Consider the following 55672-nt stretch of genomic DNA (forward strand, 5'->3'; position numbering starts at 1 on the left):
AAATATTTAATTAATGCTTTACTTTTTCAAATACTATTTCCAAAAGGACTGAGAATCATGACTCAATTCGATAAACAATACAATTCAATTATAAAGGATATCATCAATAATGGAATCTCAGACGAAGAGTTTGATGTAAGAACCAAGTGGGAATCAGATGGAACACCTGCTCATACACTAAGCGTGATTAGTAAGCAAATGAGATTCGACAACTCAGAGGTTCCGATTTTAACGACAAAAAAAGTTGCCTGGAAAACAGCGATTAAAGAGTTGCTCTGGATTTGGCAGCTGAAATCGAACGATGTTAATGATTTAAACAAGATGGGCGTACATATTTGGGATCAATGGAAACAAGAAGATGGCACCATTGGACATGCATACGGATTCCAGCTGGCCAAGAAAAACAGAAACCTAAATGGAGAAAAAGTGGATCAGGTTGATTATCTTCTACATCAATTGAAGAACAATCCATCTTCACGCAGACACATTACAATGCTGTGGAATCCTGATGAATTAGACTCAATGGCCTTAACACCATGTGTATACGAGACACAATGGTACGTTAAACAAGGGAAACTCCATCTGGAGGTAAGAGCACGGAGCAATGATATGGCGTTGGGAAATCCATTCAATGTATTTCAGTATAATGTGTTGCAGCGCATGATTGCTCAAGTCACAGGTTATGAGCTTGGTGAATATATCTTTAACATTGGGGATTGCCATGTGTACACACGTCATATAGACAATTTGAAAATTCAAATGGAAAGAGGACAGTTTGAAGCACCTGAACTATGGATCAATCCTACCGTTAAAGATTTTTATGATTTTACAATTGATGATTTCAAGTTGCTCAACTATAAGCATGGGGAAAAGCTTTCATTTGAGGTAGCGGTTTAATGCTATCTCTTATTGCTTACTGTGATAGAACTCTGGCCATTGGATATCAAAACAAATTACTGTATCATTTGCCTGCTGACATGAAACACTTCAAAGAAAAAACTGAGGGGAAAATATGTATTCAAGGAAGATCGACATACGAATCAATTATAGGTATGACAGGTAAGCCTCTACAGAATAGAAGGAATATTATACTCACCAGAGATAAGAATTTTAAGCCGGATTATTCGTCCTTTGTTTATCATTCAATTGAGGAGATTTTAAAACTCATTCAAGGGCAAGTTAACCCTGATGAGGAAGTAATGGTGATAGGGGGAAGTATGATTTACAAAGCATTCTTGCCCTACGCTGATAAAGTATATTTGACAATTGTTGACTCAGTCTCAAAAGAAGCAGATTCATATTTTCCTATGTTAAATGACCATTGGAAAGTGACTAATAGACAGCATAATAAAGCCGATGAAAAGAACAAATACAATTATTCTTTTCTAACTTTTGAAAATAATTATAGACAAAAGCAAAAAATATGTATAATATGATAACAGAAGGATAATGAAATAAAAGTTTTTTATTTAAAATACAAAAACAAAAAATATGCATTTTAATAAAACTAATATTTTATTGAAACTTTAAGGAGGTGATTCATTGGGGGCAGGAGACAAAATACATAACGCAAATGAAAAGATAGCAGCCTTGAAGAAAAAGAAATACAAATTTGAAACAATGAAACTTGAAACACAGAGGAAATTGTTAAGACTTGAAACACAGCAGAACAAAGAGAAACTAGAAATTCTATTCGAACTCGGTGAAATTCTAAACCAGTTAGTAAATGAAGAATGGGTAAGCTCGACTATTGCTACTAAAATTATTAAAAGGAATAGAGGAGCATATCGGAATCTATTTGTGTTTAGGGAAAATAAAGCATACATAAATAAGGGAAAATTCAAAGAGCTACATGATCAATTTATTCAGCTGACACAAAAATTAAATGATATCTAAGGAGTTGGCGAATTGGAAAATAAATTGCTTATCGATAATGCGAATACGGTATTTGAAAAGAAAGATGATAAATATTTCGGTTATAAATCTCGTTTTGGAGATATCGTTATTGGTGGAGTATATTCTTATAGATTTGTAGTTCACTACGCAAAAACGAATCAAGACGTTGTTATTATACCTGGCGATGCGAATACGGTAACGACTCCGGTCTGTACAACGCTAGAGGAACGTTTATGGCAGCCGGAGAAAAGCGCACAAATACGCCGTGATGAGATCGTTGAGCAGGCAAAGGAGGACGAATAAATGAAACCAGAAAATTTACGGATTATTAAGGGGCATGGATGGTACAAAAATTTTGTAGGCCATGTTTATGAAATAGTAGAAGAGGATTTTATACAAGAAGCATATTTGGTTAAAACTTGGTACACAACTGAAGACGACATAAGAATGAAATTGTGTGTAGTTTTTAAGGAAGACTGTGAAATTGAAATAAGTGAAAAAGTTGTTCAGTAAAGTGATTATTAAATAAAATCTGTATTTTAAAGAGAAAGGTGATTATATGAAAGAAACTAGTTATATTCCAAACTGTCCGGCTTTGAATTTTAATTCACCTCATCAACTGGGACTAATGTATATGGGAGGAGGATTAGATTATTTTTCTAATTTTTATGAATGCAAACACTGTGGAGCAGAAATCGAAAAAAGAACAACTGGAAATCGATCGACTTATGCTGTAAAAGAGAAAAAGGAGTAGCAGAAGCCACTCCCATACACATTAATGAAATTGACCGCCCATGTTCTGTTGAGCTAAGCGAACTAAACGTTTAGTGATTTCTCCACCAACTGAACCGTTTGCACGAGAAGTAGTCTCAGCGCCTAATTGAACACCAAACTCAGAAGCTATTTCAAGTTTCATTTGTTCAATAGCTGAAGCTGCTTGAGGAACTAATAACTCATTATTGTTGTTTGATCTTGATCTGCTTTGTTGAGCCATCTTATTCATCTCCTAAAGTGTAATGAAAACAAGCTTGTTTGAATCATATTATGGAGAGATTATTTTAATTTATACACGCAAACAAATAAATTTTGTAATGAAGATAGGTGGGGATAAAATGAAAATCGATTATGTATCAGATCTCCATATAAATCATTGGATTCCTTGGAATGTAAATCAGATTAAGTGGGAGAAGCGAACAAGAGAAATCGTTAATAGGTTAATCTCAAACGGTAATGGAGAGGTATTAGTCATTGCCGGTGATTTTACCGAATGGAATCAACAAACATTATGGGTTCTAGATGAGGTAGCAAAGCAATACGAGAAGGTTTACTTTACATATGGAAATCATGATCTTTATTTACTTAGCAAGAGCCAAAAAAGAAAATACTCAGACTCAATAGGCAGGTTGAATGATTTAATCAAAAAGGCTGCTGACATAAAAAATGTAACACCATTAATTAAGACAACTGATACATACAAAGGTAAAGTCTTTGCAGGAGATGTAATGTGGTACCTTCCAAAAGGAATCGAAGGATGGGACTTTTTTAAAGGAGTATCTAATGACTCTAATTACATTTGTATTAATGGTTACAACAAAGTAGATGGGGTAAGAGCGATGTGGAAAGAATCAATGGATTGGTATGAAACGCTTGAAAGTGCACATGTTGATGTATTTGTCTCACATGTTCCACCTGTTCACAATCCTTATTCTCCGTTTGAGCCAAACAGCTGCTATATGGTTGATGTGCCATTCATTAACGCAAAACATTGGATTTGTGGCCATGATCATTTACAAGCTGAGTTTGATAAAGAGGGAACAAATTTTCACATGAACTGTATTGGATATCCGTATGACTATGATAAATATCCGAGTGTCAATGTGATACCTGGTGAAGAAGTAGATTCATATAAAACGTTTGAACTTAAAACATTCGAGATTTAGATTCAATTAAAATTCTAATTTTATTCAAAAAAGAGGTGCAATGGATGAGTTGGGGAATATCTCCAGATGCTACAAATAAAGAGAAATTGAAGGCTGAAATGGCTGATTACTTAAACGGTTTAAACTCAACAGGAGAAATAAGTTGTGCAGTATACAGTGAAGTATTTGATGTCTCTATGAATTTACTTGACCAAATGTATGACTTAGGAAAGTTTGAAAAATAACTTGATAAAATGTTGATTTTATTTAGAGTGTTTGCCTTTATATCATTTTTAGTTGGATGAATATGTACGAAAATAAGAAGGGATTACAAGCTGACTGGCTTAAATTCTATTAAACATTCTGCTAGTATTATTATGTGAATATTGAAAAACAAATGGGAGTTTTAAAACCATGTTTTTAAGCAGATCACTTTAGAGTGGAATGATTATAAAATTTTTTGGAGTGAATTCTAATGAGTAAGACTGAAGAATTTAATTTAGCAGCTTATATAAAGCAGATAAGAATCAATCGGAATATAACACAGAGCAAACTTGCTGAGCTAGCGGATTTAACAGTATCATATATTTCTCAATTAGAAAGTGGCAAGAGGAAAAATCCCTCTCAAAAGACTTTAAAAAAAATAGCCGTGGCACTTTCAATACCAACTATAGATGTTGTGAAGGTATCAAATTTTATTTCGGATGCTAATTCTGATAACAACTTGAAAGTATTCGATGTTAGCGGATTAGAAAGTCAGGATATTCAACACATTGAGTCTCAAATTGAGCTGTTGAAAATAAAGAACAAATATAAAGAAATATGTACAGACGAACGGCAAGATATTTGAGTGAAAAAGATAATTGTTATGAGTTTTAAAGATCACTGGGTGTATTGAAATCTCAGGTATTCAAGACGCCCTCTTAAACTTTTAGAATAAAAATAAAATTAGTGGAGGATGAGCGGTATGGCCGAGGCTTATCATTCAATTCAAACATTATATAACAAGATGGATAGACAAATGAAAACAGTAAAGGAGGCAATTGAAGAAAAAGATTTGCAAAGAGCGCATCGTAACTTAATTAACTTAGCTGACAATAATGAAGAATTAATGCAGGAAATTAGGTGGATCAAATAGGGAACCACCATGTAATTTATTTGATTAAATGTCTGCGCTCTTTAAAGTTCCATACATATAGCTCTTCTATAGAGCAGCCTATGGCATCAGCAATTGTCATTGCTGTTCCAATATTCATGTTTGATTTAAAACCACCTACATAATCATTAATACGTTGTTTTGATAATCCAGTACGTTCAACAAGATCTTCAATTGAAACGCTATATTCATGCATGAGCTCATTGAGTCTTGAATCAACTGGTTTCCATTGTTTTTTCACTATGTACACCTCTTTCAGGAACGATTTTAGCACATACATATTTTACCTTCAATATAGATTAGGAGAGTGATTGATTGGGAGCAAACAATCAAGGAAAAGTTTTTGAAGCGAACATTGAAAAATCTGCAGCAGATCAAAAGTTGTTCTTCTACCGGATTAAAGACGTTAACCCAATGTTTTTGAAAAGGGGAGCAGTGGTATCAAAAAACAAATATGATTGCTTTCTGTTTTTTAAGGGGTATTTGTTCCCCTTTGAGCTTAAGTCGACAAAAAGTAAGTCCATTTCCTTCAGCGAGAAAATCATAAAGCCGCAGCAGATTAAATATTTAAAGGAAGCAACACAGTACCCAAACATAATCCCTGGTTTTCTGTTTCAATTTAGAGAGCCTGTGAACAAGGTTTATTTCGTACATATTGATGATTTCCTTACATATAAGAACATAGCTGAAAAACAGTTGGAACATACATATAAGAATAAAGTAAACAAGTCCAGTATCCCGATTGCGATTTGTGAAGAGATTGGGACTGAAGTGCGCTCGATGAAAAAGAAAGTGAATTATACATATTATTTAAACAAGCTTTGCGGGGAACTAATTAAAAAAGAACAGTCAAGAGACAAACCCTTACATACATATAATACTCCTGTGAAAACGGGGGGGTAGATAAATGCCTTATGAAGAATATGAAGAACTGAAGAAGAAAACAATTAAGGTTATTCAAAGAAAAAACTACTCAATAAGAATTATTGACCAAAAATTTGAGGATGATAACTTAGATCAGTTTTATAAAGAAGTTGCAAGATTACTATTTGAAAGGGCTCTGAAAAGTTCAGAATAGCCCTTTCTTTTTTATCAATTTGTAGTCAGTATCTTTAAAAACAGCTTTATCTGTACTGATATTGATGACATGCTGTACTCCATTGATTAGGGCGGCCTCCACCACATTCTGTCCGCCGATGAGATTGGTCTGGATCGCTTCAAACGGATTGTCTTCGCATGTCGGTACCTGTTTCAGCGCTGCTGCGTGAAAGACGATATCGACACCTGTCATCACCTGATTCACTCTCCGGTGGTCGCGCACATCTCCAAGTACAAATGAAAGCCGCTGATCCTCCGCATACTTTTGACTCATAACATACTGTTTACTGTCGTCTTTGCTGAATACAATGACCTTTTTTGGTGTAAGCAGCAAAAGGCGTTTGACAATTTGACTTCCGATTGAACCCGTTCCGCCAGTGACTAAAACTGTTTTGTTATGGAAAAATGGTTTTAGTTCTGCTGTTTGCTGTTTAGGCATGGCTTATCCTCCAACTCTCGTTTCTCTACCATGCATCATATGTTCAACATTTTAATCGAGTTAATGAAAGCAACCAATAAAACGAAATTTAGGGGAATGATGATGTCACAAAGTGTTCTTTTTTAATAGAAAATGAAGAGATTGGCTTAATCTAACTAAATAAACAGTGTACTAAATTTTCATATTATCTTTTTTCGCTCCATATAAACAGGTCCCATATGATCTTATCACGTCCATATAAAAAGCTCTCTTTTGAATTAGAAACACTACGAAAAAAAAGGTTCGATTGTCTCACTGTTCATTAACTTCATATATTTTACAATAAGAAATGAAGGTTAAAATAAGGAGGCTGTAAAATGAAGTATCCAAAAACTATTCTGTTTAGTGCCGCTGCGGGTTTATTGCTTAGCCTATCTGCAAACTCGGTATCGGCTCATCAGGCTGATGAAGCGAATCATTTCAAAGTGACGGCAAAGGGAGAGACTGACCCGGTTGCTTCAGGAGATGACGCAGCGGATGATCCGTCCATTTGGGTTGATGCAAAGCATCCGGAAAAAAGCAAATTGATAACGACAAACAAGAAGTCCGGGTTAGTCGTGTATGATTTGGACGGCAAACAGATCAATTCTTACGAGTTTGGCAAGCTGAATAATGTCGATCTGCGTTATGATTTTCCGTTCAACGGCAAACAGATTGACATTGCCGCTGCTTCAAACCGGACAGAAGGAAAAAATTCGATCGAAGTTTACGCCATTGATGGGGAAAAAGGTGAATTGAAAAGCATCACAGACCCAAAACATCCTATTTCCACTGATATTTCTGAAGTTTACGGTTTCAGCCTGTATCACAGCCAAAAAACAGGGGCATTTTATGCGTTGGTAACAGGAAAGCAAGGAGAGTTCGAGCAATATGAAATTGCCGACAATGGGAAGGGATATGTAACAGGGAAAAAAGTGCGGCAATTCAAATTACATTCACAAACTGAAGGTCTCGTCGCAGATGACGAGTACGGGAATCTCTATATAGCGGAGGAAGACACAGCGATTTGGAAATTTAATGCTGAACCATCTGGAGGATCGCAGGGCAAAGTCATTGATCATGCTTCTGGAAAGCATTTGACAGCTGATATTGAGGGCTTGACCATTTATTATGCGCCGGACGGAAAAGGTTATCTTATCGCCTCAAGCCAAGGCAATAACAGCTATGCGTTGTATGAAAGACAGGGAGGCAATCGGTATATTGCCAATTTTGAAATTACGGATGGCGAGAAAATAGACGGGACGAGTGATACTGACGGTATTGATGTTCTTGGTTTCGGGCTGGGGCCAAAATATCCGTACGGCATTTTTGTAGCGCAGGACGGAGAAAATATAGAAAATGGACAAGCTGTCAATCAAAATTTCAAAATTGTATCATGGGAACAGATTTCTCAGCATCTAGGCGGAAAACCTGACCTGAATAAACAGGTGAATCCAAGGAAGCTGAAGGACAGATCTGATGAATAAAGAAGCAGCCTATTTTCGGCTGCTTTTTTATGTGCACGAAAAAATCGTTCATATGAAATGAACGATTTTTCAAGAAAGCGCCAGATGAATGGCTTTCAGTTTTGCGGGAAGCTCATCAAATGTATGAGCAGGAACGGTCTCTTTATAATTTAACGCCGCAGCTTTGTTTCGTTCCTCAGGATGATTGATATAGAAAGCGGCTTTTTCCTTAAAGTCGTTGATGCTGTGATAAGAAATAAAGGATGAAAAAGGATGTGCCGCGGGGAGATCCACTAGTTGAAATGCTTCGCATGCAGCGATATCAAAGGTGCGGTTATTAAAGCTTGTATTTTTAATGCGGCTTTTATTTTTGTTGAACATAAAATGATACGGCCGATGCGGATTGATCACGATGTCTGCCCCGTTATAATAATGAACGGCCTGTTCAGGCGGAACCCATGTGCTGACTACATCTATATGCGGCTGTTTGAGTACTTTTTTAGGCAGGTATTTTCTCCATTCCTTTCCGATGACCCGAACGGTGTACGGGAGATATGCCGCTTCTTTCACAAGCTGAACCCGATTAGGGTAAGGATAGCCGATGATAAGCAATTGTGAATGAAAGGAATGTGCGGTGTCCATTTTTTTAAACAGCCGATGATTAACAGGAATCGGAACATAATAGATATGCTGATAACCAAGATCCTGATAATAGAGAGCAGCATTTTGGTCAATTGTTAAAACTGCGTCAGCGTGCTTTATCACCTGAAGACTGATATCAATATAAAATGGGTCTTCTGTCAGCCAAACATATACGGGAATACCCTTACCCTTTAACCAGGTCAGCCAGTCGTGAGGAACGTGAACTCCAACCATCATGAGTGCGAAATCCGGCTGAAACGTTTCAATGCGTGACAGCGATTCGGTGTCTGGTGTATCTGCAGCCATGTATTCTGTCTGAGCGTGCCGAAAGCATTCTTCAGCCCAGCGGTCAAAATAACTGTATATTCCTCCATATCCCGACTGGATATACAAAATTTTCATTAGAGGTTATGAAAAGAATGTAACGCTTTCTACTTTATCTACATCAATCAATGTTGTCGCTTGACCTGGCGGAGTTACAGAGCTTTCCTGTGTGACAAATACGATGCCGTGAACTTGATCAAAAGCAACAAAGACAACCGGACCGATCATGTCACCGGAATCTGTCACAATGCTGATGGTAGTGCCAGGTGTAATTCTGGCAAAAATCCATCTTGCAGGAAGGGAAGGATCTAAAACAGATTCAGCAGTAACCGTTTCGCTTTCGTCAACTTTTTTATCAACAGCAGCTTCAAGTAATTCTTTAAGGTTATTATTCACGTTTTCTCCTCCTTCTGTTGCATTTGTAAATAAAGGGCTTAAAAGGCTTTTAATAATATCCTTTTTTAACTGCGCATTTTCACTGCTCAACACATACACCTCCTATTAATTATTGAACTCACGTTTAATCATATTCTCCTGATTGGCAATTGGTATGAGTCGAACGCCGTACCTGAGCTATTTTTCATATATTTAAGGAAAATGCTGATTTTCTTCTATGGATGGACATTGCCTATACCGCAATTGACAGCATGTTCATATTGTGAAACAGAGGGTAAGGGAGAGAGGGAAGTTTGGATTTAGAAAACAAAGTGAACCAAGAAGAAAATGACGACGAATTGCATTTTATTCTGTTTTTATTCATTCTGCTTATACGTCAAACAGCTTCAGACGGAAATCAATCTGGTCTCAAACGCCAGCTCGTAGTTGCCAAGAGCTTGGTGTCCGATTTCAAGAGTCAATCTGATCAATGGAGATACGCTTCAAAATGTTATCGTAAAAATCCCTGGCTGATTTGGTTATTTTTCAGAACCCGCTAAATCAAACGGGATCAAATGTTGCTATTGTAAGTTGAGGTGCTTTTTACATGTTGACAGAGGCTCTGCTTGCTGCGGAGCCGTTTTCATGTGTGACAATAGGAGGCTTGCAGAGATGGGGGACAAAGTTTCCATTATTTTAACGAGTTATAACAAACCTGATTATCTGCAAATGGCGATTGAGAGTGTCATCAATCAAACTCATAGCAATTGGGAGCTTTTTGTTATGGATGACCATTCAAATGAGAAAACGATTGCGGTGATTCACAAGTACCTTCATGACCAGCGCATTCGTTATAAAAACAGCTTCGTCCATCCTCAAAATCGATTAAAAACAACCCGTTATGCCACATTAATTAATAACGCTCTTCCATTTGCCGCAGGCGACTACATTTCTTATCTCACCGATGATACAGTTTATCATCCTGATCGGCTGAGCCATATGGTGCAGACATTTTTGTGTCATCCTGAAGCACAGGCAGTCTATTCAAAACAAAAAGTTGTTCATGTAAACGAAAGAGGAGAGGAAATTTCCCACTTTTACAGAGATGCCAATGCGGTGCTTGATCAAGCCGCTTTTCAAGTCGATCATTGCTCTGTTATGCATCGCCGTTCGTTGCTTGATCGGATCAAAGATAAATATGGAAGCTATTGGGACGATGATATGATGCATTGGAATCACGGCGACTCAATTTTTTGGATTAGAGTAAACACATTTGCCCCGTTCCTGCCGATAAATGAAGTATTAGATACAACGTATAAGACCCCGAATTCCTTTCAAAACGCTTATCAGTTTCTGCCCGCCGATTTGATTGACGGCACGTTTGTAAAAGGATCTGATCAACATGTGTATTTTCTTGATCAAGGTGTGCGGCATCCTGTGGGGGAGAGATGGAGTTCAGTGTATCTGGATCGGACTGTTGTTATCCCCGATCCGTATTTATTTCAATATCATACGGGGAAATGTTTAAACATTCCGAATTATGTTTTGGTAAAAGAAGCTGACCAGCCTGCAGTATTTTACATTGACGCCGGTAAAAAAAGACGGATAGAAAGTCAGCATGCTTTTCAATTTTATCAATTTAAAAGAAAAGATATTTTGACGATTGAAAAAGAAGTGCTCGAGGATCTGCAGGAAGGGCCGCCTATCACGCGGGACAGATCTGGGGTGATCGCAAATCCGCCTGGACGAAGGCTGTTTTTTATAGAACGCGAGCGGTTTCTATTTCTAAACGGTGTTTTTCATCCAATCAGCGAGCAAGTGGCGAGAAAATTCTTTTTGCAGCAGAAACCAATACCCGCTTCTTTCCGGAATATTCAGCAATTTCCAATTGGAAAGCCGTTTTATCCGGTGTACGATGAGATTATAAAGAAATTAAATATTGCAATCGAGTAAATGTATAGGTCATAAAAAGGAGACATTCATGACAGGACATTATTCAAAAACGGAGCATCAATACCTATCGTTAACGTCTGAATCGAAGTTGTTTGGTCATTACAGTGTATATAAAGATTCCAAGCTGCCGCAAATTTTTTCTCATAATTTTGTGCAGCTTCATGATACATTTCCATTGGAGCGTATACCTGATTTTTTGCCGTCCGTACCGAAGCTGCTTGATGCGAATTATATCCATTTAAAAGCGTCTCCTCAGCATGTTTTTCCGCTCGTTTTGAAGCAGTCGCTTGTGAAAAGCGGTTTTGTGGTTGAAGATGAGCTGTTATACTGCATGAAGCTTGAAGACTGGAAGGGACAGACGGGACATCCTTTCACGGCATGGGGGACGGCAAAGAGTCTTAGTGACGGATCTTCTATCATGAAAATTTATGACTCGCTTTATATAGGAGAGGCAACCGCAGAACAAAAATTAGTGAGAAAATATCCTTTTTACAAAGCGGGTACGATTTTGCTTGTCGTTTGTTACAGCGATTCATCACAGAACATTCCGATTGGCTGCGGAGAACTTTTTATTGATTCGCAAGAGAAAACGGCGAAAATTGAAGAAGTGGCGATTTTGGATCAGTTTCAAAGAAGGGGCTACGGCAGTATTCTTGTGGGTGAGATGCTGTCCATTGCCAAATCTTTAGGAATGGACGATGCTTATTTAGTGGCCTCAAATTCTGATGGCGTTACTCATTTTTATGAAAAGCTCAAATTTAAAAAATTTGAGCGGGTGCACACTGTTTTTCATTATTTCCTTACATAGATGGGCATTTGCACAAACCGTTTGGGACTTGGCCCGCATACAATGCCGTATATCGTGATAAGAAAGGATGAAAAACAATATGCATGGATATTATCATGGATACGGTTACGGAGGATTTGGCTGCGGGACAAATACATTTGTATTGATTGTTGTCTTGTTCATTTTATTAATTATCGTCGGAGCCGCTTTTATTTGCTAGATGAAATAACACAAGAGCCTTTCGAAGTTCGGAAGGGCTCTTTTTTTGTGCGAAAAAAGATTTTATAGGGAACGTCATGCCGCTATTTGGACACTCATACAATGTAGAAAAGGTGTTTTTGAGGTGGAAGCATGAGCAGTTATTTAATTAAGCCAGAACTTAATGCGGAATATCCGATTGTCAGTCATGCAAAGGGCACATATGTGTATGATCAGAACGGAAAAAAATATCTTGATGGCTCATCTGGTGCGGTGACATGCAATATCGGCCATGGGGTTGATGAAGTAACCGAGCAGCTGAAAGAACAGCTTGATAAGGTGTCTTTTGCTTACCGCTCGCAGTTTACGAGTGAGCCGGCCGAGCAATTAGCTGCTTTACTGGCTGAGCAGCTGCCGGGAGACTTGAATTGGTCTTTTTTTGTCAATAGCGGATCAGAGGCCATAGAAACGGCAATGAAAATCGCCATTCAATATTGGCAGGAAAAAAAGCAGACAGAAAAATCCATCTTTCTCTCACGATGGAGCAGTTACCACGGAATAACTTTGGGAGCGCTTTCATTGTCGGGATTTTATGAACGCAGGTACCGGTTCACCCATTTGCTAGAGCGTTATCCCGCTCTCTCAGCCCCGCATATATATCGGCTGAATCAAGAGGCAAAAAAAGATTTTGTTCAAAAGGCTGCGGAGGAGCTGGAAACCGCTATAAAAAGAATCGGAAGTCAGTTTATTGCTGGATTTGTGGCAGAACCTATTATTGGAGCCGCGGGAGCAGCAATCACTCCTCCTTCTGGATATTATGAGAGATTGCAAGCGGTGTGCCGCTCACATGGTGTGCTGTTTATTGCGGATGAAGTGATGACCGGGCTTGGGAGAACTGGGAGGATGCTTGCGACAGAGCATTGGCATACCGTTCCTGATATCGCTGTGCTTGGAAAGGGGCTCGGTGCAGGCTACGCGCCTATTGCAGCTGCAGTTGTGTCTGATACGGTTCTCCAAACGATAAAACAAGGATCAGGTATTATTATGAGCGGTCACACATACAGTGCTCATCCCTTTTCAGCCAAAGCCGCTCTCGAGGTTTTGCGTTATGTTATCAGACACGGCTTGATCAAACAGGCTGAAGAAAAGGGCTTCAAGCTGAAAAAGAAACTTGAAGAGATGATGCACCGAAGCGGCATCATTGGGGATGTCCGCGGCAAAGGACTGCTGTTAGGCGTTGAATTTGTGGCTGATAAAAAGACAAAGCGAGTGTTTCCGCAAGATCGGTCGATGACCCAGCGTATCATCAGCGAAGCAAAAAAACGCGGGCTCATTGTCTATCCTGCCAAGGCTGGAATCGACAGCGGGGAAGGAGATGCCGTAATCATCGCTCCTCCATTCACAATCTCAGACGGAGAGATGGAAGAGCTTATATCAACTTTTTCGGAAACAGTTGCAGAAGTTGAAAAAAACTGAAAAGGGACTGAAATCAATATGGCACCATTTCAAAAAACGATCAGCATTGAATTGGCAATTGCAGATGTGCGTGATGGGTCGGTCCTTATGTTTGGCGGCTTCGGAGGAGTCGGCTCTCCTCCTTCTTTGATTGAAGCCATATTGGACAGCGGTGTGAAAGAATTAACTGTCATTTGCAATGATGCCGGATTCCCGGAGATTGGGATTGGACCGCTTATTGTCAATAAAAGAGTCAAGACACTGATTGCATCGCATATCGGTTCAAATCCCGTAGCCGGAAAACAGATGACAGACGGCACATTAGAGGTTCGATTTTCGCCTCAGGGCACGCTCGCAGAACGGATTCGCGCCGGCGGATCCGGCCTTGGCGGCATTTTGACCGATATCGGCATTGATAATCAAATGGTTTGTGAGAAAAAAGAGATTGTGTCTGTAGCGGGGAAACAATACTTGGTTGAAGAAGCGCTGACGGCTGATTTTGCCTTCATCAATGCCTGCATTGCAGATGAATTCGGCAATTTAACGTATGACAAAACAGCGCGCAACATGAATCCACTTATGGCAATGGCCGCCAAAAGAACCTTTGCCGAGGCTGAGACGATTGTGCCGATGGGTGATATTGCAGAAGAAATGATTGTAACGCCTGGGGTTTTTGTTGAGGGGGTTGTGAGAAGCGAAGGGGTGAGGTGGAAATGGGCTTGGGAGTAACAGAAAGAGAGCAGATCGCCAGACGGGCTGCTTCTGAAATCAAACCAGGCATGATGGTGAATCTCGGTATCGGCATCCCTTCCTTGGTGCCGAACTTTTTGCCGCCTGACATGCAGGTTATGCTGCAGGCGGAAAACGGCGTACTCGGGATTGGCGAAAGTCCTGAAAAAGGGAATGAGGATGAAAATTTATGCAACGCCGCGGGATTCCCTGTCCGTGCTGTAAAGGGGGCATCTTATTTTGATACAACGATGTCTTTTGCCATGATCAGAAGAGGCATGATTGATATTACGATTTTAGGCGCTTTGCAGGTAAGCCAGTCGGGAGACCTTGCGAATTGGCTTGTACCCGGAAAAAAGGTGCCAGGCATGGGCGGTGCGATGGAGCTCGCCCAAAAAGCGAAAAAAGTGGTTGTCGTCATGAGCCATACCGATCAAAAAGGGAGGCCTAAATTAACAGAAGCCTGCACCCTTCCGTTAACAGCAGCAGGCTGTGTAGATATGATCATTACTGAAAAAGCAGTTCTTGCAGTTGGCCGGCATCATTTTATTTTAAAAGAACTGATGAATGGCTCAACAATTGACGAGGTGATCGGGCTGACCGACGCTGAAATAATGGTAGATATGCCTTTTTCTTAAAAGGGGGAGTGATGATGCAGGACATTGAAAGAAAAGTAATCGAATGGCTTGATCAGCATTCAGCCAAAGCCATTCGTCTTTTGAAAAGGCTGGTTGGAGAAAAAAGCACACTTGGCAAGGAATTTAACGCCCAGGCAGTAGTTCTTGAAAAGCTTAGGCAATTTCATATGGACATTGATGTGTGGGAGCCGAGCCTAAAACAATTAAAACAGCATCCCTATTTTATATCAGACCGTTCGGATTTTCATGAGAGCCCGAACATTGTCGCTAAAAAAACGGGAGAGGGCGGAGGACGATCTCTGATTTTAAACGGGCATATCGATGTTGTGCCAGAAGGAAATTTGAAAGAATGGAAGTATGAACCGTTTCAAGCTGCCGAAGTAAATGGTAAAATTTACGGCCGCGGCTCCACTGATATGAAGGGAGGCAATACAGCCCTTCTATTTGCATTAGAAGCTCTGCACGCCTGCGATGTCAAACTGAAAGGTGATGTATTGTTTCAAAGTGTTATAGATGAAGAGTGCGGCGGCGCCGGAACACTTTCTGCCATTATGAGAGGCTATCGTGCGGACGGGGCGCTAATTCCGGAGCCGACGAATATGAAGCTTTTTATTAAACAGCAGGGCTCGATGTGGTTTCGGATCACGGTTAAAGGATTAGCGGCACACGGAGGCACACGGTATGAAGGTGTCAGCGCCATTGAAAAAAGCATGCATGTCATTACAGCCATTCAAGAGCTTGAAAAAGTCCGCAATGCAAGAATTTCTGACCCGCTTTATAATCATATCCCAATCCCGGTTCCAATTAATATTGGCACCATCTCAGGCGGAACATGGCCGTCCTCGGTAGCAGACCGCGTCGTCATAGAAGGAAGGTGCGGAATTGCTCCTCATGAAAAGCCTGAAGCAGTGAAAATGGAATTGGAAAATTGGCTGAAAGATTTACAATACCATGATGAATGGTTTAAACGCCATCCAATTCAAGTGGAATGGTTCGGGGCTCAATGGCTGCCGAATGATTTGCCTGATGGCCATCCTTTACTATCAGTTTTGCAATCAGCCTATCAAAAAATAAAACAAACAGAGCCGATCATCGAAGCGTCGCCTTGGGGGACAGACGGCGGCCTTTTGTATCATGCGGGAGATACTCCTGTTATCGTTTTTGGACCGGGAGAGACGAAAACGGCACATCAGGCAAACGAGTATATTGAGGTTGAAGCCATGTTAGAATCAGCTAAAATTATTGCTCTTTTTGTGATGGATTGGTGCGGGCTTCATACAGACGGGGAGGATGCTGATGATCAAAACGGTAAAGAATAGCGGTGTTACGGCTGTCATAGACAATGACCGCTTTAATAAACGAATTAGAGTCATTCGTTATGAAGGCGCTATTCAGGAAGCCTTGTCTGATATTATGACAGCGGCTGAAGAGGAGGGTGCCGAAAAAATTATTGTGTACACTAAACAGCATGACGAGGCAGAGCTGGCTAAACAATTGTTTACGCCGGAGGGCTTTCTCGAAGGCTACTATCTCGGCCATCGCGCTGCCGTTATGGTCCGTTATCTCACAGAAAAACGAAGACAAACAGATACCTATTTATCCGAGCAGGAAATGATAGAGCTATTATATAAATTGAAGCCTCAGCCACAAATCGAAGACAGGTCTCCTTTTACAATGAGAAAAGCAGAAACAAACGACATGTATCAGTTATCTATGCTGTATAAAAAAGTATTCCGCACGTATCCGACTCCTGTGTTTGATCCCGCCTATATTGAAAAGACGATGAATGAGCATACGCTTTATTATGTCATGCTTGAAGATGACCGTCTGATTAGCGCGGCAAGCGCAGATATCAATCCTGAGCTGGGGCATGCCGAAATGACGGACTGTGCCGTGCTTCCCGATTATCGGGGCCGTTCGCTGACAAGTATTTTAATAGATGCATTAGAAAAAGAAATGAGAGAGCAAGATATCTTTCAAGTATTTTCACTCGCCCGCGCTGCATCTTTTGGCATGAATGCTGTCCTGTATCATTCCGGGTATCAGTATGGCGGAAGGCTGATCAATAATTGTTATATAGGAGAAGGGCTCGAAAATATGAATATCTGGTGCAAGCGCCTGTAAGTCAAAAAGAAATGCACGAGGAGGAATTTCATTTGACAAACAAATGGTATAAACCGAAACGGCATTGGAAGGAGATAGAGTTATGGAAGGATGTTCCGGAAGAAAAATGGAATGATTGGCTGTGGCAGCTGACCCATACTGTAAGAACATTAGATGACTTGAAAAAAGTGATTAACCTGACCGAAGAAGAAGAGGAAGGCGTCAGAATTTCTACTAAAACGATCCCCTTAAATATCACACCCTATTATGCTTCCTTAATGGATCCCGACAACCCCAGATGTCCGATACGGATGCAGTCTGTGCCGCTCTCTGAAGAGATGCACAAAACAAAATACGACCTGGAAGACCCGCTTCATGAGGATGAAGACTCTCCGGTACCCGGTCTGACACACCGTTATCCCGACCGAGTCCTGTTCCTTGTCACGAACCAATGCTCCATGTACTGCCGCTACTGCACAAGGAGGCGTTTTTCTGGTCAAATCGGAATGGGTGTCCCTAAAAAGCAGCTTGATGCCGCGATCGCCTACATTCGGGAGACACCCGAGATCCGGGACTGCCTGATTTCAGGCGGGGACGGGTTACTGATCAATGATCAAATTTTAGAATACATTTTAAAAGAGCTGCGCAGTATACCCCATCTGGAAATTATCAGAATCGGCACAAGAGCGCCTGTCGTTTTCCCTCAGAGAATCACCGATCAACTGTGCGATATTTTAAAGAAATATCATCCGGTCTGGCTGAACACCCATTTCAACACAAGCATCGAAATGACGGAGGAATCCGTTGAGGCTTGCGAAAAGCTGGTGAACGCAGGTGTGCCGGTCGGAAATCAGGCCGTCGTGCTAGCAGGCATTAATGATTCGGTAACAATTATGAAAAAGCTTATGCATGACTTGGTGAAAATCAGAGTCCGTCCCTATTATATATACCAATGTGATCTCTCAGAAGGCATCGGACATTTCAGAGCTCCGGTTTCAAAAGGGCTGGAGATTATTGAAGGGCTGCGAGGCCATACTTCAGGCTACGTGGTACCAACTTTTGTCGTTGACGCACCAGGCGGCGGCGGGAAAATCGCACTGCAGCCAAATTATGTTTTATCGCAAAGTCCTGACAAAATCATCTTGAGAAATTTTGAAGGAGTCATTACCTCTTATCCGGAACCTGAACATTATATCCCTAACCAGGCTGACGCCTATTTTGAGTCTGTTTTTCCTGAAGCTGTCGACAAAAAAGAGCCAATTGGACTGAGTGCCATCCTTGCCGACAAAGAGATTTCTTTCACACCGGAAAACGTGGCCAGAATCAAAAGGAGAGAAGCATATACAGCGAAGCCGGGGCATGAAACCTTAAAGGACCGGCGGGAGAAAAGAGACCAGCTAAAGGAAAAGAAATTTTTAGCCCAGCAGAAAAAAGAAAAAGAGGCAGAAAGCGGGGGGAATTCTTCATGAAAACATGCGAATGGTGCGGTGTGCCTGAGGCGCAGCCTGGCACGAACACGGTTTATTGGGAGCTTCCTGACGGCACACGAGCCATAGAGCTGACAAACACCCCCGCGATGATTTGCTCTTCTTGCGGAATGGCCTACCAAGAGGATTCGACGATAAAGGATATTGAGGATCAGCTGTTTTTAATCAACACAAGAAAACTCCCTGAAAGTCTGACGTATCAACAGCTCATGGAAACGGAAAGGATATTAAAACGCAACTATTTTGATTTTTCCTGAATGATGTTTCGTTATTCTTTTGTTGTAATTTTACACTTGCACTGTATAATAGAACAACAAAAGACAGACACCAGGAGGGGAAACCCATGAAATCCTTTTATCACTATTTATTGAAATACAGACATCCTAAGCCGCAGGACAGCATCAGTGAGTTTGCCAATCAGGCGTATGAGGATCACAGCTTTCCAAAAACATCAACCGATTATCACGAAATCAGTTCATATTTGGAGCTGAATGTTGATTATCTGGACACGATGGCTACGTTTGATGAAGCTTGGGAAAAATACGAGGCCGAGGTGCACGGCAAATAACCGCATGTTTAAATCCGCAGATCCGCTGCGGATTTTTTTGTGCGCATACACATACCATAATTGGATACTTCCAATGGTTTTCATGCCCATGCGAATTGGTGTAACCCAGCATACGATAGCGTATGAGAAATGTTGCGGCGAGGGGGAGACACCGTGAAGCAAAATAAACCGAAATTCCAAGTAGGGGATATCGTAGTCGTCATTATGTATGGGACAGTCGGCACAATCACAAAAGTGCACCAAATCGATAAGCACTATCTTTATGAAGTAAACCACAATGAAGTCTTATATTTTGAATCGTCCATTCAATTATATAAAGATTATGAAGGCGTCATTGTCGATATGGAAAAACTTGATATTGAATATGAATTCCTCATTGGAGATGTCGTTTATGTAAAAGATTATGGAAAAGAACTCTTTCGCATTATCGGCCACAGAACAGAAATTTGGAGATATTTAGAAGATGGCTGGGAAGATATTATTTATGAGCTGACTCGTTTAAAGGATGGAGAGTGGCTTGAAACGGAGGAAGAGGATCTCACGCTGGTACTCAGAAAGTATGAAATGGACCAGTTTGTGCATCAGCTTTTGTTTGTCCACTATGTCGGAGAAACTGCCCATGAGATCGGCGAAGATATTGTACCGTCTGCTCTTCTTCAGTTTGAAGGCGAAGATGAAGATCAAGATACCCTGCGCATCCTGGCTGTATCAATTGTTGATGAGCTTTTGGATATTTACAACGATTACAAAATTCTGTACGAAATGTTTAAAGATGAAGAATATAAAGATATGATGATGTTTGTGCTGGAAAGTTTAAAAGAACACTTCAGTTAGTTTGTGAACAAGCGGATGATCACATATAAAAAGTAAGGCAGACAGCCCCAAATCATGACATGCGTCATACCTTTGAGCGTTTTTTCCATCACCATATCGAATCTTTCTCCGTCCAGTGCTTCCATCATTTTAGCGATCATTTGTCAGCCTCCTATGGCTTGTTTTTTTATTCAATGTATATGAATGAAAGAATTGTTTAGAACACCGGGTATAATTCATCCCGTTTTTTCATAAAACATAAAAAAGGAGGCGGTACGGTTATGAAAGAAATAGATCTTGTGATTGACACGGAAGAAATCGCTGAATTTTTTTACAGAGAGCTTGCAAGACGGGGCTACATACCGAGTGAAGATGAGCTGTTTGAAATCGCCGATATTACCTTTGATTATCTGATAGAAAAATGTATGATAGATGAAGAGCTGGATGAAGATTGTTAAGGCTTGAAACCGGAGCGGCCAGCTCCGGTTTTTTATTCGGCTGATATGAATTTTTGAGAAATAAAGGAGGGAAAATCTTGTACAAGCCAGTCAGTCTGTTTCTTCTCTTTCTTTTTTTAGCCGCGGTTATTCATACAGCTGCTGTTCAATCAGCAGATGAAATGATCAGTAAGGCAGCCGCAGCTATCCGTCAGCCTTGGCTGATCGATGTGGTGATTTGGGTGACACATCTTGGTGCTACTTCCTTTTTACTGCCACTTATCGTAGTCATTTGGGCAGGGCTGTTTTTTTACAAGAGAACCTTGGACGGTCTTTTGATGCTCTTCATATTCGGTGCGGATCGTCTGTTAAACAAAATATTAAAAGAGTGGATCGAACGGGCAAGGCCGGATTTTGAACCGCTCGTTCATGAGTCGTCCTTCAGCTTTCCGAGCGGCCACTCCATGAACGCTGCTTGTGTTTATCCAGTAATCGCCTACTTTTTAGTGAAACACATCCCGTTTTTGTCAAAGCATAAAAAAGCGGTATACATAATCGCCGGTACTGTCGTTATTTTGGTTGGTGCCAGCAGAGTCTACCTCGGCGTGCATTTTTTAACTGACGTTTTAGGAGGCTTCAGTCTCGGCCTGCTGCTGTTTTTCCTCGTGAAAGGTTTTGACGAAAAGTTTCATTCGTTTCGACAAAAGTAGAGAGAGGAAAAAGAGGGCGAAACGCCAATATGTTATAGAAATAAAAGGGAGGGATCTTGATGATGTTATCCGTGTTTAAAAAGAAGTCTTGTTTTTACGATGTGACAATATTTCAAACACCCCGGTTTGGTGAAAAAAAAGGCTACAGAGCCGTCTATCGAACTGAACTGAACGGGAGCAATCATCAAGACGTGCTAAAAAGAGCATTCTCTTTGTTTAATGTATTCGATACTGTTCCAAGTGATTATGATGCGAGATTTATGGCCACAGGGGATGTGATTTTGATTGATGAAGGCAGAAAAGGGAAAACATATTATAAACTGCTTCCCGCCGGATGGAGGAAAATCAATCGTCTGATTGTGCAAACAACATAACGAAAGAAAACTGCGGATATCCGCAGTTTTCTGTTTTTTAAGGTTTTCGTTTGGCCGCGGAATGCTCTTTTTCGTGCGCCTCTTCAGCTGCGATAACGTCTTTAGCAGGTATGTGGTTGTTCTTTTTTTGTCCGGTTATTCGGTTACGCTGTTTTTTACCCATGTTTCATCCCTCCTTTTGCCGTTAGGTTCTCATATAAGCAGCTCAATTATCCCGATTTTCTCTAATGGCGCCTAAAAATACCCCGGATCATTTTCTTTTTTCGGAACATTCCTTTATAATCAATGCTGAAGTTTGTCTCATCATGACATCCGTTGTAAAATGAACGGACTGATCGTTAATTTTGGTTGAGGAGGATATGAGATGAGTGTACATATCGGTGCGGAAAAAGGACAAATTGCGGATACGGTACTATTGCCGGGGGACCCTTTAAGAGCAAAATTTATCGCTGAAACGTATCTTGAAAATGTGGAATGCTATAATGAAGTCAGAGGCATGTATGGATTTACAGGTACATATAAAGGCAAAAAAATCTCTGTGCAGGGCACGGGCATGGGCGTTCCGTCCATTTCAATTTACGTCAATGAATTAATTCAAAGCTATGATGTGCAAAACTTAATAAGAGTAGGCTCTTGCGGCGCCATCCGTAAAGATGTCAAAGTGCGCGACGTCATTTTGGCCATGACTTCTTCTACTGACTCACAAATGAACAGAGTCGCTTTTGGAAGTATCGATTTCGCGCCTAACGCAGATTTCGAGCTTTTGAAAAATGCCTATGACGCCGCTAAGGATAAAGGCGTACCGGTGACGGTAGGCAGTGTATTTACTGCTGACCAGTTCTACAATGACGATTCTCAAATTGAGAAGCTTGCCCAATACGGTGTGCTCGGGGTAGAGATGGAAACAACCGCTTTGTATACATTGGCAGCGAAGCACGGTAGAAAAGCGCTGTCCATCCTGACCGTGAGCGATCACGTATTAACAGGAGAAGAAACAACAGCAGAAGAGCGTCAAACCACTTTTCATGATATGATAGAAGTGGCTTTACATTCTGTATCAAAATAAAATAAATGAAGAGGCGTGCTGGGTGCCGGCAGCCTCTTCTTTATGGATACGGAAACGATTGATAAAAGGAAGGTAATGTGATTATGAAAAAGTCCGGTAAATGGTTCTCGCTGGCCGCCGCTCTGAGTGTGACGGCAATTGTCGGAGCCGGCTGCAGCATGTCAAATGGGGATGCTCAAAAGGATACGAAAACCACTGCAGAATCAAAACAGACAGAAGAAAAAACAGCTGACAGCAAAAAAACAAATACGCAGGACAGTGAGTTCTTATTGGAAAGCAAGTTTTTCAATAACATTAAAAAAGTGGATGGCCTGGAAACCATTCAAAATCCGAAAAATATCCTCGCCCTTGTCAATAAGCAATACGCACTGCCAGGAGACTATGAACCTAGCGATCTAGTTATCCCTGATGTCGAGTTTTCTTTTAAAGAGAAAATACAAAAGCGATACATCAGAAAAGAAGCAGCAGACGCATTAAAAACGATGTTTGATGCTGCGAAAAAGGATGGCTATGAGCTGGCAGCCGTGTCAGGATACCGCTCGTATGACAGACAGCAGGTTATCTTTAAAAATGAAGTAAGCTTAAAAGGGGAAAAGAAAGCAAGAGAAGCTGTCGCATATCCGGGTGAAAGCGAACATCAAACAGGTTTAGCAATGGATATTTCCAGCCGAAGCAACGGTTTTGAGCTAAATGAGGCGTTCGGCAGCACCGAAGACGGAAAATGGGTGCAGAACAATGCATATAAATACGGTTTTATCATTCGCTACCCTAAAAACAAAGAAGACATCACGAAGTACGAATACGAACCATGGCATTTGCGTTATGTAGGCAAAAAGGCTGCAAAGGTTATTCATGAGAATGACTTAACATTAGAAGAATACTTTGAAAAAGTGAAGAAGATATAAAATAAAAACCCGCTTACCATTGGTTAAGCGGGTTTTTCCATTAAAAAAAGAATAAACCGGCGAGCGCCACACCTGTAATCAGCCCAAGGCCAATACCGTATGCGGCTCCATATCCATATCCGTAGCCGCCCCAATATCCATAGCCAAATCCGCCTCTTGGGCCCCCTGAAGTAACTGGAGCAATAAAGACCTTGCTGTTGGTTACCCGTGTAATTCTGCCCACATGGACTCTGCCGTTTCTTTCTGTAATTCTAGCAACTTTTCCTTGGTGCTGGCGGCAGATATGATAGTATTTTTCCAATATAAATCCCTCCTAATCCGTCTTTCTATCAGCTTATGATAGATAAACAAAAAAGGTTGGACGAAAAGAGGGGGTGAAGCGCCGTTTTACTTGTATGCGATAAAGATACAATGACCCATATACTCGCTGTATGCCTGCATGAGGTCATAATGGGACTGAAGCGTTTCATAGTAGATAGGAGCGATTGCTTGCGATACATCCATTTCTGTCGTCGGTTCAAATTCCATATCTTCCGGCAAAAGGGTGATCGTTTCTGTTTTCTGAAATCCATGGGAACGAATCGAGTCTATCCACTCCGATTCGTCATAAAGCTTTGTAAAACCGTAAAAGTCCATCATTTGCTTCTTTTCGCGCGGAGGCATCGGCTGTTTAAGCGCCGCTTCAATACCGATCAGCATTCCACCCGGCTTCAATACTCTATTAATTTCTTGAAGGGAGGATGTCAGATGGGAAAAACTGAGGACGGATTCGGACAGGACGCAGGAAAAGGACGCCGAAGAAAACGGAAGATGTTCCAGCTCTCCAAGATATGCAGGGATGGCCAGCCCTTCATTTGCAAATCTTTTTTTCGCCTTCTCAAGCATGACAGGGTCTTTATCAACGACTGTGACAGGATAAAGCAAATGTCCTAAATAAGCCGCAGTTTGCCCCGTCCCGCATCCGGCATCAAGAATCGGCTGATCAGGCGGAGGTGCCGCTTTTTGCAATACGGCTTTTGAAAAAGCAAGCCCGCCTGGATGTGCACCTGAGACACCGAATAAGGACAGCATTTCTAAATATCGGCTCAAAATGGTATCCTCCTTTTTCGTTATTATATGTCGTGAAAAGACATAGGTTTATGAAACGATAAAGAAGGGCGGATCTCTATATTTTCTGCTCCGAGTTGACGAATAGGAAATCGTCCATGATAATAATGTAAGAAGAAAAGGTGGTGTTTAATTGAAACGGCAATTGAAACTGTTTTTTGTTGTGCTGATCACTGCGGTTGTCGCTTCGGCGCTGACTTTATTTATTACGGGCAATTCAAGCATTCTGGGCCAGAAATCAACAAGCACAGGAGACAGTAAGTTCGATAAATTAAATAAAGCGTATGAGCAAATCAAAAGTGATTATTACAAGGAAACAAACGATGACAAATTAGTAGACGGAGCAATTAAAGGAATGATTGAGTCTCTGGACGATCCTTACTCTACCTATATGGATCAAGAGGAAGGAAAATCATTCGAAGAAAGCATTTCTGCATCCTTTGAAGGAATAGGAGCGCAAGTAGAGGAAAAAGACGGTGAAATCCTTATTGTTGCGCCAATCAAAGGTTCACCTGCTGAAAAAGCCGGAATCAAACCGAAGGATCAAATCCTGAAAGTAAACGGGAAAAGCGTAAAAGGCATGAATGTAAATGAAGCCGTCGCTTTAATCCGCGGCAAAAAGGGCACTAAAGTGAAGCTTGAGCTGAACAGAGCGGGAGTGGGAGAGATTGATCTTTCCATTAAGCGCGATACGATTCCTGTTGAGACCGTCTATTCTGAGGTGAAAGACAATAATATCGGTGAGATCCAAATCACTTCTTTCTCTGAAACAACTGCTAAAGAGCTGACAAATGCGATCGACAGTTTAGAGAAAAAAGGTGCCAAAGGCTATATTTTAGACTTGAGGGGCAATCCGGGCGGCTTAATGGACCAGGCGATTACAATGAGCAATCTGTTTATTGATAAAGGTAAAAATATTATGCAGGTTGAGTACAAAAACGGCTCAAAAGAAGTCATGAAAGCGGAAAAAGAACGAAAAGTCACAAAGCCGACTGTCGTTTTAGTAAATGACGGAACAGCGAGCGCTGCAGAAATCATGGCCGCTGCCCTTCATGAATCGTCAGGCATTCCGTTAATTGGAGAAACCACATTCGGAAAAGGCACAGTGCAAACCGCAAAAGAGTATGAGGATGGCTCAACAGTCAAACTGACAATGGCCAAATGGCTGACTGCTGACGGTGAATGGATTCATAAAAAAGGCATCAAGCCGCAAGTGAAAGCAGAACTTCCTGATTACGCGAAGCTCCCATATTTGGACGCTGATAAAACGTACAAATCAGGTAATACAGGCACTGAAGTCAAAGTCGCTCAGCAAATGCTGAAAGCACTTGGCTATCAGGTGAAGGTAAACAGTACGTATGATCAGGATTTTGTATCAGTCGTCAAACAGTTCCAGAAAAAAGAGAATCTGAAACAAACAGGCGTGCTGACTGGCGATACTACAACAAAACTAATGACAGAACTTCAACAAAAGCTGTCAAATAATGATACGCAAATGAAAAAAGCAATTGAAACGCTGAAAAAAGAAATGTAAAAAAGCCATACGCGGCTACCGCGTATGGCTTTTTTTTAAGCACCCTTCTGATTCGGATTCGGTTCAGTTTTTTTACCAAATAAACTTTCTTTGACTGGATTTGAACCTGCTCTTTTTACAAACAGCGGATTGAGAATGATTACAGCGATGATATTGGCGGACAATCCCCAGAAACCTTCATAAATGCCGTGTGCAGATTGAGTGATATACACAATAAACGTAACCGCAAGGCCGGCTAATAATCCGATCACTGTCGCCTCTCTCGTTTGGTTCTTCCAGAATAAGCTGACGGCAATCGCGGGGAAGATCTGCACCATACCGGAAACGCCTAAAAGCTGAAGTGTTACTAAGGCAGTCGGGAACAGCATTCCAAATAGTAGAGCAAGACCGATCACGACAAACACCATGGAACGTGTAATAAGGGTCAGTTTGCTTTGTGACACATTTGGATGGATCAAGTCACGGTATAAGTTATTGGCAAATAAATTCGATGCTCCGATAGCCATGATCGAACAAGGGATCAATGAAGCTAGGGCGATAGTGGCATATGCAAAACCTTGTGCCACGCCGCCGTAAGACGTCTGAATCAGATGCAGCAGCGCCAGTCTTGGATTTGTATCTTCCGGCAGCACAAGAAAAGCGATAAAACCAAGGAAAATAACTAAGATTAAAACGATGTTATAAAGCGGCAAAAACATGCTGTTTTTTCTAACTGCATCGGCACTTTTCGCCGTAAATACACCTGTAGCGGCATGCGCCCACATAAAAAGTGCCAAGGCGGATACAATAGATGCTGTAATAAACCAAGGGATGCCTTTTGGGCCCTCTGTCGGTATCGTCAGCATTTGCGGCGCTTCCTTCACCAATGTATCAATCATCGGCGTCCAGCCGTTGAAATGAATAAGAGGGAGGGAAACGACCATAAACAGCATAATCACCCATACTAAAATATCTTTAATAATGGCTGTAAAAGTAGGCCCTTTAATCCCGCTGAAAAACGTGTAAAGAGCAACTAGAATAAATGAGATGATGACAACAAACTTTACGTTGATATAGCCGGTTCCCGCCACCTGAAGCGTATCTTGAATTCCGCTAAGCTGAAGACAGATATATGGGATAAGCATCAGGACACCGACAATTGCAACGAGACTTGCCAACAGCTTGCTGTCAAAACGTTCCCGCGCATAATCAGCGAGAGTTGTTAATTTGTGAATTTTCGCAACTTTCCAAAGTTTCGGCAGGAAGAAATAGGCGATAAAATAAGCCAATACGGAGTAAGGAATTGCAAAAAACGCAACACTTCCGCCTGTGTAAGCCGTACTGGTCAGGCCTAAGAAAGTATATGCCGTGTAAAGGTCAGCGCCAACTAAAAACCAAACGAGAAGGCCTCCAAAACGTCTGCCGCCGACAGACCATTCTTCCACCGAGGTTCGCGATGATTTGTCTCTCCCGGCGAGAAATCCGATACAGACAACAGTTAATACGATAATAGCCGTAATCATAAGTGCAGTGAGATTTCCTTGCATCATTCAATTCCTCCATCTTTTTTTTGCACCAGGTAAATGCCAAACGAACATACCGGCGTAATGATAATCCACAGCAGCAGCCAAAAATGGAAAAAAGGAAGGCCGAAAATAATCGGTTCGATTCGATTCACAAACGGCAAAAGTGCAAGCTGAATGAATGGTAAAATGATGAGTATAACAATAAGTGCTTTTTTAACCATTTACTTTCCTCCTGAAAGATGATAATGCTCACTATAATAGCAGTTGTAAGATAAGATCACAAGATAATTATTAGAAAAAAATGATTTTTTCAATTATTTAATTAAGTCACATGGTTTGCATCCTGCACATTATAGGTTTAAAATAATAAATATCTCGAAATCAAGATAATTTAGGAGTGAAAAGATGAAAACAGAAGGATTGCATCATGTCACAGCATTTGCCAGAGATCCGCAAGAAAATTTGCGATTTTATACAGAAGTGCTCGGGCTTCGGCTTGTCAAAAAAACAGTGAATTTCGATGACCCGGGAACATATCATTTTTACTTTGGGAATCAAAATGGAGATCCAGGGACCATTATTACCTTTTTCCCGTTCCAAGGAAGCGGGCAGGGAACGGTAGGGAAAGGCCAAGCCGGCCGAATTTACTTTTCAGTCCCTAAAGGCTCTCTGGCTTTCTGGAAGGAACGCCTTCAAAATAATGGACTGAATGCAGAGGAGAAAATGCTATGCGGGGAACACGCTCTGATCTTTGATGATACAGAAGACCTTCCGTTAGCAATCATGGAAGCCGGCGAAAGCGGAAAAAGCGAGTGGACACCTGACGGTATTTCAGAACATGAAGCCATCACCGGAATGAGAGGCGTGCTGCTGTACTCCTATGATCCGCAAGCAACGATTCAATTGTTAGAGGAAAGCTTCGGATACAGCAAAGTAGCGGAAGAAGATCAGATCGTTAGACTGAAATCCGCAGCGGCTGTCGGAAACGTGATTGACGTTCATTTGCAGCCGGAAAAAAGAGGCGTCGGAGGTTATGGAACAGTTCATCATATAGCGTTTCGGACAACGAGTGAGGAGCAGGCTAAATGGCAGCCGCTTATTGCTGAAAAACATCTCCCTTCATCAGAAATTCTGGACAGGGAGTATTTCACATCAATTTATTTCAGGGAAAAAGGCGGCATTTTATTTGAAATTGCCACAGATGAACCAGGCTTTATGACAGATGAAACGTTTGATGAGCTGGGGACATCCTTAAAGCTGCCTGAATGGCTGGAGCAACACCGCAAACAAATTACAGATATTTTGCCTGAATTGTAGGAGGGGACATGATGAAGCATATTTTTGAAAAAGGGACATCTGATAACGTCTTACTGCTGTTACATGGAACCGGAGGAAATGAGCATGATCTCCTTTCATTGGGCCGTTTTATAGATCCGGATGCTCATTTGCTCGGCGTCAGGGGATCAGTGCTCGAAAATGGAATGCCGCGCTTTTTCAAACGCCTCAGCGAAGGTGTATTTGATGAAAAGGATCTCGTTGAGCGGACAAAAGAATTGAAAGATTTTATCGACGAGGCGGCACAAACGCATCAGTTTGACCGGAGCCGAGTGATTGCAGTCGGCTACTCAAACGGCGCAAATATCGCAGCGAGCCTGCTTTTTCATTATGTGGATGTTTTAAAGGGGGCTATTCTGCATCATCCTATGGTGCCGATACGGGGGCTTGAGCTTCCCAATATGACAGGGCTTCCTGTTTTCATTGGGGCGGGAAAATATGATCCGCTTTGCACAAAGGAAGAATCGGAAGAGCTTCACCGCTGTTTGCTTGACAGCGGGGCATCTGCTTCAGTTTTTTGGCAGGATGGGGGCCATCAGCTCACACAGCATGAAGCTGAACAGGCTCGCCAATGGTACAAAGATACGTTTCAATAAAAAAACCTTAGTCCGTGTTTATCCGGACTAAGGTTTTTCTTAGATTTACAGCCAAGTTGATACTTTTGATAGAGGCAAGCGGTTGCTTTGGTGTGCAGGTTTCACTGCTTTCCCGATAGAAATAAGCATAACCGGAACATAGCGCTCGCTGATATCAAATTCCTTTTGGAACTGCTCCTTATTAAATCCTCCGATTGCGCAGGTGTCATAACCTTTCGCTTTTGCGGCAATCATAAGCTGCATAGCAGCCAATGAAGCATTTAAGAAAGCGGAATCGCGTGCGAACTGTTCACTTTGGTAAGCACCGTTAATTTGGCCAAGAAGCGTTTGTTTGATTTCATCCGTGATGAAACCTTGGTTTGCCAGTTCAGCGTAAACGTCTTCACCGTTTTCATTCGCTTTTAGATCGCCTAAAATGGCAACGACAGCAGAAGATTCAACAATTTGTTTTTGATTATATGCTACAGGCAGAAGAGCCGCTTTTGATTCATCGCTGTGGAAAACTGTAAAATGCCAGTGCTGCAGATTCCATGCAGAAGGCGCTTTAGTGGCGAGCTCCAAAAGATCAGTCAGTTCCTCTTTAGAGATCGGGGCATTCGTATCATATTCCTTAACAGATGCCCGTGCTTGCAAAATGTCCAGAGTATCAGTCATAATGTTTCCTCCTTCGGGTAAACGTGGTATGATAATAGAAAAGTTAGAAGCTTACTAAATGTAACTTGAAAGATAATTTTAATGGATCAGTGAATACTTGTCAAACAATAGATGAAGGGATGAAGACTAGTGGGAAATACAATGTGCCCTAAAATGGAGTCAGCTTTCTCATTGCTGGGAAAACGATGGAACGGTCTGATCATCCATGTACTAATGGATGGGCCGAAACGATTTAAAGAGATAACGGAAACCATACCGATGATCAGCCAAAAAATGCTGGCAGAGCGCCTTAAAGAGCTAGAGCAAAACGAAATTGTTGAACGCCGGGTTCTTCCCGAGACACCGGTAAAAGTGATCTATACGCTGACTGAAAAAGGAACCGCGCTGCAAGCCGTATTTCAAGAAATGCAAGCGTGGGCCGATCAATTTTGTGAGCCTGGTGTTACAGTGTGCGAAGAAGAGAAATAATGGAAAGAAACAGAGCATCCGCAGAAAGGGTTTGTTTCAGTGAGAAAGTCATGTAAGTGGGTCATACCGTTTACATGACTTTTTATTTTAGGAGCCATGTTATGAATCAGCTTTTATTTTACATATATAAAAAGAGATGTTAGGATGATGTCAACATACAAAAATAGGAAAGGGTCCTTCCGTGAAAAAGTTACTAACAGCTATCCTGTTGTTAATGGGAATCATCATTTATCTTGTTGTTCAAATCAGCAAACCGGAACTCTATCTGCCTGAATTTTATATATACGATCAAAACCCTGTCAGCTTTCATTGGAATTACATAGGCATCGAAACTGGTTATAAAAAGGGAGACCCTGATTCTATCCACCAAATCTGGATCACACCGTTATATTTCGTTTTGCTGGCTGTTTTCATTCTGGTTATTTCTGCTTTTTTGAAAAAGAAATAAAAAAGAGAGGTCTTGAATAAGGATCTCTCTTTTATTATTTCATTGACTGGCCATTTGCTAAGTGTAAAGCAGATGAAGAAGTTTCACCATCTTATAACTTACCATTCAAAAATTGTGCCTCGCCGAGCCCGAAACTCCAATCAGCATCACCGTTTTCCGTAATGGAAACCATTAGGTCTTCCGGGGAAATACCGCATTCTGCTTCTAGTTTTTCAGCCAGCAAGGCATATAATTTCTCTTTTTGGCTCTTTGTTCTTGTTTTACTTGTAATGCTGATCACGATCAAATCCTTGCTTCTATGAAATCCTAATCCGGTATCGTGAATCACGAGCTCATTCGCGGGATGCTGGTGCACAATTTGATATCGGTCACTCTCCGGCACGCCAAACGCTTCTACCATTGCTTGATGAGCAGTGTCTAATAGCGATTGTAATGCTTTTTGATCACGGCCTTCTATCAGATCGAAACGTAATAATGGCATTTGAATTCCTCCTTTTGTGACACTGATTTTATCAGCATGTTATCACATTGTTTTGTTATCTGAAGCCAATTGATAGATAAAAACATAACATATAACCAATAATTGATCAATATATAACTACATTGTTATCTGACAGCCTATGAAATCATAAATATTACTGGCAGTAATTGATTAGGAGGTTAGTATGAAAATAATAGTTGATCAAAAGATGACAATTATATCACCACGAAGATCCTATTTCGTTTAAATGAAAGCGTTTTCTAATAACATCCGGAGATATTGTCAAAAACAACATGAAAAAATAGAGGTTAGCCATGCCGATTTTTATCACTGTTGCCGGGGTTTTTATTTTGTTATTTCTGACGGCGTGAGCATGAAGGAAACGTTTCAAACATGGACGCTGCTCACAACGGTCCTCTCGGTACAGGACTGGGCTGTGTTTTATTGGCCGGATTATTTTTGTAATAATGCTTTATCAGTAAAAATCCAATTTAACAATAGCCCAATCGTTTTTCTTCCTGGATGAATATCTTATATATAGGCAGACATAAAGGAGGAAATAATCATGTACCCTCAACACTCATATTATCGCGGGAACCCAGGTCCGGCCGGATACCCGGAACGAAACCCTTTTTTGTTTGGCGCTCCTTTAGTCGGCGGTTTATTAGGCGGTTTTCTTGGGAGTGCTCTTTTTAATTATCCGCGTCCCTATGCGTATCCGCCTGTTCCTTACGGTTACGGAGGTGCGCCATACGGCCCCGGGGGACCGTATGGCGGAGGTTATCCCGGTTTCTATTAGCAAAAACGGCCTGCACAGAAGCAGGCCGTTTTTTATCGCATAATTTCTACCTCGGACATATTGTAGTCCTGCTGTTTATGAAACATGACTTCCAGATGGCCGTCTTTATATACGGCTTTCGTTCCTTTCCGTTTGACAAGACAGGGAAGATTTACTTTTTTAGGATGAGTCAAACCCGGGAAATGTTCAATCAGTAATGTATGTGATGTATGTTTAATTTTGAGCTGTTCCAGCTGGCTTTCGCTTACTGAAACCTTTACAAACACATGGTCTGCTGTTTCGAATATATCTATATCAGGTTCGGTGCGCTTTGTTTTTTCTTTAGTCGGGAGAGGATCGCGAAATGGAAATTGAGCCGCGTAATCACTTCCGAACACACTTTCCATTACACTGTTTACATAATGCTCAACCTCTTTTGGATCGGCCTTTTTTAATGCTTCCTTGGAAAATTGATTTTGGAAAGGAAAGTACTTGTTCCACTCAAACATCTTCGTCACACCTTTCTTCACGGACAAAATAGTATATGCCTGCTCGATCTTTCACGTGATATAATATAAGATGCTCTAAAGAAAGGCAGGGACAAAATATGCATCATTCAGAAACAAAAAAAGGTGTTCTTTACACAGCCGTTTCCTTTACGATGTGGGGGCTGTTTCCGCTCTATTGGAAGCTTCTTGAACAGCTCCCGGCACTTGATATTTTAGCTCACCGTATCATTTGGTCTTTTGTTTTTATGTGTATCGTGCTTTTTTTCTTGCGTCAATGGAAAACGGGGTGGCATGAGCTGCGGTCTTTAAAAAAGAACGGAGGCATACTATCTTTATTTCTCGCTTCAATTCTCATTTCGGTTAACTGGTTTGTATACATATGGGCTGTCAATCATGGATTTCTGCTAGAAGCAAGTCTTGGCTACTACATCAATCCGCTTGTGTCAGTTCTTCTCGGCATTTTGTTTTTAAAGGAAAAGCTGAATCGCCTTCAATTGGTTGCAGTTTCTATTGCGGCAGCCGGCGTTATTATTTCTGCGTTTCAATACGGCTCCATTCCGTACATCGCGCTGCTGCTTGCATTCAGCTTTGGCTTATACGGATTTACCAAAAAAAGAACAAGTCTTTCAAGCGCTATCGGTTTAACGCTGGAGACATTCATGATTATGCCGATTGCATTGGGGTATTTGCTGCTTAGCGGCCATATTCAGCCTGCGGGTGCAGAAAGCGGCGGGGCATGGGTGCTTCTCTTTTTTGCCGGTGTGTTTACCGCGCTGCCGCTCTTATTGTTTGCTGAAGGGGCGAAGCGGCTGCCGCTGTATCAAGTCGGTATATTACAATATATTGCACCGACCATCACCTTGCTGATCGGGCTGTTCATTTACCATGAGCCATTTTCAAGCTCGAAGGCATTTACCTTTGCCTGTATATGGGCTGCATTAGTCTTGTTTACGTTTTCACAAGTGAAATGGAAACGGGCATCAAAAAGCCATTGAGCCTTTGGCTTTTCAGTTTGAGTATATATTATGTATAATCATTTCATGTATGTAAGACATAAAGGAGCAGGACGATGGACAATGATATAGAAATAGTAAAAGCATACGTCTCGCTATGGAACAGCCGCTCTTTCTCAAACGAAGATGCAGAAGCGGTTACAGAGGCAATTGATCTTGAGCTCTTGGATAAGAGAACACATCCGAGACTCCGTAAACCTATGCTGGAAAAATATTATGCCGCTATACAGCGCATTGTGAATTCTCAGCTGGAACCGGCTGTCAAATATCAACTGGTCAAATTACATACAGAACGCGTACAGTATTTAAAAGAAGAAAGAGGGGAGCAATTATGAAAGCAATCATAAAAGAAGATGTGCAAGCATCTTTAGAACGATATGCGGACCGCCCTGTATATATCCATTTAGAAACCACAACCGGTTCTTACTCGGCACATTTAAATGAAAAAAACATGACGGTTGTTGCTTATATACGCAATGCGAAGGTAACCTATCATCAAGCTAAAATCAAAGGGAGCGGGCCTTACCGGGTCGGCTTAAAAACAGAAGAGGGCTGGATTTATGCTGAAGGCCTGACTGAGTACACAGTGGATGAAGAAAACCGCTTATTAATGGCAGGACACTTGCCGGGCGGGAAACTGGCTATTTCACTTCAAATCAGTGAAAAACCGTTCACAGTTTAAAGAAAAGGGTGAAAAAATAATGAAAGAACACGTGCTTGTAATCCTGCCTCACCCTGATGACGAATCATACGGTGTGGCGGGTCTGATTGCTTTAAACAGAAAAAAAGATGTGCCCGTTACATATGCTTGCGCTACGTTAGGCGAAATGGGCAGAAATATGGGAGATCCATTTTTTGCCAATCGGGAAACCTTGCCATTATTAAGAAAACAAGAGCTTATCAACGCCTGCAAAGAAATGGATATCAATGATCTGCGAATGCTCGGACTTCGTGATAAAACGCTTGAGTTTGAAGACGATGAATATTTAGCTGATATCATGGAAGAAATCATAGATGATGTAAAACCAAGCTTAATTGTCACATTTTATCCGGGACATGGCGTGCACCCTGACCATGATGCATGCGGGGAAGCGGTCATCCGGGCATTGTACCGCAAAAAGAAAGAAGACCGTCCGCGCACACTATGCATGGCTATTACACGCAATAGGGAAGAGGTGCTTGGCGAAGCAGACGTCGTACTTGATATCAAAGAAGTGGCAGATATTAAAATGAACGCGTTAAGAGCTCATCGCACCCAGACGGAAGGTATGCTCCGAGAGCTTGAGGAAAAACTGAAAAACAATGAACCTGTTATGGCAACATGGTTTGAAGAAGAAGTGTATTGGACATATCAATGGAATGATTAAAAAAAGGTATAAGGCCCTTGAGGGGACCTTATACCTTTTTTAATTTCAAGTCAGATGCAATCGCTGATGCAAGAGTAGATCTCAGTGAGATGTCCTCAAAAGACAAACCGAGCTGAACCGCGGTTTGCGCAATTTCCGGGCGGATCCCCGACAATGTGGATGAAACGCCGATCAAACGCAGCGCCTCAATCAGACTGAACAGCTGGTGGGCAACCATGGTATCAATTACCGCTACTCCGGACAAGTCAATGTAAAGCTGCGTCACCTTTTTTTTCGCACATTGATTCAATGTATTTTCCATGATCAATTTAGCGCGGACGGTATCAATATCACCGATTAACGGAAGCAGTCCCACACTGTGGAACAGCACGATTACCGGGGCGCTCAATTCAGTGATCATATCCTTTTGGGCTTGAAGCTGAAGGCTTGTGTTTTTGTACATTTCTTCTATAAAAATATGAATCACAAGATCAAACGCCTTAATAAGGGTGTGATACAAATCCTCGGCTTCTTCGCTTTTCACGGTATCCTGATTGATATGAACAAAGTCCTTCACATAGGAAATATACAAGTCTCTCACTCTGACAAACTCACGGATAATATAGTGGATAGGCGTTTTTAAATGCTCTTGATCCTGGGTGACTTCAAATGCCCAGGCTTTTAGAATGGGCAAGTAAACCTCTTCTTCATCTATAAAGATACGGCTGATCTTATAATTGAAAGCAAGATTCTGGCTCTTTAAATTTTTAATGACGGCCGGGTCTGTTGATGCATAGATTGAATTCGGATCAGTTTCCTCGATTGTTTCATACCATGTAGAACTTATTTCTTCTGCATGCTGAGACAGATACTCATATAATTTCTGATTTTGTGCCATGTCATATCACCTCTTTTAAAATTCCTGCTTCAATAAATAACGCTTCTGCAGTTTAACCAGCCTGAAAAACAGCCCGACTGCTCCTGCCGCTAGCCCTGCAATTAACCCGATCCAATAACCGAACGCGCCAAGTTCTGTAAACGTGCCGACCGCATAACCGACAGGAAGGCCGATAACCCAATAAGAAATAAAAGCGGCTGCAAGTGTATAATTGACATCTTTATATCCTCTGAGGGCGCCCTGAATAGGTGCTGCCACAGCATCGGAAAGCTGAAAAAACAGCGCGTAAATTAAAAAGTGCTGCGTTAGCCGGAGGACATCCTGATCAGAGGTGTACATACCTGCGATTTGCTCTCTGAATAAAAGGATACAGGCAGCTGTTAACAAAGAAAAGCCTACTGCCATCATGATGCCGATAAAGCTGTAAGAGCGAGCGTCTTTAAAACGAGCTGCTCCGGCCTCAAACCCGACAACTATCGTTAAAGCCATGGACACGCTGAGCGGCAGCATATATAAAAGTGACGCAAAGTTCATGGCGGCCTGATGGGACGCGATGGTTACTGTATTGAAATGGCTCATCAGCAAAGTGACAGCCGCGAAGATGCTCGTTTCAAAAAACACGGCAAACCCGATGGGCAGTCCGATTTTCAGCATATTTTTGCACGCTTCCCAAGAGAACTTATACATGGTAAGGAAAATGCCATATTCAGAAAACGGCGCTGCTTTGTGAATGATGATAAAACTGATGATACAGATGCACCAATATGTAAGCGCTGATGCAATTCCGGCGCCGACTCCGCCAAGGGCAGGCATGCCGAATTTTCCGAAAATAAATACGTAGTTTAACACAAAATTAATCGGCAGTGAACATAGTGTAATCATCATGGTCACTCGTGTTTTTCCTAATGAGTCAATGAACGATCTCAAAACGGTGTAAACAAATAAAGGAAAAATCCCCAAAGATAAAAACCCTAAAAAGTGCTTAGCAATGTCATATACGTGAGCCTCAAGGTTCAATCGGGACAGAACAGGATCAACTATTCCATATCCAACCGCTAAAACGGCGATGCTTAGAAGCGCGGCCACATATACAGCCTGTAAGACAGTAAAGGGAATTTGTTTGGTTTTATCAGCACCTAATAGCTGTGCGACAATCGGGGTGACAGCCATTAATATACCTGCCAGTCCAGTATAGACAGGCGTCCAAAGACTTGATCCAATGGCCACACCGGCTAAATCGGCGGCGCTGACTTTCCCTGACATCACCGTATCTAAAAAGGTCATGAGAGAAAGCCCCGCCTGAGTGATTAAAATCGGAATTAAAATGTGCAAAAGCTGTTTTATCTTTTGTCCGGCGTTTTTGGTTTCTTTCATACATTGATCCCCGTTTCTTTATCATAACGAGAGAAATTATAACATTTTATGTATAAAAAGCAATGAACGCCTGGCCTATTCTTTTTTTGACGGTTTCGTTTTTCTAAACATTTGGGCATAAATAAAAGAAAGCGAAATAACGCCTAAAAAGGTGCAGATATATTGAATGATTCTTTCCATTTCCATTCTTTACATACCTCCTTTACCAATAGAATGTACATCAATAAGATAAGCATGCGTGCAAAGTTGAAAATATGAAAAGGAGATGAAGGCCCATGCATTACGAACAGATGACAGAAAGTGTATTCACGGCAAAGATACAATCGCATTTAGAACAGATATTAGGGGATGCTTCTCTTATTTTGAAAACGTTACACGAAAAAGATCAATGCCTCCTTTGTGAATTGGATGACTTGGGACGTATTTTTGAGAATATGCACGGCATTGCCTCATCCTTTTATTTGCAATCATACATTGAACAATTTACACCGTCATTTGTGGAACTGGCCAAGGCGATTAAAAATTTATCGGAAAATAAGCATGGCGCGTTAATTGTCATTGAAAGGGCAGACCCGGTTGACGAATTTATTCAAAAAGGAACATCGCTGCATGCAGAAATCAGTGCTTCATTAATTGAAAGCATCTTTTTCCCGGGAAACCCTCTTCATGACGGCGCTTTATTAGTGAGGGATCATACACTCGTCTCAGCCGGAAACGTTCTCCCGCTGACGACACAAGAAGTGGATATTCATCTGGGAACCAGGCACCGGGCGGCTTTGGGGATGTCTGGATATACAGATGCGCTTGTGCTGGTTGTTTCTGAGGAAACAGGCAAGATGTCGTTTGCGAAGGACGGTGTGTTATATCCGCTCATCTCACCGAGAACATAAAAATAAACAAAAGGACCCGAACAGCTTTCGTCTCATGAGACAAAATGACTGGAATAGAACTCTTTTTTAAAAGCATTCATGTCATACTGAATGCTTTTTTTCTTGAAAATAGAAAGTCGGGAAATGTAACCTAGTATAAAAGTTATATTGGATTAATATTAATAAAGTTAAATACTTTACCTGATTTTGTATTTATAGTACTGTATAAAATATTACATAAATTTTAATGGAAGGGTGTGCCGCATGACTAATGTATTAATGGTCGGTTTTCCGGGAGAGGGCCATATTAATCCGTCTATCGGTGTAATGAAGGAGCTGAAATCACGAGGAGAAAACATTACTTACTATGCAGTAAAGGAATATGAAGAAAAAATCACTGCGCTTGATATTGAATTTCGTGAATATAACGATTTTAGAGAAGAATATTTCGGAAAAAACGCAACTGGTAATGAGGAAAGAGATTTTGCCGAAATGATATGCGCCTTTTTGAAAGGGTGTAAGGACATCGCCACCCATATTTATAATGAAGTGAAAAACGAATCATATGATTATGTCATATATGATCACCATTTCCTGGCCGGTAAAATCATTGCCAATCTGCTGAAGCTGCCTAGATTTTCATTATGTACGACCTTTGCGATGAATGAGGATTTTTTAAAGGGAATGATGGACACCTTCAATAGCAGACCATTTGAAGACTCACCTTATTACGAATCCTATCAGCAGCTCGCAGAAACCTTAAATGCCGAGTTTCAAGCGGGAATTACCAAGCCGTTTGACGTTTTTTCGTCCGATGGAGATTTGACGATTGTCTTTACGTCAAGAGAATTTCAGCCAATGGCTGAGCAATTCGGAGAAAATTATGTGTTTGTTGGTCCTTCAATTGCAAAAAGAGCCAAAAGCAATGACTTTCCATTCGATCAGATTGACAATGAAAACGTGCTGTTTATTTCTATGGGAACCATTTTTAATAATCAAAAAGAGTTTTTCAATCAATGTCTCGAGGTGTGCAAAGACTTTGACGGAAAAGTTGTGCTGTCCATTGGGAAACATGTTAAACAAAGTGAGTTAAACAATATTCCTCACAATTTTATTGTCCGCCCGTATGTGCCGCAGCTTGAAATCCTGAAAAGAGCCAGTTTGTTTGTCACCCACGGCGGAATGAACAGCACAAGCGAAGGGTTATATTTTGAAACACCGCTCATTGTCATTCCGATGGGAGCCGATCAATTCGCTGTCGGAAAACAGGTGGAGCAAGTAGGTGCGGGGAAAGTGCTGAAAAAAGAACAGCTGTCTGAAAACCTTCTGAAAGAAACCATTCAAGAAGTGATCAGCAATCCTGTTTATGCTGAGAAAGCAAAAGCAATTGGCCAGTCACTGAAAGCAGCAGGCGGTGCTGAAAAAGCTGCCGACAGCATTCTTGAATATGTTAAACACAATACTCAATCAGCTAACGCATAGTAATACAGCCTGTTCATTTGAAATGGACAGGCTTTTAACTGTTTCGGAAAGCTGGGCAGAGTTGCAGTCAGAAGAAGGGATTTGACACTTTGATAGAGAATTGAAAGAAAAACAGACAGGAAAGGAGGAAAATCTGCTTCTTTCATCAGCATAAACCAATCATTTTACCCCCGCTTAAATAGTTCCTTAGACTTTCGATAAACCTATACAAATTATGTAAAGTATTAGGTGTTTATCTAGAGTTTTAAGGTCGAACGAAGCTGAATTTGCTGCCGGATCTATAAAAATTTGTTTATAACGCTAAAAAAGTGACGATAAAACGTATGTGTGCCATTTTTGGAAACAGAATACTAATTATTTCTGTTTGTCTCATAAAAAGTTTAGGAGGTTAAATGAATGAAAAAGAAGATCGTAGCCGGCTTGGCTGTTTCCGCAGTTGTTGGGTCATCGATGGCAGCAGCACCCGCGGACGCAAAAACGATAAAGGTGAAAAGCGGTGACTCTCTTTGGAAACTTTCGCGCCAGTATCATACGAGTATTTCAGCACTGAAATCCGAAAACAAATTGAAATCGTCAATGCTTTATGTCGGCCAAAGCCTTAAAGTTCCTGAAAGCAGCAAAAAAAGCAAAACATCCTCATCAAACTCAAGCAAAACGTCAACATACACCGTAGCATATGGTGATTCCTTATGGATGATTGCCAAAAATCATAAAATGAGTGTTTCAGAGCTTAAAAGCTTAAACAGCCTGAGCAGTGATTTGATTCGTCCCGGCCAAAAACTGAAAATTAAAGGGACAAGCAGTTCAAATGGTTCGAATGATTCGAATGGGCAGAAAAAAAGCAACGGTTCAAATTCTGCAGGCTCATCAAAAAGTACATATACTGTAAAGCTTGGTGATTCTCTGTGGAAAATCGCAAACAGTCTAAATATGACGGTGGCAGAATTGAAAACCTTAAACGGCTTAACATCAGATACGCTTTACCCTAAGCAAGTATTAAAAATAAAAAAAAGCAGCTCATCCAATAGCGGTAGCGGCGGTTCAAAAAAACCGTCAAACTCAAATTCTTCAAAAACAACTACATACAAAGTGAAATCGGGTGATTCGTTATGGAAGATTGCGAATCAGCTGGGCGTCACTGTGCAAAGTATCCGTGATAAGAACAATTTGTCTAGTGATGTTCTGCGAATCGGACAGGTTCTCACCATTTCAGGAACGACTAAATCAAATAATTCCAATAAGACAGTCCCGAAAGACAAACCAGGATCAAACGTTCAAATAGGAACAAAGATTGACAGAATGATAACGGAGGCAAAAAAATATGTCGGTGTTCCGTATCGCTGGGGCGGAAATACGCCTTCCGGTTTCGATTGCAGCGGCTATATTTATTACCTCATTAATAAAGTATCATCTATTTCAAGGCTGAGCACGGCAGGGTACTGGAATGTGATGCAAAAAGTCAGCCAGCCGTCAGTCGGAGACTTTGTTTTCTTTACGACGTATAAATCCGGACCGTCTCACATGGGGGTTTACTTGGGCGGCGGCAATTTTATTCATGCAAGCTCCGACGGTGTGGGCATTTCCAATCTCAGCAATTCGTATTGGAAACAGCGCTACCTGGGCGCACGAAGCTATTTTTAAACTTTGAGCATCGACATTAGACAGACGGGGCGTTTGGGCAGGACGTCCTGCTGCCCTAATGTAAAAGCCTTTTAAAAGGCTTTTTTTAGTTTATATCGGAATATGATTGACCAGACTGTTAGAAAAAACAAGGGGGGAGACAGCATGAATCGTTTCTTGCTCCTTATCGTGCTGGCGGCACTGGGTCTTGCGGGATGCAGTCAGGAAATACCTCCCGATCATCCGCGGCGGGTACCGGAAAAAAAGGTAATAGAAACCTCAACGTTTCGCCATCAGATTCAGCTGGTCAATAGAGAAGGCAAAAAAGTCGGGTTTATTGAAATAAAAGAGTCAGAAGACGAAGGGCTCGATTTTCACATCTCAGCACACAGCCTGACACCTGGGGCTTCACTCGGTTTTCATATTTATGAAAAAGGATCATGTGTCAGGCCGGATTTTGAATCCGCGGGCGGACCCTTTAATCCGCTGAACAAAGAACACGGCTTCAATAATCCGATGGGACATCATGCCGGAGATCTTCCGAATCTTGAGGTCGGCGCAGACGGGAAAGTAGATGTTATTATGAATGCGCCTGAAACCTCTTTACAAAAAGGAAGCAAATTGAATATTCTCGACCAGGATGGCAGCGCGTTTATTATTCATGAACAGGCTGACGACTATTTGACGAATCCGAGCGGAAATTCAGGAGCGCGAATTGTCTGCGGAGCGCTTTCTGGCAATAACGAGAAACAGTAATATAGCGGGAGCCCTTTTGTATTGAGCATACAGGGGCTTTTTTAGTATACTCGTTAATGGAATACGAATAGGAAAGGAAACCTGTCTATGACATCTCAATTGCAGCACTTAACATTGCCGGAAGATATACAAAATAAGCTTTTATCATATAAAAGCCAGCCGATTTCTCCAGAATTTCAATCGCTTATCGGGACATCAGGCTATGAGGCGGAGGATGAAGCCATTTTATTCGATGCCATTATCGCATTAGCGATGGGGAAAAATATCCTGTTAAAAGGACCTACAGGCTCAGGTAAAACTAAGCTGGCAGAAACATTGTCCAGCTATTTTCATAAACCAATGCACAGTGTCAACTGCTCAGTTGATTTGGATGCTGAAGCGCTGGTCGGCTATAAAACCATTGAAAATCAATCTGGCCAGGCGACGATCGAGTTTGTCTCGGGACCTGTGACAACGGCCATGAATGAAGGCCACTTTCTTTATATAGATGAAATTAATATGGCAAAACCGGAAACCCTGCCAATCTTAAACGGTGTATTGGACTACAGAAAAATGATGACAAATCCGTTTACAGGAGAAGTCGTTAGGGCAAAAGAAGGGTTTGGAGTCATTGCTGCCATCAATGAAGGCTACGTCGGAACCGTTCCGCTGAATGAAGCGCTTAAAAACCGTTTTGTCATCATTGATGTGCCTTATATTAAAGGTGAGCTGCTGAAACAAGTACTCATGTCTCAGTCTGCCCTTCATGATGAGAAATTGATAGACCGGTTTATCACGCTGTCTTCTGATCTGATCGTTCAGGCCAATAACGGGCAGGTGTCTGAAGAAGCGGCATCCATCAGAGCTTTAATTGATACGTGTGATTTAGCCGCTTATATTCCGCCGCTACGCGCCATCGAACGCGGAATTGTAGAGAAGCTTGACGATGACCGTGAAAAGGCGGCGGTCCGAAATATCGCAGAAACTCTGTTTGAATGAGGGATGTGCGATGAAATTTATCAAATTTAATGACAGCACAATTGACTCGTTTTTATTTATGATGCTGACCGATTTGGCCAAAACGCTCACCAAAAGTGAGGCAGTGGAAGTGGAGTATGGCGTTCAGTCCTACTACAACCCATTTGAAAAAAAAATCTACATGAGCCACTTTTGGAAGGACAGAGCAGCTGAAGATATGGAAGCAGGTCTCAAAAGCGATGTCTACCTTCGATCAGTCGGAACAAAATACAGCTCGCTGCAAGAGTTTGCGAGCCTTTTGGATTATATCCAGCACAATCTTACGTACAAAAGCTTTGCCAAACAGCTGTTTATGCTGCTTGAGGACATCAGAATTGAAGAATGTATCAAACACGAGCGTCCTGGTACAAAGCATGTATTTGCAAAACGAAAAGACATGTACAGAAAACATTTCTCCACGCAGCTGACTTTAAATTTAGAACGAAGCATTTTTACGGATGCGCTCTTTTGCGCCATGTATGTCAAGCTGACGGCGGAATCGCCACTGGAAGCCATCCCGTCTATGCGTGATGATATTGATCTGATGCGTCCGTTTATCGAACAGCAGCTCTTGCGTGTGTATGAAGCTGATTCTACACTTCACGTTCTGAAAATTGTCGAAGATATCATGGACGGACTTGAAGAGGTGCTTGATAAAGACATGCTAAATACCTACTTCTTCTTGCCTGAGTTAGATTATGCAAAAGCTGCCGAGCAGCCGTTATTTGAAGAAGAGAAAAAAGCGCCGAAGCTGAGTGATGACATAACGCTTCCGAAAAAGTCAGACGGCGATGAAGATATTCACGATGAAGAAATGCCGACTTGGCACCGTGAAACAGAAGCGCCGTCTAAAAGCTTCCTTCAATTTGATATTGAACACGGCGCAAAATCCGATTTAGGAAAAGATGCTTCTCGTGAAGGGGACGATGGAGACCAGGCCCTCGGCTCTGTTCAAGGTTCAGCCAGACAGACAAAACGAAAAGACTATTCCAAACTGGAAGCGCTGGAGTCCAAAAAAGACCAGCCGAACGGTGCGGGTCTTGCCGACGGAAAGGAAAATAAATTCGCGTTTGCGATTTATAAAGAACCGCAGCCTGCAACACAAGATGAAGAGCTTTCTTATAAACAGCAGGCAAAATCGATCGAATCGTATCAGAAGCGTTTGAAACAGATGATTCAAAAAACGCTTGAACACAAAAAAACGCTGCCAAGGACTGACCTTCACGCGGGCCGTCTGAACAACAAGCTTCTCCGTTATTTTACGGAGCGGAATCCGCGTCTTTTTTACAAAAAACAAGAGCCTTCTTCAGAAATTGATGCTGTTTTTACATTGCTGGTCGACTGTTCAGCAAGCATGTTCGACAAAATGGATGAAACGAAGAGGGGAATCGTATTGTTTCACGAAGCCCTGAAGTCGGTAGCAGTCCCGCATCAAATTGTCGGTTTCTGGGAGGATACAAACGATGCGACCGAAACGAGTCAGCCGAACTATTTTAATACGGTAATTCCATTTCAGTCATCCTTAAGACAGGCGGCGGGACCGGCGATAATGCAGCTTGAACCTGAGGAAGACAACCGTGACGGCTATGCGATCAGGCAAATGACGAAAAAAATGCTGCAGCGGAGCGAGGCGCAAAAATTCTTAATCGTGTTCTCTGACGGAGAGCCGGCCGCATTTGGTTATGAGCAAAATGGAATTGTCGATACAAGTGAAGCGGTTATCGAAGCTCGAAAAAGAGGAATAGAAGTCATAAATGTTTTTCTCTCCAACTCGGAAATTGAAGAATCACAAATGAAAACGATACAGGATATGTACGGGAAGTTCAGTATATTTGTCCCGGATGTCGATCAGCTTCCGGATGTACTGTATCCGCTTCTTAAAAAACTGCTCCATAAAAGCATAGGATAACCCTTTATTCTATGCTTTTTGGCGTTTCTTTTTTTAAATGATTAAATTTTTTGTTTTTTATAAAGGTTTTTTACTATTTTGTGAACAATCAAGGTAGAATCAAATTGCAAACAGTGGTAAAATATCGTTGGAAGCGTTTTTATTACATAATTTTGGACACAGCGTTCGAAAGTTATTTTAAGATAGTGAATAAATCACTTGATTATCTAGGTTGGGGGTAATATTCAAATGTTTCAAAATAATATGAAACAACGAATGAATTGGGAAGATTTTTACGGTCCGAACCTCGGCTATGCGCTGGAGCTTTACGATCAGTACACCCAGGATCCGAACAGCATTGATCCGGATCTGAAGGAAATGTTCGACGAACTCGGAGCTCCTCCAAGCGATATAAAAGAGGCATCGGGAACAAAAGAAAAGGGACGTGTTACAGCCGATCTGATACAAAAGATCGCATCAGCAATCAGACTTGCAGAAGATATACGAACCTATGGCCATTTGAACGCTTCCGTCAATCCGCTCAGAAAGGATGGGAAAAAGAGCGAGCTCTTTCCATTATCCGATTACGGGCTAACAGAAGAGGAAATAAAAGAAATACCTGCGTCGGTCATTTGTAAAGACGCTCCTACAAACATTACGAACGGTTTAGAAGCCATTCAATATTTGCGAAATACGTATAAAAGAACCATCTCATTTGAATTTGATCATGTACACGATTTTAAAGAGCGCGAGTGGCTGACTCAAAAGATTGAATCCGGTGAATTGTTCCAAAAGAACTCAGCCGAAAAGCTGTCAGCTGTGCTGGAGAGACTGATGGAAGTAGAGGGATTCGAGCAATTTTTACACCGGACCTTCGTCGGGCAGAAGCGTTTTTCAATTGAGGGTCTGGACGCTCTCGTTCCAGTGCTTGATGACATAATTGCACAATCTGTCAAATCAGGTACAACGAGCGTCAACATCGGCATGGCGCACAGGGGCCGCCTGAATGTGCTGGCACATGTGCTGGGCAAACCGTATGAAATCATATTCTCAGAATTCCAGCATGCGCCTAACAAAGATCTTGTGCCGTCTGAAGGATCAATCGGCATCAGCTACGGATGGACGGGGGATGTCAAATATCATCTGGGAGCGAACCGTGAGCTTCATGACGCTGAAACGAAGTCAGCGCGCATTACGCTGGCGAATAACCCGAGCCACTTGGAATTTATCAATCCGATTGTTGAAGGCAGCACAAGAGCGGCGCAGGAAACAAGAACACATAGCGGATATCCGGTTCAGGATGAAACAAAATCACTTGCGATTTTAATTCATGGAGACGCTGCGTTCCCGGGGGAAGGAATTGTAGCTGAAACATTGAATTTAAGCTCTTTAAAAGGGTATCAAGTCGGCGGTGCGATTCATATTATCGCCAATAACATGATCGGATTCACAACAGAAAGCGCTGAATCAAGATCAACAAACTATGCCAGTGACCTGGCGAAGGGCTATGAAATTCCGATTGTTCACGTAAATGCGGACGATCCTGAAGCCTGTCTTTCAGCTGTTAAGTTTGCGGTAGAATACCGAAAAACATTCAACAAGGACTTTCTGATTGACTTGATCGGGTACAGACGCTACGGACACAACGAAATGGATGAGCCGTCAACTACTCAGCCGATGCTGTATGACGCTGTAAGAAAGCATCCGACTGTCAAACATATTTTCGCGGAAAAGCTCGTTAAAGAAGGGGTGCTTACCGAGGAAGTTGTTCAAAACATTGAAAAGTCGGTAACGAAACGCATAGAAGACGCTTATCAAAAAGTGCCGGCTAAAAAGGAACATATCGCCAGTGAAATAGAACTTCCGGAACCTGTTTCAAATGGCTTTCCGGATGTAGATACATCTATTGATTTTGATGTGCTCCGCAAGCTGAATGGCGAACTGGTCAATTGGCCGGAGTCGTTTAATGTATTCGGTAAGCTAAAACGCATTTTGGAAAGACGGGCCAAGGCGTTTGATGATGACAGAAAAGTGGAATGGTCATTGGCTGAATCTCTCGCGTTTGCTTCCATTCTGAAAGACGGAACACCGATTCGATTAACAGGACAGGATTCTGAGCGCGGAACGTTTGCTCAAAGAAACCTTGTGCTTCACGACAGTGAGACAGGCAAGGAATTTGTGCCGCTGCACCATTTGTCAGATTGTGACACATCATTTGCGGTTCATAACAGCCCGCTGTCTGAAGGATCTGTACTCGGTTTTGAATACGGCTATAACGTGTATTCACCTGAAACACTTGTCCTTTGGGAAGCGCAGTATGGGGATTTTGCCAATGCTGCTCAAGTGTACTTTGACCAATTTATTTCTGCCGGACGAGCAAAATGGGGCCAAAAATCTGGATTAGTGATGCTGCTGCCGCACGGTTATGAGGGACAGGGCCCTGAGCATTCAAGCGGTAGAATCGAGCGGTTCCTGCAGCTAGCTGCTGAGAATAACTGGACGGTTGCCAACCTGACAAGCGCCGCTCAATATTTTCATATATTAAGAAGACAGGCTAAAATGCTGCTGCGTGAGGAAATTCGTCCGCTCGTCATCATGACGCCGAAGAGCCTTCTGCGCAATCCGAATACCGTTTCTGAAGTGCAGGAGCTCAGTGAAAGCCGCTTCCAGCCTGTTTACGAACAGTCAGGACTTTCTCATGAGTATGAAAAAGTAACGCGGCTCGTATTATCCAGCGGTAAAGTATCTATAGACATCAGCGATCATTTCAACAAGTTAGAAGACGGGAAAGAGTGGCTTCACATTGCGAGAATTGAACAGCTGTATCCATTCCCTGCAAAAGGAGTCAAAGAATTATTTGCAAAGCTTCCGAACCTAAAAGAAATCGTTTGGGTTCAGGAAGAGCCGCAGAACATGGGGGCTTGGAGCTACATCAGCCCTTATTTGACAGAACTTGCACCAGAAGGAGTAAGCGTTCAATATATTGGACGAAGAAGACGATCCAGTCCTGCAGAGGGAGATCCGACAGTTCATAAAAAAGAACAGGAACGTATTGTATCTGATAGCTTGACTCGCAAAAACTAAGGGGGAAATGAAAAAATGGCGGAAATTAAGGTACCTGAATTAGCAGAATCAATCTCAGAAGGAACAATAGCCCAATGGTTAAAGCAGCCCGGTGATTATGTAGAACAGGGTGAATATCTGCTTGAACTTGAAACGGATAAAGTAAATGTTGAATTGACAGCAGAAGAATCGGGTGTTCTTCAAGAGGTATTGAAAGATTCGGGTGATACCGTCCAAGTTGGAGAAATTATCGGTACCATTACAGAAGGCGCGGGTGAAAGTTCTGCCCCTGCTCCTTCAGAGAAGGCTGAAAGCAAAGAAAGTGAAAAAGAAGAAAAGCAAGCTGAACCAGCGGCGCAAGAAGTGAGCCAGGAAGCGCAAACTGAAGCAAAATCAAGAACAATCGCATCTCCTTCTGCACGTAAGCTGGCGAGAGAGAAAGGGATTGACCTGTCTCAGGTTCCGACTGGCGACCCGCTTGGAAGAGTGCGCAAACAGGATGTTGAGGCGTATGAAAAACCGGCTGCGAAACCAGCTCCTCAGCAAAAACAGCAGCCGCAGGCTCAAAAAACACAGCAAAGCTTTGAAAAGCCTGTTGAAGTGCAAAAAATGTCACGCCGCAGACAGACAATCGCAAAACGTCTAGTCGAAGTACAGCAAACATCTGCGATGCTGACTACATTTAATGAAGTTGACATGACGGCTGTTATGAATCTTAGAAAACGCCGCAAAGACCAATTCTTTGAGCAAAATGAAGTGAAGCTCGGCTTTATGTCTTTCTTTACAAAAGCTGTTGTAGCGGCTTTGAAAAAATATCCGCTCTTGAATGCAGAAATTCAAGGCGATGAGCTGATTGTTAAAAAATTCTATGATATCGGAATCGCTGTCGCAGCTGAGGAAGGACTTGTCGTTCCAGTTGTACGTGATGCAGACCGCCTGACATTTGCAGGCATTGAAAAAGAAATCGGCGAGCTTGCGAAAAAAGCGAGAAGCAATAAATTGACCCTTGGTGAGCTGCAAGGAGGCTCATTTACAATTACAAACGGAGGGACTTTCGGTTCACTCATGTCGACACCGATTTTAAACAGCCCTCAAGTTGGTATCCTGGGTATGCATAAGATTCAGCTGCGCCCTGTCGCAATTGATGAAGAACGTTTCGAAAACCGTCCGATGATGTACATTGCATTATCTTATGATCACCGGATCGTAGATGGTAAAGAAGCAGTTGGATTCCTTGTCACAATTAAAAACTTACTAGAAGATCCTGAACAGCTTTTGTTAGAGGGATAAAACAAAAAAGGTACATCACGGATAAACGTGATGTACCTTTTTATATACAATAGAATGTTAAAGAGTCAGTTCTGTGCTGTTTGAATCTTCTTTTGGATTCTTACCTTTTTTAGACCAATATGTAGCGAGCAGGGAGCCCGAAAGGTTGTGCCATACACTGAAAATCGCGCTCGGAACGGCAGATAGCGGTGAAAAATGTGCCGTGGCAAGTGCTGCGCCAAGCCCTGAGTTTTGCATGCCGACTTCAATTGCAATTGCTTTTTGAGACGCATAATCCATTTTTAACAGCTTTGCACATAGAAATCCCAGTAAATATCCAAACCCGTTGTGCAGGATAACTACTGAAAAAATAAGCAAACCTGATTGAAGCAGGTTTTCCCGGTTGCCGCTTACAACAGCTGACACAATGGCAACGATACCGATGACTGAAACAAGCGGCAGGGCATGAACGGCTTTTGCGACCTGTTTTTTGAAAAATATTTTGACGACTAGGCCTGCAATGATTGGAATCAATACAGCCTGCAAAATCGAAATAAATAACGAGCCAGGTGAGACAGGCAGCCATTCCTTGGCAAACAGCATAATCAAAACCGGCGTCAAAACCGGTGCCAACAAGGTGGAAATCGTTGTGACAGCAACAGACAGGGCCGTATTGCCTTTTGCTAAAAATGTCATAACATTAGAGGCAGTTCCACCGGGACAGCAGCCAACGAGAATAACGCCTACCGCGATTTCCGAGGGGAGATGCAGGCCATATGCTAAGCCGAAAGCAACAAGCGGCATAATCGTATATTGGGCAATCACTCCGATAATGACGTACAAAGGTTTTCTGATCAGCTCTTTAAAATCATCGGTTTGCAGTGTTAGCCCCATTCCAAACATAATAATGCCAAGAAAAATCGTAATATAAGAACTGATCCAAGAAAATAATGACGGGAAAGAAAATCCGAGCACGGCAAAAACAATGACCCAGATTCCGAAGGTTTGTCCCGCGAAATGACTTATCTTTCTGATGTTTTCCATAAAAACACTCCTCATACACTGATCAAGAACTCCAGCAGAAATCCTTACAGATTTTTTGGTATTCCCCTATTATAATTAATTTTCTGAATAATTCAATATTGATAGATTGACTGTGATCTGATATATTCATGGAGATAGATGATAAATATATTATGTAAACTAATCAAAATATTCTTGACTATATAGGTAGATATTCTTACAATGAACCTTTAAACTGTTTTGGAAAATAGGAGTGATAGGGTGAAGGAAGCTAATCAATGGTCTTCGAAGCTGGGCTTTATTTTAGCTGCGGCTGGATCGGCTATCGGTCTCGGTGCAATATGGAAATTCCCATATGTAGCAGGCACCAGCGGAGGAGGCGCGTTTTTATTTATTTTTATTTTATTTACAATTTTAATCGGACTGCCATTATTGCTTGGTGAATTCATCATAGGCAGAAAAACACAGCAAGATGCCGTCCAATCCTATAAATCTCTTGCTCCAGGGTCTAAGTGGCATTGGATAGGCTATTTGGGCATGGCGACGTGCTTTATTCTGTTATCATTCTACAGCGTAGTCGGCGGATGGATTTTAAATTACATTTTTAAAGGCTTTACCGGCGGTTTATCGCATACGTCAGGATTTGATACGCTGTTTGCGAATACTATTTCAAATCCTTATTTGGCTGTAGGAGGCCAGCTGCTGTTTATGCTGGTCACAATTTTGGTTGTCGCAAAAGGTGTAAGCAGCGGAATTGAAAAAGCAAGCCAAATTTTAATGCCGGCGCTTTTTATATTATTTATCATTTTAATGGTGCGTTCAGTTACACTTCATGGAGCGATAGAAGGTATTAAGTTTTTCCTGACACCTGATATCTCTGCGATTGACGCCAATACGATATTATATGCGATGGGCCAGTCCTTCTTCTTATTAAGTGTCGGTGTATCTGTAATGGTAACGTATAGTGCTTATCTAGAGAAACAAGAAAATCTGGTGCAGTCTGCTGTATCTGTTACGGTTTTGAATGTCCTTGTCGCCATTATGGCGGGCATCGCGATCTTTCCAGCTGTTTTTTCATTCGGTCTCAAACCGGATCAAGGTCCTGTTCTGTTATTTAATGTGCTGCCGACTGTGTTTAATCAAATGCCGTTCGGAATTGTCTTTTTATTAGCATTTTTAATTCTATTTTTATTTGCGGCACTGACCTCTGCGTTTTCAATGCTTGAAATTTTGGTCGCTGTGCTTTCTAAAGGCGATGTTAGTAAAAGAAAACGATTTGCCTGGATCGGCGGGATTGCTATCTTTCTGGTCGGCGTACCGTCTGCGTTATCATACGGGGTTTTAAGTGATGTTACCATTTTTCACATGTCTATTTTTGACGCAGCTGATTTTCTGGTCAGCAATATTTTAATGCCGTTAGGAGCGTTATTGATTTCTATCTTTGTACCGTTAAAAATACCGAAAGAGGATTTGTTTAACGAGCTGAAAAGCGGCTCAAATCTCAAGCGAAAGTGGTTTGCGGTTTGGCTTCTGCTGATACGTTATCTTTCACCTGTTGCAATCATTATTGTATTTTTACATGTATTAGGTGTTTTTTAAAAAATGAAGCCCCCTGGAAAAGGGGGCTTTTTTAATAGAGTTTCCATACAACTTCTTTTGCCTGTTCAAAACGTTTTTCGGCTTCACGCCAATCGACTACGTTCCACCAATGATCAACATAGCTCCCGCGGTCATTTTTATATTGCAAATAGTAAGCATGTTCCCATACATCAAGCGGCAAAAGAGGGATAACATCCCACTGGCTGAAGTGCTGGTGCTTCTCTGCGGCTAAAATCTCAAGCCGTCCGGAACGAGGGGACCAGACAAGAATGGCCCACCCGACACCCTCCACTTTTTTTGCAGCTTGGGTAAAATGCTCCTTAAAGGCCGAATAGCTTCCAAATGAAAGATCGATCATTTGAAACAATGCTCCAGTAGGACGTCTTTTTCCGTTTGGATGCATAGAAAACCAAAAAATACTGTGCAAATAATGGCCAGCTCCATGAAATGCCAGCTCTCTTTCCCAATGAGTGATCAAGTCATAGTTCTTTGAAGCTCTGGCATTCTTAAGCTCCAATTCTGCTTTATTCAGTCCGTCAACATAGCTTTGATGATGCTTTGTATGATGAAGCACCATAATATCACGCGAAATATAAGGTTCTAAAGCGGAGTACTTGTACGGAAGCTTTGGGAGAACATGTTTTCCTATAGGAACGAAGGCACGTCTTTCACCTGTTTCTTCTGATTGTGTAATATCACGATAGAGTGTGGCGGCCTGCTGATACCACTCTTCTTCTGTCGTCTGGTCATCCTCCAGCGCTTCAATCATCTTTTCGATTTGATCCTCAAATTGATCAAGCTGTCCTCGTTTTTGAATCTGATCTTTTAAGGCTTCACACCAATTGAACATCTCGGTTTGATAAGATTCACGTTTCATTTGCTGTCTCCTTTTCAATAGAATTCAAATACTTGCTGACAGCCAGCAAAGGGAACACATAAGGATAACTATGGTACCGAATATAAAATTGCTTTGGCAGCCCGATTCCCACTGGATAAGTCAAGCTTCTACCGTCATGAGAACTGCTGTCCATGAGGTAGTTCATTCCTTTTACAATTGCTGGATGACTGGGTTTTTCATATTGCAATAAAGCATCTAAAGCCCAGGCAGTTTGTATAATGGTTCCTTCTTTAAGCGGCACATAGGTTTTGACCTCAGCGCTTTTGCAGGATTCACCCCAGCTGCCGTCATCATTTTGTACGGTTTTGAGCCACCGGATTGCCTTTTGTATCGAAGGATGTGTTCGAACAACTCCGCAGGCGTGCATACCGGTCAAGGCAGCCCATGTGCCATAAATGTAGCAAACACCCCATCGTCCGTACCAAGATCCATTACGTTCCTGGTTTTCAAAAAGCCAGTTCACAGCACGCTGAATGTGGTGATGTTTAACTGAAAAGCCAGCTTTTTCACCTAAAAAGTGCAGCACACGCCCGGTAAGGTCGGCGGTTGAGGGATCAACAGCCGCATCCTCGGCGGATTCAAGCGGGAGGTGGCGGATAAGAGGGTGGTTCACATTTTTTTCAAAGGCGGAAAACCCTCCATCATTGTTCTGCATCGATAAAAGCCAAGCCACACCTCGCTCCCAAGAAGAAGGAGAGAAGTTGCGGGGAATTGCTTTTAAGACGGCTGCGGTGTCGTCACAATCAGGATTATTCGTGTTAATATTTGAAAATCCCCAGCCGCCTGGAGATACATTTGGATTTTTGACAGACCAATCTGCTATCTTCGTATGCTGCCGCTTTTGTAAAAAAGAAGCGGCTTTTGTAATTGGACCGTCTGTTTCGGCAACGCCGTTTTGCTGGAGCGCATAGGTGATTAATGCAGTATCCCAAACAGTGGATGTGGAATTTTCTAAGTAAGGAATGCCGCCGCATTCAGTCACCAATGCTTTGATGCCATTTATTGCCCTTCGGATGACCGGTGAATGGCGTGACACACCAAGTGACAGAAGGCTGTATACCATAAATATTGTGGCGCTTGCATAACTGTACAGTGTGCCGTCTTCTTCAATCCGGTCAAGCATATACGTTTTAGCTGTGTGTAAGCCCAGCTCCTGAAGAGCAAAGGGTGCACGAAAAATGCGCTTCCAATGAGTCAGAACAGAAGAGAGGTCTCGCTCCTCGAAAGCATCGGAACGGAGCCAAGTCAAAGGATTTTTTGTCATGTGCGGGTCGAGGTGGCGGAGAGATTGAATTTTGCGGTTTTTTAGTGTGAATCGCTGATTGAGTGTTACGGCCATTGGAGCAAAGTGTATACGGGCATATGTGCTGAACTGATAAAAATGAACCGGGAATGTTGGGGGAATTGCTAAAAGCGACAATGGCAAATATAAAGCGGGCCAAGGGTAAAGGCCATTTGCTGCAAGCATCCATTTTGTCATAAAATGAATATTTCTCAAGCCGCCATGTGATGCAATGAATTGTTCAGCTTTTTTCATGTGCGGATCAGTTCGATGGCAGCATCCTGAAGCCAGCATTCCGACATATCCTTGGACGGTAGCTATTATATTGCCGTCTGTTTCGTCAGGAAAATTGTTAAACGTTCCGTCTGGCTGCTGATTTTCGCGAATGCCGGCTGCAAGCGCCGAAATGAGTTCTTTTTCATTTTCACCTTCATCAAGTGAGGTGAGGAGCTGAATAAAAAAAGAATTCGTCATGATTGGCCCTTCAAAGCAAAATGTCCAAGAACCGTCATCATTTTGCCTATCTTTCAGCTCTGAAATGGTGTTTTGCTGATAGCGCCTCACCTTCTCCTGAAGTGTGCTCATCCCGCTCAACTCCTTCAGAAGATATATATTCACCTGCTTTTGCCGCCATTACTGAAAGAAAAAAACTGCTGGCTGGCAGCAGTTTTTTTGAAAAACCGTTTAGTCCTCAAGATTAATCCATACACTCTTGACTTCTGTGTAGTTATCTAGAGCATAGGAGCCCATTTCTCTTCCGAGTCCGGATTGTTTATAACCGCCGAATGGGGAAGCTGCGTCAAACACATTATAGCAGTTTACCCAGATAGTCCCGGCTTGAAGACGATCTGCGATATAATGGGCTTGTTTTACATTCTCGGTCCATAGTCCGGCAGCAAGTCCGTATTCAGAATGGTTAGCTCGTTCAATGACTTCGTCCACTGTTTCATATGGTATGGCCGTCAGGACTGGTCCGAAAATTTCTTCTTTAGCGATGGTCATATCGTCTTCCACATTCGCAAACACAGTCGGCGCGACAAAGTATCCTTCTTCATAAGGGCAGCTTCCGCCAGTGACAGCTTTAGCTCCTTCATCTTTCCCTTTTTGAATATAAGAAAGAACGCGTTCATGCTGCTCCTTGCTCACGAGCGGGCCGATTTGGGTATCTTTATGAAGTCCGGCTCCTTGGCGGAGTGATTCAGCATAAGACACCATCTCATTGACAACTTCATCATACTGGTCTTTATGAATAAAGACGCGTGAGCCCGCACAGCAGACTTGGCCTTGGTTAAACATGACACCGTTTAAAGCGCCTGGAATGGCTT

General features: G+C 41.9%; 70 protein-coding genes and 2 pseudogenes (2 of these 72 running past the window's edge). 52 read left to right on the forward strand and 20 right to left on the reverse strand.

Annotation, left to right across the window (positions count from 1 at the left end):
* The 7 genes from KXD37_RS17535 to KXD37_RS17565 all read left to right on the forward strand — a co-directional run.
* A protein-coding gene (locus KXD37_RS17535) for a hypothetical protein (RefSeq protein ID WP_042976089.1) crosses the window boundary here: on the forward strand, position 1 shows a 1-nt sliver of it. The gene continues 344 nt to the left of window position 1, outside the view; just 1 of its 345 coding nucleotides falls inside the window; its start codon lies off the left edge, out of view; only part of the stop codon is in view: it crosses the left edge, with 1 base visible at position 1.
* Between the two features lie 56 nt (positions 2–57).
* A complete protein-coding gene (locus tag KXD37_RS17540) occupies positions 58–897 on the forward strand; it encodes a thymidylate synthase (protein WP_263463378.1) in 840 nt (279 codons plus the stop codon).
* The gene (locus tag KXD37_RS17545) at positions 897–1436 is read left to right on the forward strand and encodes a dihydrofolate reductase (protein ID WP_263463379.1); all 540 of its coding nucleotides are present in this window, start codon (positions 897–899) and stop codon (positions 1434–1436) included. The genes KXD37_RS17540 and KXD37_RS17545 overlap by 1 nt, the downstream gene beginning before the upstream one ends.
* Positions 1437–1542: 106 nt before the next feature.
* A complete protein-coding gene (locus KXD37_RS17550) occupies positions 1543–1896 on the forward strand; it encodes a hypothetical protein (RefSeq protein ID WP_263463380.1) in 354 nt (117 codons plus the stop codon).
* 12 nt (positions 1897–1908) lie between these two features.
* Positions 1909–2199 (forward strand): hypothetical protein, encoded by a 291-nt coding sequence (locus KXD37_RS17555; protein ID WP_263463381.1) that lies wholly within the window; start codon positions 1909–1911, stop codon positions 2197–2199.
* Complete coding sequence (locus KXD37_RS17560; protein WP_059293304.1) at positions 2200–2409, forward strand: hypothetical protein; 210 nt, start codon at positions 2200–2202, stop codon at positions 2407–2409.
* 46 nt (positions 2410–2455) lie between these two features.
* Positions 2456–2650: a hypothetical protein gene (locus tag KXD37_RS17565; RefSeq protein ID WP_263463382.1), complete on the forward strand. Its 195-nt coding sequence runs from the start codon at positions 2456–2458 to the stop codon at positions 2648–2650.
* Positions 2651–2671: 21 nt separating this feature from the next.
* On the opposite strand, the gene sspC is transcribed toward KXD37_RS17565, so the two are convergent.
* Positions 2672–2890 carry an acid-soluble spore protein SspC gene (sspC, locus tag KXD37_RS17570; RefSeq protein ID WP_041336474.1) on the reverse strand — a complete coding sequence of 73 codons (219 nt, stop codon included), beginning with the start codon at positions 2888–2890 and terminating at the stop codon, positions 2672–2674.
* A gap of 118 nt (positions 2891–3008) precedes the next feature.
* On the opposite strand from sspC, the gene KXD37_RS17575 reads away from it, so the two are divergent.
* From KXD37_RS17575 to KXD37_RS17590, 4 genes are all read left to right on the forward strand, one after another.
* Positions 3009–3836, forward strand: a complete 828-nt coding sequence (locus KXD37_RS17575; RefSeq protein ID WP_263463383.1) for a metallophosphoesterase — start codon at positions 3009–3011, stop codon at positions 3834–3836.
* Positions 3837–3880: 44 nt separating this feature from the next.
* Entirely contained in the window at positions 3881–4060 is a 180-nt protein-coding gene (locus KXD37_RS17580; protein WP_263463384.1) for a hypothetical protein, read from the forward strand.
* A 230-nt stretch (positions 4061–4290) separates the two neighbouring features.
* On the forward strand, positions 4291–4665 hold the full coding sequence (locus KXD37_RS17585) for a helix-turn-helix domain-containing protein (RefSeq protein WP_263463385.1): 375 nt from the start codon (positions 4291–4293) through the stop codon (positions 4663–4665).
* A 117-nt stretch (positions 4666–4782) separates the two neighbouring features.
* Positions 4783–4953 (forward strand): hypothetical protein, encoded by a 171-nt coding sequence (locus tag KXD37_RS17590; protein ID WP_263463386.1) that lies wholly within the window; start codon positions 4783–4785, stop codon positions 4951–4953.
* Between the two features lie 16 nt (positions 4954–4969).
* Here the strand turns inward: KXD37_RS17590 and KXD37_RS17595 are convergent, their stop codons facing one another.
* Entirely contained in the window at positions 4970–5212 is a 243-nt protein-coding gene (locus KXD37_RS17595) for a helix-turn-helix domain-containing protein (protein WP_263463387.1), read from the reverse strand.
* Between the two features lie 74 nt (positions 5213–5286).
* On the opposite strand from KXD37_RS17595, the gene KXD37_RS17600 reads away from it, so the two are divergent.
* Positions 5287–5874 (forward strand): hypothetical protein, encoded by a 588-nt coding sequence (locus KXD37_RS17600; RefSeq protein WP_263463388.1) that lies wholly within the window; start codon positions 5287–5289, stop codon positions 5872–5874.
* Positions 5875–5878: 4 nt separating this feature from the next.
* On the forward strand, positions 5879–6049 hold the full coding sequence (locus tag KXD37_RS17605) for a hypothetical protein (protein WP_164914266.1): 171 nt from the start codon (positions 5879–5881) through the stop codon (positions 6047–6049).
* Here the strand turns inward: KXD37_RS17605 and KXD37_RS17610 are convergent.
* A complete protein-coding gene (locus KXD37_RS17610) occupies positions 6041–6508 on the reverse strand; it encodes an SDR family NAD(P)-dependent oxidoreductase (protein WP_213417550.1) in 468 nt (155 codons plus the stop codon). The genes KXD37_RS17605 and KXD37_RS17610 overlap by 9 nt on opposite strands.
* 356 nt (positions 6509–6864) lie before the next feature.
* On the opposite strand from KXD37_RS17610, the gene KXD37_RS17615 reads away from it, so the two are divergent.
* Positions 6865–8013, forward strand: coding sequence for a phytase (locus KXD37_RS17615; protein WP_263463389.1), 1149 nt, complete (start codon positions 6865–6867; stop codon positions 8011–8013).
* Between the two features lie 69 nt (positions 8014–8082).
* On the opposite strand, the gene KXD37_RS17620 is transcribed toward KXD37_RS17615, so the two are convergent.
* On the reverse strand, positions 8083–9036 hold the full coding sequence (locus KXD37_RS17620; RefSeq protein ID WP_188323065.1) for a DUF3880 domain-containing protein: 954 nt from the start codon (positions 9034–9036) through the stop codon (positions 8083–8085).
* A gap of 6 nt (positions 9037–9042) precedes the next feature.
* Entirely contained in the window at positions 9043–9444 is a 402-nt protein-coding gene (gene cgeA, locus KXD37_RS17625; protein ID WP_024121772.1) for a spore crust protein CgeA, read from the reverse strand.
* Positions 9445–9647: 203 nt separating this feature from the next.
* Here cgeA and cgeC point away from each other — a divergent pair.
* From cgeC to KXD37_RS17690, 13 genes and pseudogenes are all read left to right on the forward strand, one after another.
* Positions 9648–9928, forward strand: a pseudogene (cgeC, locus tag KXD37_RS17630) (spore maturation protein CgeC).
* A gap of 77 nt (positions 9929–10005) precedes the next feature.
* Positions 10006–11286, forward strand: a complete 1281-nt coding sequence (locus tag KXD37_RS17635; RefSeq protein WP_188323064.1) for a glycosyltransferase family A protein — start codon at positions 10006–10008, stop codon at positions 11284–11286.
* Positions 11287–11314: 28 nt separating this feature from the next.
* Complete coding sequence (locus KXD37_RS17640) at positions 11315–12094, forward strand: GNAT family N-acetyltransferase (protein WP_188323063.1); 780 nt, start codon at positions 11315–11317, stop codon at positions 12092–12094.
* A gap of 67 nt (positions 12095–12161) precedes the next feature.
* Complete coding sequence (locus KXD37_RS17645; RefSeq protein WP_373271166.1) at positions 12162–12293, forward strand: YjcZ family sporulation protein; 132 nt, start codon at positions 12162–12164, stop codon at positions 12291–12293.
* 131 nt (positions 12294–12424) lie between these two features.
* A complete protein-coding gene (locus KXD37_RS17650) occupies positions 12425–13747 on the forward strand; it encodes an aspartate aminotransferase family protein (RefSeq protein WP_127696852.1) in 1323 nt (440 codons plus the stop codon).
* Positions 13748–13765: 18 nt separating this feature from the next.
* The gene (locus KXD37_RS17655; RefSeq protein ID WP_106021307.1) at positions 13766–14455 is read left to right on the forward strand and encodes a CoA transferase subunit A; all 690 of its coding nucleotides are present in this window, start codon (positions 13766–13768) and stop codon (positions 14453–14455) included.
* Entirely contained in the window at positions 14440–15093 is a 654-nt protein-coding gene (locus tag KXD37_RS17660) for a 3-oxoacid CoA-transferase subunit B (RefSeq protein WP_024121766.1), read from the forward strand. Before KXD37_RS17655 ends, KXD37_RS17660 begins: the two co-directional genes overlap by 16 nt.
* A gap of 8 nt (positions 15094–15101) precedes the next feature.
* Entirely contained in the window at positions 15102–16412 is a 1311-nt protein-coding gene (locus KXD37_RS17665; RefSeq protein WP_095713126.1) for a peptidase, read from the forward strand.
* The gene (gene ablB, locus KXD37_RS17670; protein ID WP_106021303.1) at positions 16390–17217 is read left to right on the forward strand and encodes a putative beta-lysine N-acetyltransferase; all 828 of its coding nucleotides are present in this window, start codon (positions 16390–16392) and stop codon (positions 17215–17217) included. The genes KXD37_RS17665 and ablB overlap by 23 nt, the downstream gene beginning before the upstream one ends.
* Before the next feature lie 32 nt (positions 17218–17249).
* Positions 17250–18665, forward strand: coding sequence for a lysine 2,3-aminomutase (ablA, locus tag KXD37_RS17675; protein ID WP_263463390.1), 1416 nt, complete (start codon positions 17250–17252; stop codon positions 18663–18665).
* Positions 18662–18940, forward strand: coding sequence for a YokU family protein (locus tag KXD37_RS17680; protein ID WP_188323062.1), 279 nt, complete (start codon positions 18662–18664; stop codon positions 18938–18940). The genes ablA and KXD37_RS17680 overlap by 4 nt, the downstream gene beginning before the upstream one ends.
* An 86-nt stretch (positions 18941–19026) precedes the next feature.
* The gene (locus tag KXD37_RS17685; protein WP_010334616.1) at positions 19027–19251 is read left to right on the forward strand and encodes a YozE family protein; all 225 of its coding nucleotides are present in this window, start codon (positions 19027–19029) and stop codon (positions 19249–19251) included.
* A gap of 153 nt (positions 19252–19404) precedes the next feature.
* A complete protein-coding gene (locus KXD37_RS17690) occupies positions 19405–20085 on the forward strand; it encodes a hypothetical protein (protein WP_010334614.1) in 681 nt (226 codons plus the stop codon).
* Here the strand turns inward: KXD37_RS17690 and KXD37_RS17695 are convergent.
* Complete coding sequence (locus KXD37_RS17695) at positions 20082–20225, reverse strand: hypothetical protein (RefSeq protein ID WP_103671803.1); 144 nt, start codon at positions 20223–20225, stop codon at positions 20082–20084. The two genes, KXD37_RS17690 and KXD37_RS17695, sit on opposite strands and share 4 nt — an antisense overlap.
* Before the next feature lie 120 nt (positions 20226–20345).
* On the opposite strand from KXD37_RS17695, the gene KXD37_RS17700 reads away from it, so the two are divergent.
* The 3 genes from KXD37_RS17700 to yodL all read left to right on the forward strand — a co-directional run bounded on the left by KXD37_RS17700 (position 20346) and on the right by yodL (position 21585).
* A complete protein-coding gene (locus tag KXD37_RS17700; protein WP_010334612.1) occupies positions 20346–20522 on the forward strand; it encodes a YozD family protein in 177 nt (58 codons plus the stop codon).
* Positions 20523–20599: 77 nt separating this feature from the next.
* The gene (locus KXD37_RS17705; RefSeq protein WP_188323061.1) at positions 20600–21211 is read left to right on the forward strand and encodes a phosphatase PAP2 family protein; all 612 of its coding nucleotides are present in this window, start codon (positions 20600–20602) and stop codon (positions 21209–21211) included.
* Positions 21212–21270: 59 nt separating this feature from the next.
* Positions 21271–21585 (forward strand): shape determination protein YodL, encoded by a 315-nt coding sequence (gene yodL / locus KXD37_RS17710; protein WP_038954208.1) that lies wholly within the window; start codon positions 21271–21273, stop codon positions 21583–21585.
* Between the two features lie 37 nt (positions 21586–21622).
* On the opposite strand, the gene KXD37_RS17715 is transcribed toward yodL, so the two are convergent.
* On the reverse strand, positions 21623–21748 hold the full coding sequence (locus tag KXD37_RS17715; RefSeq protein ID WP_024121758.1) for a hypothetical protein: 126 nt from the start codon (positions 21746–21748) through the stop codon (positions 21623–21625).
* 201 nt (positions 21749–21949) lie between these two features.
* Between KXD37_RS17715 and deoD the strand changes: the two genes are divergently transcribed.
* Together deoD and KXD37_RS17725 are read left to right on the forward strand one after the other, a co-directional pair.
* The gene (gene deoD, locus KXD37_RS17720) at positions 21950–22651 is read left to right on the forward strand and encodes a purine-nucleoside phosphorylase (protein ID WP_024121757.1); all 702 of its coding nucleotides are present in this window, start codon (positions 21950–21952) and stop codon (positions 22649–22651) included.
* Positions 22652–22734: 83 nt separating this feature from the next.
* Positions 22735–23556, forward strand: coding sequence for a D-alanyl-D-alanine carboxypeptidase family protein (locus KXD37_RS17725; protein ID WP_095713120.1), 822 nt, complete (start codon positions 22735–22737; stop codon positions 23554–23556).
* Between the two features lie 40 nt (positions 23557–23596).
* On the opposite strand, the gene KXD37_RS17730 is transcribed toward KXD37_RS17725, so the two are convergent.
* Complete coding sequence (locus KXD37_RS17730) at positions 23597–23857, reverse strand: hypothetical protein (protein ID WP_024121755.1); 261 nt, start codon at positions 23855–23857, stop codon at positions 23597–23599.
* An 86-nt stretch (positions 23858–23943) separates the two neighbouring features.
* Entirely contained in the window at positions 23944–24645 is a 702-nt protein-coding gene (locus tag KXD37_RS17735; RefSeq protein WP_024121754.1) for a class I SAM-dependent methyltransferase, read from the reverse strand.
* Positions 24646–24796: 151 nt separating this feature from the next.
* Here KXD37_RS17735 and KXD37_RS17740 point away from each other — a divergent pair, with 151 nt between their 5' ends.
* Positions 24797–26197, forward strand: coding sequence for a S41 family peptidase (locus KXD37_RS17740; RefSeq protein WP_188323059.1), 1401 nt, complete (start codon positions 24797–24799; stop codon positions 26195–26197).
* Between the two features lie 35 nt (positions 26198–26232).
* Here KXD37_RS17740 and KXD37_RS17745 read toward each other — a convergent pair whose 3' ends face one another.
* Together KXD37_RS17745 and KXD37_RS17750 are read right to left on the reverse strand one after the other, a co-directional pair.
* Positions 26233–27723, reverse strand: coding sequence for a sodium:solute symporter (locus KXD37_RS17745; RefSeq protein WP_263463405.1), 1491 nt, complete (start codon positions 27721–27723; stop codon positions 26233–26235).
* Positions 27723–27923, reverse strand: a complete 201-nt coding sequence (locus tag KXD37_RS17750; RefSeq protein ID WP_044155515.1) for a DUF3311 domain-containing protein — start codon at positions 27921–27923, stop codon at positions 27723–27725. Before KXD37_RS17750 ends, KXD37_RS17745 begins: the two co-directional genes overlap by 1 nt.
* 184 nt (positions 27924–28107) lie before the next feature.
* Between KXD37_RS17750 and KXD37_RS17755 the strand changes: the two genes are divergently transcribed.
* Complete coding sequence (locus KXD37_RS17755) at positions 28108–29019, forward strand: ring-cleaving dioxygenase (protein WP_188323058.1); 912 nt, start codon at positions 28108–28110, stop codon at positions 29017–29019.
* An 11-nt stretch (positions 29020–29030) separates the two neighbouring features.
* The gene (locus KXD37_RS17760; RefSeq protein WP_188323809.1) at positions 29031–29633 is read left to right on the forward strand and encodes an alpha/beta hydrolase; all 603 of its coding nucleotides are present in this window, start codon (positions 29031–29033) and stop codon (positions 29631–29633) included.
* Between the two features lie 45 nt (positions 29634–29678).
* Here KXD37_RS17760 and KXD37_RS17765 read toward each other — a convergent pair whose 3' ends face one another.
* A complete protein-coding gene (locus KXD37_RS17765; protein ID WP_024121749.1) occupies positions 29679–30287 on the reverse strand; it encodes a nitroreductase family protein in 609 nt (202 codons plus the stop codon).
* Positions 30288–30416: 129 nt separating this feature from the next.
* Between KXD37_RS17765 and yodB the strand changes: the two genes are divergently transcribed.
* Both yodB and KXD37_RS17775 read left to right on the forward strand, forming a co-directional pair.
* Positions 30417–30755: a transcriptional regulator YodB gene (yodB, locus tag KXD37_RS17770; RefSeq protein WP_024121748.1), complete on the forward strand. Its 339-nt coding sequence runs from the start codon at positions 30417–30419 to the stop codon at positions 30753–30755.
* Between the two features lie 181 nt (positions 30756–30936).
* On the forward strand, positions 30937–31203 hold the full coding sequence (locus KXD37_RS17775) for a hypothetical protein (protein WP_024121747.1): 267 nt from the start codon (positions 30937–30939) through the stop codon (positions 31201–31203).
* A 91-nt stretch (positions 31204–31294) separates the two neighbouring features.
* Here KXD37_RS17775 and KXD37_RS17780 read toward each other — a convergent pair whose 3' ends face one another.
* Positions 31295–31684, reverse strand: coding sequence for a tautomerase family protein (locus KXD37_RS17780; protein ID WP_024121746.1), 390 nt, complete (start codon positions 31682–31684; stop codon positions 31295–31297).
* A gap of 364 nt (positions 31685–32048) precedes the next feature.
* Between KXD37_RS17780 and KXD37_RS17785 the strand changes: the two are divergent.
* Both KXD37_RS17785 and KXD37_RS17790 read left to right on the forward strand, forming a co-directional pair.
* Positions 32049–32149: pseudogene (locus tag KXD37_RS17785) on the forward strand (transporter); the annotation flags it as partial.
* A 100-nt stretch (positions 32150–32249) separates the two neighbouring features.
* On the forward strand, positions 32250–32483 hold the full coding sequence (locus KXD37_RS17790) for a hypothetical protein (protein WP_044155524.1): 234 nt from the start codon (positions 32250–32252) through the stop codon (positions 32481–32483).
* 32 nt (positions 32484–32515) lie between these two features.
* Here KXD37_RS17790 and KXD37_RS17795 read toward each other — a convergent pair whose 3' ends face one another.
* Entirely contained in the window at positions 32516–32971 is a 456-nt protein-coding gene (locus KXD37_RS17795) for an Hsp20/alpha crystallin family protein (protein WP_024121742.1), read from the reverse strand.
* 98 nt (positions 32972–33069) lie between these two features.
* Here KXD37_RS17795 and rarD point away from each other — a divergent pair, with 98 nt between their 5' ends.
* From rarD to bshB2, 4 genes are all read left to right on the forward strand, one after another.
* On the forward strand, positions 33070–33966 hold the full coding sequence (gene rarD / locus KXD37_RS17800) for an EamA family transporter RarD (RefSeq protein ID WP_024121741.1): 897 nt from the start codon (positions 33070–33072) through the stop codon (positions 33964–33966).
* A 74-nt stretch (positions 33967–34040) separates the two neighbouring features.
* Positions 34041–34319 carry a hypothetical protein gene (locus tag KXD37_RS17805; RefSeq protein ID WP_106021292.1) on the forward strand — a complete coding sequence of 93 codons (279 nt, stop codon included), beginning with the start codon at positions 34041–34043 and terminating at the stop codon, positions 34317–34319.
* Positions 34316–34666, forward strand: coding sequence for a YojF family protein (locus tag KXD37_RS17810; protein ID WP_010334594.1), 351 nt, complete (start codon positions 34316–34318; stop codon positions 34664–34666). The genes KXD37_RS17805 and KXD37_RS17810 overlap by 4 nt, the downstream gene beginning before the upstream one ends.
* A gap of 19 nt (positions 34667–34685) precedes the next feature.
* Positions 34686–35351 (forward strand): bacillithiol biosynthesis deacetylase BshB2, encoded by a 666-nt coding sequence (gene bshB2, locus KXD37_RS17815; protein WP_024121739.1) that lies wholly within the window; start codon positions 34686–34688, stop codon positions 35349–35351.
* A gap of 28 nt (positions 35352–35379) precedes the next feature.
* Here the strand turns inward: bshB2 and KXD37_RS17820 are convergent, their stop codons facing one another.
* Positions 35380–36228: an STAS domain-containing protein gene (locus KXD37_RS17820; protein WP_095713111.1), complete on the reverse strand. Its 849-nt coding sequence runs from the start codon at positions 36226–36228 to the stop codon at positions 35380–35382.
* 15 nt (positions 36229–36243) lie between these two features.
* Positions 36244–37602 (reverse strand): MATE family efflux transporter, encoded by a 1359-nt coding sequence (locus KXD37_RS17825; RefSeq protein WP_095713110.1) that lies wholly within the window; start codon positions 37600–37602, stop codon positions 36244–36246.
* A 275-nt stretch (positions 37603–37877) separates the two neighbouring features.
* Here KXD37_RS17825 and cdaS point away from each other — a divergent pair, with 275 nt between their 5' ends.
* The 8 genes from cdaS to odhB all read left to right on the forward strand — a co-directional run bounded on the left by cdaS (position 37878) and on the right by odhB (position 49566).
* Complete coding sequence (gene cdaS / locus KXD37_RS17830) at positions 37878–38492, forward strand: sporulation-specific diadenylate cyclase CdaS (RefSeq protein WP_103671810.1); 615 nt, start codon at positions 37878–37880, stop codon at positions 38490–38492.
* Positions 38493–38735: 243 nt separating this feature from the next.
* A complete protein-coding gene (locus tag KXD37_RS17835) occupies positions 38736–39953 on the forward strand; it encodes a macrolide family glycosyltransferase (protein ID WP_188323056.1) in 1218 nt (405 codons plus the stop codon).
* A gap of 396 nt (positions 39954–40349) precedes the next feature.
* Entirely contained in the window at positions 40350–41594 is a 1245-nt protein-coding gene (locus tag KXD37_RS17840; RefSeq protein ID WP_254517532.1) for a LysM peptidoglycan-binding domain-containing protein, read from the forward strand.
* Positions 41595–41738: 144 nt separating this feature from the next.
* Positions 41739–42329: a superoxide dismutase family protein gene (locus KXD37_RS17845; protein WP_151175088.1), complete on the forward strand. Its 591-nt coding sequence runs from the start codon at positions 41739–41741 to the stop codon at positions 42327–42329.
* Positions 42330–42416: 87 nt separating this feature from the next.
* On the forward strand, positions 42417–43307 hold the full coding sequence (locus KXD37_RS17850; protein ID WP_010334584.1) for an AAA family ATPase: 891 nt from the start codon (positions 42417–42419) through the stop codon (positions 43305–43307).
* Between the two features lie 10 nt (positions 43308–43317).
* The gene (locus KXD37_RS17855; protein WP_106021284.1) at positions 43318–45234 is read left to right on the forward strand and encodes a vWA domain-containing protein; all 1917 of its coding nucleotides are present in this window, start codon (positions 43318–43320) and stop codon (positions 45232–45234) included.
* Positions 45235–45462: 228 nt separating this feature from the next.
* Positions 45463–48297 (forward strand): 2-oxoglutarate dehydrogenase E1 component, encoded by a 2835-nt coding sequence (gene sucA / locus KXD37_RS17860; RefSeq protein ID WP_106021282.1) that lies wholly within the window; start codon positions 45463–45465, stop codon positions 48295–48297.
* Between the two features lie 15 nt (positions 48298–48312).
* A complete protein-coding gene (odhB, locus tag KXD37_RS17865; protein WP_059293272.1) occupies positions 48313–49566 on the forward strand; it encodes a 2-oxoglutarate dehydrogenase complex dihydrolipoyllysine-residue succinyltransferase in 1254 nt (417 codons plus the stop codon).
* Between the two features lie 57 nt (positions 49567–49623).
* On the opposite strand, the gene KXD37_RS17870 is transcribed toward odhB, so the two are convergent.
* Positions 49624–50589, reverse strand: coding sequence for a bile acid:sodium symporter family transporter (locus KXD37_RS17870; protein WP_101860559.1), 966 nt, complete (start codon positions 50587–50589; stop codon positions 49624–49626).
* 240 nt (positions 50590–50829) lie between these two features.
* On the opposite strand from KXD37_RS17870, the gene KXD37_RS17875 reads away from it, so the two are divergent.
* Positions 50830–52167, forward strand: coding sequence for a sodium-dependent transporter (locus KXD37_RS17875; RefSeq protein WP_095713102.1), 1338 nt, complete (start codon positions 50830–50832; stop codon positions 52165–52167).
* Between the two features lie 31 nt (positions 52168–52198).
* On the opposite strand, the gene KXD37_RS17880 is transcribed toward KXD37_RS17875, so the two are convergent.
* The 3 genes from KXD37_RS17880 to dhaS form a co-directional block, all read right to left on the reverse strand.
* Entirely contained in the window at positions 52199–53044 is an 846-nt protein-coding gene (locus tag KXD37_RS17880; RefSeq protein ID WP_105955027.1) for a superoxide dismutase, read from the reverse strand.
* Positions 53034–54932 carry a prenyltransferase/squalene oxidase repeat-containing protein gene (locus KXD37_RS17885; RefSeq protein ID WP_255002756.1) on the reverse strand — a complete coding sequence of 633 codons (1899 nt, stop codon included), beginning with the start codon at positions 54930–54932 and terminating at the stop codon, positions 53034–53036. Before KXD37_RS17885 ends, KXD37_RS17880 begins: the two co-directional genes overlap by 11 nt.
* Positions 54933–55031: 99 nt before the next feature.
* On the reverse strand, positions 55032–55672 hold the 3' end of the coding sequence (gene dhaS, locus KXD37_RS17890) for an aldehyde dehydrogenase DhaS (RefSeq protein WP_255002755.1). Its footprint extends 847 nt past the window's final position; the window shows 641 of its 1488 coding nt (coding positions 848–1488); its start codon lies off the right edge, out of view; it ends in the stop codon at positions 55032–55034.

The sequence above is a fragment of the Bacillus sp. XT-2 genome (assembly GCF_025696525.1).
Taxonomy (GTDB): Bacteria; Bacillota; Bacilli; order Bacillales; family Bacillaceae; genus Bacillus; species Bacillus halotolerans.

Bases quoted from the DNA above. Each gene is read 5' to 3' on its own strand.
- KXD37_RS17540 (WP_263463378.1), top strand. From the start codon at position 58: ATGACTCAATTCGATAAACAATACAATTCAATTATAAAGGATATCATC.
- KXD37_RS17545 (WP_263463379.1), top strand. From the start codon at position 897: ATGCTATCTCTTATTGCTTACTGTGATAGAACTCTGGCCATTGGATAT.
- KXD37_RS17560 (WP_059293304.1), top strand. From the start codon at position 2,200: ATGAAACCAGAAAATTTACGGATTATTAAGGGGCATGGATGGTACAAA.
- KXD37_RS17565 (WP_263463382.1), top strand. From the start codon at position 2,456: ATGAAAGAAACTAGTTATATTCCAAACTGTCCGGCTTTGAATTTTAAT.
- sspC (WP_041336474.1), bottom strand. From the start codon at position 2,890: ATGGCTCAACAAAGCAGATCAAGATCAAACAACAATAATGAGTTATTA.
- KXD37_RS17575 (WP_263463383.1), top strand. From the start codon at position 3,009: ATGAAAATCGATTATGTATCAGATCTCCATATAAATCATTGGATTCCT.
- KXD37_RS17580 (WP_263463384.1), top strand. From the start codon at position 3,881: ATGAGTTGGGGAATATCTCCAGATGCTACAAATAAAGAGAAATTGAAG.
- KXD37_RS17585 (WP_263463385.1), top strand. From the start codon at position 4,291: ATGAGTAAGACTGAAGAATTTAATTTAGCAGCTTATATAAAGCAGATA.
- KXD37_RS17590 (WP_263463386.1), top strand. From the start codon at position 4,783: ATGGCCGAGGCTTATCATTCAATTCAAACATTATATAACAAGATGGAT.
- KXD37_RS17605 (WP_164914266.1), top strand. From the start codon at position 5,879: ATGCCTTATGAAGAATATGAAGAACTGAAGAAGAAAACAATTAAGGTT.
- KXD37_RS17610 (WP_213417550.1), bottom strand. From the start codon at position 6,508: ATGCCTAAACAGCAAACAGCAGAACTAAAACCATTTTTCCATAACAAA.
- KXD37_RS17615 (WP_263463389.1), top strand. From the start codon at position 6,865: ATGAAGTATCCAAAAACTATTCTGTTTAGTGCCGCTGCGGGTTTATTG.
- KXD37_RS17620 (WP_188323065.1), bottom strand. From the start codon at position 9,036: ATGAAAATTTTGTATATCCAGTCGGGATATGGAGGAATATACAGTTAT.
- KXD37_RS17635 (WP_188323064.1), top strand. From the start codon at position 10,006: ATGGGGGACAAAGTTTCCATTATTTTAACGAGTTATAACAAACCTGAT.
- KXD37_RS17640 (WP_188323063.1), top strand. From the start codon at position 11,315: ATGACAGGACATTATTCAAAAACGGAGCATCAATACCTATCGTTAACG.
- KXD37_RS17645 (WP_373271166.1), top strand. From the start codon at position 12,162: ATGAAAAACAATATGCATGGATATTATCATGGATACGGTTACGGAGGA.
- KXD37_RS17650 (WP_127696852.1), top strand. From the start codon at position 12,425: ATGAGCAGTTATTTAATTAAGCCAGAACTTAATGCGGAATATCCGATT.
- KXD37_RS17655 (WP_106021307.1), top strand. From the start codon at position 13,766: ATGGCACCATTTCAAAAAACGATCAGCATTGAATTGGCAATTGCAGAT.
- KXD37_RS17660 (WP_024121766.1), top strand. From the start codon at position 14,440: ATGGGCTTGGGAGTAACAGAAAGAGAGCAGATCGCCAGACGGGCTGCT.
- ablB (WP_106021303.1), top strand. From the start codon at position 16,390: ATGATCAAAACGGTAAAGAATAGCGGTGTTACGGCTGTCATAGACAAT.
- KXD37_RS17680 (WP_188323062.1), top strand. From the start codon at position 18,662: ATGAAAACATGCGAATGGTGCGGTGTGCCTGAGGCGCAGCCTGGCACG.
- KXD37_RS17685 (WP_010334616.1), top strand. From the start codon at position 19,027: ATGAAATCCTTTTATCACTATTTATTGAAATACAGACATCCTAAGCCG.
- KXD37_RS17695 (WP_103671803.1), bottom strand. From the start codon at position 20,225: ATGATCGCTAAAATGATGGAAGCACTGGACGGAGAAAGATTCGATATG.
- KXD37_RS17700 (WP_010334612.1), top strand. From the start codon at position 20,346: ATGAAAGAAATAGATCTTGTGATTGACACGGAAGAAATCGCTGAATTT.
- yodL (WP_038954208.1), top strand. From the start codon at position 21,271: ATGATGTTATCCGTGTTTAAAAAGAAGTCTTGTTTTTACGATGTGACA.
- KXD37_RS17715 (WP_024121758.1), bottom strand. From the start codon at position 21,748: ATGGGTAAAAAACAGCGTAACCGAATAACCGGACAAAAAAAGAACAAC.
- deoD (WP_024121757.1), top strand. From the start codon at position 21,950: ATGAGTGTACATATCGGTGCGGAAAAAGGACAAATTGCGGATACGGTA.
- KXD37_RS17725 (WP_095713120.1), top strand. From the start codon at position 22,735: ATGAAAAAGTCCGGTAAATGGTTCTCGCTGGCCGCCGCTCTGAGTGTG.
- KXD37_RS17745 (WP_263463405.1), bottom strand. From the start codon at position 27,723: ATGCAAGGAAATCTCACTGCACTTATGATTACGGCTATTATCGTATTA.
- KXD37_RS17750 (WP_044155515.1), bottom strand. From the start codon at position 27,923: ATGGTTAAAAAAGCACTTATTGTTATACTCATCATTTTACCATTCATT.
- KXD37_RS17755 (WP_188323058.1), top strand. From the start codon at position 28,108: ATGAAAACAGAAGGATTGCATCATGTCACAGCATTTGCCAGAGATCCG.
- KXD37_RS17760 (WP_188323809.1), top strand. From the start codon at position 29,031: ATGAAGCATATTTTTGAAAAAGGGACATCTGATAACGTCTTACTGCTG.
- KXD37_RS17765 (WP_024121749.1), bottom strand. From the start codon at position 30,287: ATGACTGATACTCTGGACATTTTGCAAGCACGGGCATCTGTTAAGGAA.
- KXD37_RS17780 (WP_024121746.1), bottom strand. From the start codon at position 31,684: ATGCCATTATTACGTTTCGATCTGATAGAAGGCCGTGATCAAAAAGCA.
- KXD37_RS17790 (WP_044155524.1), top strand. From the start codon at position 32,250: ATGTACCCTCAACACTCATATTATCGCGGGAACCCAGGTCCGGCCGGA.
- KXD37_RS17795 (WP_024121742.1), bottom strand. From the start codon at position 32,971: ATGTTTGAGTGGAACAAGTACTTTCCTTTCCAAAATCAATTTTCCAAG.
- rarD (WP_024121741.1), top strand. From the start codon at position 33,070: ATGCATCATTCAGAAACAAAAAAAGGTGTTCTTTACACAGCCGTTTCC.
- KXD37_RS17805 (WP_106021292.1), top strand. From the start codon at position 34,041: ATGGACAATGATATAGAAATAGTAAAAGCATACGTCTCGCTATGGAAC.
- KXD37_RS17810 (WP_010334594.1), top strand. From the start codon at position 34,316: ATGAAAGCAATCATAAAAGAAGATGTGCAAGCATCTTTAGAACGATAT.
- bshB2 (WP_024121739.1), top strand. From the start codon at position 34,686: ATGAAAGAACACGTGCTTGTAATCCTGCCTCACCCTGATGACGAATCA.
- KXD37_RS17820 (WP_095713111.1), bottom strand. From the start codon at position 36,228: ATGGCACAAAATCAGAAATTATATGAGTATCTGTCTCAGCATGCAGAA.
- KXD37_RS17825 (WP_095713110.1), bottom strand. From the start codon at position 37,602: ATGAAAGAAACCAAAAACGCCGGACAAAAGATAAAACAGCTTTTGCAC.
- cdaS (WP_103671810.1), top strand. From the start codon at position 37,878: ATGCATTACGAACAGATGACAGAAAGTGTATTCACGGCAAAGATACAA.
- KXD37_RS17835 (WP_188323056.1), top strand. From the start codon at position 38,736: ATGACTAATGTATTAATGGTCGGTTTTCCGGGAGAGGGCCATATTAAT.
- KXD37_RS17840 (WP_254517532.1), top strand. From the start codon at position 40,350: ATGAAAAAGAAGATCGTAGCCGGCTTGGCTGTTTCCGCAGTTGTTGGG.
- KXD37_RS17845 (WP_151175088.1), top strand. From the start codon at position 41,739: ATGAATCGTTTCTTGCTCCTTATCGTGCTGGCGGCACTGGGTCTTGCG.
- KXD37_RS17850 (WP_010334584.1), top strand. From the start codon at position 42,417: ATGACATCTCAATTGCAGCACTTAACATTGCCGGAAGATATACAAAAT.
- KXD37_RS17855 (WP_106021284.1), top strand. From the start codon at position 43,318: ATGAAATTTATCAAATTTAATGACAGCACAATTGACTCGTTTTTATTT.
- sucA (WP_106021282.1), top strand. From the start codon at position 45,463: ATGTTTCAAAATAATATGAAACAACGAATGAATTGGGAAGATTTTTAC.
- odhB (WP_059293272.1), top strand. From the start codon at position 48,313: ATGGCGGAAATTAAGGTACCTGAATTAGCAGAATCAATCTCAGAAGGA.
- KXD37_RS17870 (WP_101860559.1), bottom strand. From the start codon at position 50,589: ATGGAAAACATCAGAAAGATAAGTCATTTCGCGGGACAAACCTTCGGA.
- KXD37_RS17880 (WP_105955027.1), bottom strand. From the start codon at position 53,044: ATGAAACGTGAATCTTATCAAACCGAGATGTTCAATTGGTGTGAAGCC.
- KXD37_RS17885 (WP_255002756.1), bottom strand. From the start codon at position 54,932: ATGAGCACACTTCAGGAGAAGGTGAGGCGCTATCAGCAAAACACCATT.